This window comes from Micromonospora sp. NPDC049679 (genome assembly GCF_040659735.1).
Lineage (GTDB): Bacteria > Actinomycetota > Actinomycetes > Mycobacteriales > Micromonosporaceae > Micromonospora_I.
In genome coordinates this window covers 56,924-113,749 of the sequence record NZ_JBFANZ010000005.1, presented here as the reverse complement: position 1 = coordinate 113,749, position 56,826 = coordinate 56,924, and the positions used below count along the sequence as shown (strand labels likewise).

Here is a 56,826-nt window from a genome sequence, read left to right as displayed (position 1 = left end):
AGTGGGGTGGCTTGGGTCAGCTGCACTGGGGCGATCTGCTGCTTTTCGGCGCGGTGGTGTCCGCGGCCGTCGGTTATGCCGAAGGAGGCCTGCTCGCGCGCGAGCTGGGCGCCTGGCAGACCGTCTCCTGGGCGCTCGTCCTGTGCTCGCCGCTGATGGTGGTCCTGACGGTGGTTTCGGCGGCCCAGCAGAGCCAGCAGGGGACTTTGGTGCAGTGGGCGGCCTTTGGCTACCTCGGCGTGGTCAGCATGTTCCTCGGCTTCTTCGCCTGGTATCACGGCCTGGCCATCGGGCCGATGGCTCAGGTCAGCCAGGTGCAACTCGCCCAGCCCGTCATGAGCATCGCCTGGGCAGGTCTGCTGTTGGGCGAGCACATCACCGGGACCACGATCGCCGGAGGCCTCGTCGTCATCCTGTGCGCCGCAACCGCGGTCCGCGCGCGGCTCGGCACCACCCGGCGACAAGCAGACATGACCGGTGATGCCGGCGAGCTGCGCCGGCCCGTCCGCGACCGCCACGATCGCGCGGATCCCCGTCCCACGTGAACTCGAACCCCCATTCGGGCCCGTTCGGCAGCGACCCCAGGGTGGCCGGCATCGCCTTCGCCAGCGGCCCCTACCCCTGAGGCTCGAAGCCATCCGCCAAGACGAGACGGCCGCAGCAGACGCTCATGCAGTCGCGGCAATGGTTGCGCATCAGCGCACGATGGAACGCGCGACGCGGAATCCCAGGTCGTCGATCTGGAAGGTCGGCATGCTGCGGCGCCGCACGGAGGCCCGGCAGCTCCAGCGCTCATCAAACCACCCACCGCCGCGGAGCACCCGGTAGGTGCCGTAGACCTCGGCGTCGTAGATATCCCAGCACCACTCCCAAACATTGCCCAGCATGTCGTACAGGCCCCACGCGTTGGGCTGCTTGCCGCCCACCTCGTGAATCCGCTCGTTCGAGTTGCCGCGATGCCAGGCGATCTCGTCGAGCTGCCCGTACCGCGCGCCGGTCGTACCGGCACGACACGCGTGCTCCCACTCGGCCTCCGTCGGTAGCCGGTACCCGTCAGCGGATGCGTCCCACTGGATACGTTCGACGTCACCATGGTGGCGGTACGCCGGCGCCAACCCCTCGTGTTCCGACAGGGCGTTGCAGAACCGGACGGCGTCCAACCACGAAACGCCCTCGACGGGCAACTGGTCGCCTTGCGCGGTGCTCGGTCGCTCACCGGTGACCTGCGCGTATCGCGCCTGCGTGATCGGGAACACCGCGAGCTGGTATGCCGCGAGCTCGACCGGCCAGCTGCGCTGCGTTCGCCGGTCCGACAGCGTCACCCGCCCCGACGGGATCGCGATCATCTCGTTTCCTGCGTTCGTCTCCATCGGCCGGTCACCCTACCGACGTCTGTCCTCGATGCCGCGCCACGATTGAGGACGCTCCTCCCCTGCCTCACCCGGTCGCGCACCGGTTTGTTCGAGGGCGCTGTCGACTCCGCCGCGACCGCCGCTCGACGGGACAAGGTCACGGATCCGCCGGGCGCGGGGGTTGACCAGCCACCGTCCGCCGACCTCAACGGTGGGGACGGTCTCGTTACCGTCGGCGACAGCGCGCACGGCGGCCGCCGCGGGCGGATCACGCCAGATGTCGACCTCGGTGAAGGGCACGCCGTACCGACGCAATCCACGGCGCAGCAGGAAGCAGTACGGGCATCCCGGTCGGGTGTAGACGGTGACCTCGGGACGCGCGATGCTCGCCCCGCGACGTTCGGCGGCCATGTCCCGGTCAGCCCATGAGGCCGGCGATGGCGCGCAGCGCCGCCACATGCCGCGTGTAGGCCGCCGTCCCGTCGTCGGACAACGACAGCCACGTACGCGGTCGCCGACCGACGCGCCCCTTCTCCACCTGGACGTAGCCCGCCTTCTCCAGGAGTGCCACCTGCTTCGAGAGCATGGGATCGCTGATCTCCACACTGTCGCGCACCGCGGCGAACTCGGCGCGCTGGACGCCGGCGAGCGCGGCGACGATCGAGAACCGGACCGCATGGGTCAGCAGATCGTCCAGGTCGCGGCGCGGATGGCTGAGGCCACCGTCGTGGCCGGTGTTGCCGTCCTGTTCCTGGCTCATGCCCGCCGCTCCCGCAACGCCCCGATGAGCATGGGCAGTGCGACGACCACGCTGGCGGGGAGCCAGTACGTCAGGTCGCCGGACTTCTCGTCGGTGCCCACGGCCAGCGCGACCCCGTAGAAGGCGAAGCTTCCGATCCAGTACGGGGTGATGCGCGCGCGGGTCCCGGCGAGGTGGACGAGGCGACTCCGCTCCCACACCGTCATCCCCCCTACCAGCATCAACCATCCCGCCAGGACGGCTGCCCCGACCAGCTTCGACTCGACCAGGCCGATGGTGGCCGTGACCAGGCCGATGCCGACCCCGAACACGGCGAGCTTCGTGCTCGCCCAACGCGCCCGTGAGCGCAACCGCCGGGACGTGTTCGTGGCGGAGAGTAGGGCGGCGCGGGCCGCGTCGGGCGTCATCTCGTTGTCCATGCACACCACTCTGGCATCTACTTACCGTATTGGCAAGCAGTTGCCGTTCTGGTGGCTCCACTCGTCGGTCCGGTCCGTCGAGCACCGCCGGACTCTCCGCTCGGTGCGGTCCGTCAGATTCCGCGCCGACGGCTGCCAACTCGCCATGCCAACATGATCGCCGGTCACCCCGGCACGCCCGCCAGGTCGTCGACGTGCCGGAGGGCCGCGTGCGTGGTCTCCGGTGTTGCGGGCAGGAGCGGCAGCCGTACCGCGGGGCTCGGGATGCGGCCCTGCGCGTACAGAACCGCCTTGATCACCGACGGATTGGGTTCGGCGAACAACGCGGCCGACAGCGCCGCGAGCCCGCGACCGAGGGACCGCGCTGCGACGAGGTCGCCAGCTCGCCACAGCTCCAGGAGCCGGACGAACTCGGCGGTGGCGACGTGCGCTGAGGCCAGGATGCCGCCGTGCGCGCCGAGGGCGAGCAGCGGTGAGATGAAAAGGTCGTCGCCGCCGAGCACCGCGAAGCCCGGCGGGGCGGCGGCGAGGAAGGCGATGGTGTCCGCGTCGATCCCACCCACGGCGTACTTGATCCCGACGACGCCGGGCAGCTCGGCGAGCCGCCGCAACGCATCCGCCGACAGTTCCTGCCCGGTGCGGTAGGCGACGTGGTACGCGACCAGCGGCACCGGACTGACCTGCGCCAGGTGAGCGAAGTGGGCGAGCACGCCCGCCTCACCGGGTCGGACGAACGGCGGCACCACGCAGAGGGCCGCGGACACCTCGGGTCGATCACGCAGCGCGCGGAGCGCCTGCACCGTGTCGGCCCCGACCACGAGATGCGCCGCGCGTTCCCGACAGACCGAGGCGACAACGTCGACCACTTCACCTCGCTCCGCCTCGCTGACGGCCGCCGCCTCCCCGGTGGTGCCCAGTGCGACCACACCCGCGGCTCCGGCGTCCAGCACCTGGTGGGCGAGGGCTTCCAGCGCATGCAGCGCGACGGCTCCGGAATCATCGAACGGCGTGATCAGCGGGACGTACAGGCCGGTCAGTGTCATGGGTCCAGCCTGCGGCCAGCGAACGTAAAGAACCAGTTCGGATTCCTCAACAGAACCGTAAGCTGAGCTGATGCTTGACGTCCGCCGCCTGCGCCTGCTGCGGGACCTGGCCCGGCTGGGCACCATCGCCGCGGTAGCCGAAGCCCACGCCTACACGCCGTCCGCCGTCTCACAGCAACTCGCGGCACTGCAACGGGAAGCGGGGGTCCGGCTCCTGGAACGCGCGGGGCGCCGGGTGAACCTCACGTCGACCGGCGTGGCGCTCGTGCAGCACACCGAGGTCGTCCTCGCCGCCCTGGAAGCGGCGGACTCCACATTGGCCGCTGCGCGCACGGGCCTGGCTGGAACGGTACGGATAGCCGCGTATCCCAGTGCGGTACGTACTCTGCTCCCGGGAGCCCTGGTCAGGCTGGCACGCGACCACCCGGCACTCGACCTCATGGTCACCGAGCTGGACCCGGTCGCCATGCCCGCCGCGTTGCGCGACCGGCGGCTCGACGTCGCGCTCGTGCACGACTACGACATCGTGCCGGTCGCGCCCGATCCGGCGCTGCATTCCACACCACTGCTGCACGAGACGGTGTTTCTCGCCGTCTCCGCCGACCCCGGCGGCGATACGGAAGGCGGTACGGAAGGCGACCCGCTCCACAGCGTCCGCGATGCGCACTGGATCGTGGGCAGCCCCGGCACGCTCTGCCATTCGGTAGTCGTGCATGCCTGCCAGATGGCCGGGTTCACTCCGAGCGTGCGCCACCACGCCGATGACTTCGCCGCCGTGCTCGCGCTGGTCGCCGCCGGCCAGGGTGTCGCCCTGGTCCCCCAACTCGCCGTCACGGTGCCGCTCCCACAGGTCCGGCTCCTACCGCTGACCATCCAGCGCCGCACGCGCGTCTCGTACCGGAAGGGGGCCGCCGCCCATCCAGCCGTGGCCGCCTGCGTCGCGGCGCTCAACGCCGCCACCCACGACTTCCTCGGCGGACCACAGACCCGTCACGAGGGTCACTCCCCGCTGACGGCACCGGCATGCCTCGACTCCGCTTGAGCCCCGATATCCGCCCCGGGCCGGGCGACCGCCCGTAGCGTGGACCGGGTGAACGATGGCCACCTGACCCGCCGGCTGCTGCTCGGCGGCATCGGGTCGGCCGCGGTGGCGGCGGGTCTCTGCGGCTGCGATTCGCCCACCTCCAACCCGCCCACGCCACAGCTGGCGGGTTCGCCACCGTTCTCACCGTCCCGACCCACAGCGTCACCCTCAACGCCCGGTGAAACCTCTCTACGACGCAAGATCGCGAGCCTGCTCGTCGTCGGTTTTCGCGGCGAGAGGCTCAACGACAACGACTGGATCATGAATGCGGTCAGGGACGGCCTGGGCGGCATCATCCTGTTCGACCGCGACCTGCAGACGAACGCCCCACGCAACATCAGGTCGCCGGGCCAGGTCACCGCGCTCGTGAAGACGCTACGACAAGCCTCGCCGGGGCGGCTCATCGTGTCGATCGACCAGGAAGGCGGCCAGGTCTCACGCCTCAACCCGGGCAACGGTTTCCCCACCACCAGGTCGCAGGCCGACATCGGCGCCGCCAATTCCACACCCACGACCCGGGCATGGGCCCAGGGCATGGTCCAGAGCCTCACGTCGATCGGCGTCAACCTCAACTACGCACCGGTCGTCGACCTGAACCTGAACCCGAACAATCCCGCGATCGCCAAGCTCGGACGCAGCTTTTCCGCCGATGCCGACGTCGTGGTGAGGAACGCGACCGAGGAGATCCAGATCCACCGGACCGCCGGCGTCAAAACCGTACTCAAGCACTTCCCCGGCTCCGGCAGCGCGACCGGCAATACCGACTTCACCGTCGTCGACGTGACCAACACCTGGCACAGGAGGGAACTCGAACCGTTTCAACGGCTGATCAACAGCGGCGTCGCCGAGTCCGTCATGGCCGCCCACCTGCTCAACAAGCAGCTCGACCCGAACCGCCCGGCATCGCTGTCGCCGGCGGTCGTGACGGACCTGCTCCGTGGCCAACTCGGCTGGAAGGGCGCCGTCGTGAGCGACGACATGCAGGCGGTCGCCATCTCCAGCAAGTACGGCCGGGACGAGGCCGTCGCGATGGCGTTCGAGGCCGGCCTCGACCTGCTCGTGTTCGCGAACCAGCAGGTGTACGACACAAAGATCGTGGACGAGACGCTCGACAACGTCGTCGACCTGGTCCGCAAGGGACGTATCACGGAGGCACGGATCGACCAGTCGGTCGCGCGCGTCGACACTCTCCGCCCGAGGAGTTGATGTGCACGCCGCAGGGATCCGTCGGCAGATCATCCTCTGTGGACTGAACGCCGGGCAGTCACCGCAGCGCCGCCGATGGCCCTCGGGTGAGGTCGGGGTCCGTCGCAATCTCAGGACACGTCGATGCCGGCGCGCCGCCGAGCAACGATCTTGCTCGCCTGCTGGTGCGCCCGCACGCACGCCTGTGGCAGCTCCTCGGCCGGCACCGGCCGGCTGAGGGCGAACCCCTGCGCAACGTCGCAGCCGAGCTCGGCCAGCAGAGCGAGGGCGTCGAGCCCTTCGACCCCCTCAGCCACCACGGACAGGCCGAGGTTGTGGGCCAGATCGATGGCGCTCCGTACCAGGACGACGTCCTCGGGGTCGTTGGCCAACTCCCGCACGAACGTCCGGTCGATCTTCAGCTCGTTCGCCGGTAGCTGCTTGAGTTGCGACAGCGAGCTGAAGCCGGTGCCGAAATCGTCGATGGAGACCTGCACGCCGTGGTCCCGGACCTGCCGCAGCGTCTCCCGCGAGCGCTCCGGCTCGGTCATCACGCTGGTCTCAGTGACCTCCAGCTGCAGCAGCCCGGGCGCGAGTCCGGAAGCGGCCAACGCGGCCTTCACCCGCGGCACGAACTGCGGGTCGAGCAGGCAGCGTGGGGACACGTTGACCGAGACCACGAGCGGCGCTCCGTCATCCTGCCAGGCTGCCGCCTGAGCAACCGCGACGTCGAGGATGTGGTACGTCAACGGGATCTCCAGGGCACGGCCCTCGGCGATCGGCAGGAACGTGCCGGGCATGAGCAGCCCCCGCGTCGGGTGCCGCCAACGCGCCAGCGCCTCGACCGCGGTGACGATCGCGTCGGCGATGCGGATCTGGGGCTGGAAGAACGGGACAAGCTGTCGGCCCGGGTCGCCGGCGTCGAGGAGAGCCCGCAGCTCACCGAAGAGCACCATCTGGTCGGGGGTCTCGGCGTCGACCTGCGGGTCGTAGACGGCAACTCCGCCGCCGCCGGACTTGGCCCGGTACATCGCCGCGTCGGCGTGGCGGACCAGTTCTTCGTTCGTGCCGTGCATCGGGCCCACCGCTACGCCGATGCTGCCGCTGACCGCCGCCGCCCCGGCGTCGAGCAGGAAGTCCTCGCGCAGGGTATGGACAATCCGGTCCGCCACGCGCGTCGCGTCGGCCACACCCACAACCCGGGACAGAAGGATGGCGAACTCGTCGCCGCCGAGCCTCGCCACCAGGTCTCCCTCGCGGGCGCTGGCACTCAGCCTCCGGCCCGTCTCGGCCAGCAACTGGTCGCCCGCCTGGTGACCGAGGGTGTCGTTGACGGCCTTGAAGCCGTTGAGGTCGAGGATCATGAGTGCCATCTGGCTGTCAGGTGAGGACGTCAGCTGCTTCAGGACGCTCGTCAGACGGCGATGGAACATCGCGCGGTTGGGCAGGCCGGTGAGGGGGTCATGCATCGCGAGCCGCTCGTTGAACTCGGCGTGCTGGGCCAGCCGGCGCTGGTAGCCGAGCACCACGCGCCAGATCAGCGCGACGAGAACGAAGCCCAGTCCAAACCCGATCGACGTACCGACCAGCATGCGTACCTGGGCCCGCCGCAGTGCGGCGGCCTGCACCTGGGCGCTGGCATGGTAGGCCCGCGTCACCGAGTCGATGTCGTGCTGAAGCTGGTAGTAGGCGGGCGTGACCTCGAGCCGGTCGAAGCTCGTGCGGGCGGGATCACGATCGGCGACCATGTCCAACAGTCGATCGGTAAGCTCGCGGTACGCCGCCTGTCTGGCGAGAAGCCGGCTGGCATCCCGCGCGGCCGCCCCGGTGCCGGCCATGGTCACCCGGCCGAGCGCCTGGTTGGCGGCGTTCGCCGCCCCGACGTAGCGGAGCCGCACCGCAGCGGAGGGCTCGACCTGGTAGTGGCGGGCGTGCACTTCCTCCAGCGCGACGGCGCTGCGTGCCTCACCGAACCAGCCGTCCACGGACAGGGCCTGGCTGTGCTCGCGGGCCGCGGACGTCGTCAACGCGGTGCCGATGATCGTGTACCCGGAGAGGGCGAGGAGCACGCTCGCGAGCGCCCCCGTCGTCGCCAAACTGCGTCGGCGTCGGGACCGCGGCTCATCGCCCGTCCCGCCGCTGCCCGCTTGCGCCGTCGGGCCGGCCACGTTGCGTCTACGCCACATGGCGGCGGCTCCCCTCCTCTCGCCGCGGTGCCGGGGTCGCGTCGCCTGGACCGCGGTCCCTGGATGAGAGCATCGGCAGCCGGACAGCCCACCTGACCCTTCTGCTCAACCACGCGGCGTCCAGGTCGATGGAGCGGCGACGCTCACCGACGAGAGGGGCACGATGCGCACACCAACAAGGCTCAGCGCCGTCGTGCTCGCCGCGGTGGCGTTGGCCGCCGGCACCCTCACCGGCTGCGGCGAGAAGCCGCAACAGGACACAGCGCAGGCCGGCGTGGTCCGGCTCGGCGCGCTCGTGCCGCTGTCGGGACGCAACTCCCCCTCCGGCCGGGCAATGGTCGACGCGCAGCAACTCGCGGTGCGCGAGGCGAACGAGGCCGGCGGCGTGCTGGGCCGACGGGTCGAACTGGTGGTGGAGGACGACGCGTGCGATCCGGGGACCGCCGTGGTCGCGGCGAACAAGCTGATCGCCCGCGATATCACCGTCTCGGTGGGCGGATACTGCAGCAGCGCGACCGTCCCGACTCTGAGGATCTTCCGTGATGCCGGGATCCCGATGCTGATCCCGCTGTCCAACTCCGCCGAGCTTCTCCAGCCGAAGTACGACAGCGTCTTTCTCGTCTGCGGCACGGTTTACGCGGAGGCCGAGTTCGCCGTGAAGGCGATGGAGCGCCTCGGCGGCCGACGGCTGGCGGTCGTTCACGACGGCACGAGCTTCCCGCTGTCCCTGGCCGAGGCGACGGTCGACGCCGCGCGCGCAGCGGGCGGCGTCGACTTCGGTGGAGTGTTCGAGCTGAGTCAGGGAGCCCCGCGCTACACCCGCGTCGCCGAGCAGGTACGCGACAGCGGCGCCGACAGCATCTACTTCACCGGGTACTACGCCGAGGCCAACCGACTCATCATCGACCTGCGCGACGCGGGATTCACCGGGAAAATCATGGTCGGCGACGGCGCGGTCGACGGCCCGCTGCTGGAGAACCTGACCGCCCAGCAGAGCAGGGACGTCTTCGGCACCACATTCCTGGTGCCGGAGTTCATGCCCGCGCTCGCCGAGTGGTCAACCCGCTTCACCGCGGCGGTCGGGCACGCGCCCGGTCCTGCCACGCCCGAGGCGTACGACGCGGTCAAGCTGGCCCTCGACGCGATCCGCCGGGCCGGCAGCCTTAACCGCGATGCGGTCCGCCGGGCGATCGCCGGCACCACCCAGCTCCCGCTGCTCTCCGGCGACCCGCGCTTCAACCCCGACGGCACCCGCGCCAAGCCCACGTTCCTGCTGCTTGCCGTGCGCGACAACCGGTTCACCTACGTCTCGTCCAACGAGACGCCGTAGCGGCACCTCAGCCTCGTAGCCTGTGCAACCCCAGCGGCCGGCCGACATGGAAGTCCGCCGAGGCATCGGCGCGTGGTTCTGAGCCCCGAGGGTTCCGGCCAGCAGCCGACCTCGCAGACGCCCGGCACCCGTCGGTCGGGCTCAGCCAGCCCGCTCGGCCCGGCGCAGCAACAGGGCCGCGAGGCAACCGCCGGCCAGCACGGCGATGGCACCCACCGTCTGGCCGGTCTCCAGCGCCGAGCGGAAGGCGTCGGAGACGAGCCCGCGGTCGGTCTCGGTACGGACGCCGGCCAGCGCCGCGGGGAACGAACCGGCGCCGGCCACGGCGGCGGGCAGCAACGCGGCGAACCGGGCGTTGAGGATGGCGCCCAGGACAGCGATGCCGAGGCTGCCGCCGACCTCCGCCATGGTGCCGTCGACGCCGGCTCCGGCGCCGGCCTTCTCCACCGGGATCGCGCTCATCACGGCCTCCACGATGGCCGGGTTGGCCAGGGCGCAGCCGCCACCCATCACGAGTAGTCCGGCCAGCAGCACGGCGTAGCTGTCCGTCCCCGCGTGGGTGATGAGCGTGAGGCCGCCGGAGAGCAGCGCCATGCCGACGGCGATGGCCCACGGCACTCCGAGTCGGCGGATGATCCGCGCGGCGACCCCGCCGAGGTTGAGCAGCACGATGGAGAGCGCGAACGGCATCATCCGCAGACCCGCTTCCCAGGCCGGGTACCCCCGCACGAACTGCAGGTGCTGGGTCAGCAGGAAGAGCGCGCCGGTGGCGCCGAAGGTGATCAGGACGACTCCCGAGACCGCGCCGACGAAGCGTCGGTCCCGGAAGAAGTGCATGTCCAGCATGGGGTCGGGAACCCGCCGCTCCCAGGCCACGAAGGCGCCGAGCAGGAGCAATCCCCCGCCGGCCGCGCCGAGTACCCGGGGGGAACTCCAGCCCTGGTCCGGCCCGGAGATGATCGCGTAGACGATCGCGGTCAGCCCTGCCGTGGAGAGCAGCACCCCGGCCAGGTCGAGGCGCCCACCGACCGGGCGGCGGGACTCCGGCACCAACATCGCGGCCGCCACCAGGCAGACCAGCACGATCGGGACGTTGACCAGGAAGATCGCTTCCCACGGAAGGTAGGCGAGGATGATCCCGCCGATGGGAGGGCCGGCCGCGAACCCCAGCGCGCTCGCTGCCGCCCAGATGCCGATCACCCGAGGCCGCTCGGCGGCGTCGAAGATCTGCATCGCGACGGCGAGGGTGGTGGTGACCAGAAGCGCACCTCCCACCCCCATGCCGGCGCGGGCCGCGATCAGCTGACTGCTGGACTGGGCGAGACCGGCGACCAGCGACCCGAGTCCGAACAGGACGAGACCGGCGAGAAGCAGCCGGCGGCGGCCGTACCGGTCGGCGGCGCTGCCCGCGGTGAGCAGCAGACCTGACTGGACCAGCGCGTACGCGTTGATCATCCACTGGATGTCGGCGGTGGTGGCCGCCAGTTCGGTGGTGAGCACCGGCACCGCCACGGTCAGCACCGTGTTGTCGAGCACCACGGTGACCTGGGCGAGGCAGAGCACGCCCAGGATCAGCCACCGGGTGGGGAGCCGGCCGGCGGTGGCGGTGCCGATCGGAGCGTCGACGGTGGTCACCGGGCCGGGGCAAAGCGGGCGATGGGATTGGCCAGGGTGCCGACGAGCTGCAGCGCTCCCGCCGGGTCGGCGAGGTCGACCATCTGCTGGTTGTTCCGCAGCTGGAGCCGGTTCAGGCAGGAGAGCGCGAACTCCGGGGCGAACAGGTCGTGGCGCCGGATCCGGTCGGCCAGCTGCGGCACGCTCTCGGCGTAGTCGGCCGCGCACTCGGCGACCGTGCGCCAGAAGGTCTCCTCGTCGAGGACGCCCTCGACGACCAGGATCGCGCTGAGGTAGCGCAGGAAGCCGTCGAAGACGTCGGTGAAGATCGACAGCAGCTTCATCTCCTCCGGAACCTCGGCCCTGATCCGCTGGACCTGCGGCGGCAGGTCGGCATCCGGGTCCATCACGACGATCTCCTCGGCGATGTCCTTGAAGATCGCCCGCTCGACCGTCCCACCGTCGAGGACGAGAATGACGTTCTCACCGTGCGGCATGAAGGCCAGGTCGTAGGCGTAGAAGCTGTGCAGCAGCGGGGTGAGGTAGGCGTCGAGGTAACGGCGCAGCCAGAGCTCGGGCGACAGCTCCGACTCCGCGATCAGCGCGGCCGCGATCGAGCGGCCGTCGCGGTCGGTGTGCAGCAGGGAGGCCATGGTGGCCAGTCGCCGGCCCGGCGCCAGGCCGGGCACCGGGCTCTCCCGCCAGAGCGCGGCCAGCATCTTGCGGTACGGGGAGTACCGGTCGGTGGCCGCCTCGTACTGCCGGTGCCGGTAGCCGATCGCGGCCCGCTCGCGGAGGATCGACAGCCCGGTCCGCTTGAGTACGTCGTCGGTGTCGATCAGTTCGGCGAGCCAGTCGTTGATGGCCGGGGTCGCCTCCATGTACGCGGCGGAGAGCCCGCGCATGAAGCCCATGTTCAGCACGGAGAGCGCCGTCTTGACGTAGTGCCGGGACGGGTCGGTGACGTTGAAGAAGGTACGGATGGACTGCTGGGCGAGGTATTCGTCGGGTCCGGGGCCGAGACAGACCAGCCGACGCTGGGCGACCTCGCCGGCGAAGGTGACCGACAGCTTGTTCCACCACTGCCAGGGGTGGACGGGGATGAGCTGGTAGTCGGCCGGGTCGAGGCCGAGACCGGAGAGGGTGTCCGCGAAGGCGGCCAGCGTGTCGTCGCCGAGTTCGGCCCGGACAAAGGTGTCGTAGTCGACGTCGGCGGCGCAGGTGAATGTCGTGTGGTCGCGGTGGCCGGCCAGCCAGATCAGGCGTACCGGATTGGCGGCCTCCGGGGCGTACCGATGGTATTCGTGGATGCCGAAGCCGATGCGCCCGTTGTTCGCGACGAAGCCGGGGTGTCCCTCGGTCATCTCGGTTTCGATGGTCTGGTAGTCAGCTCGGGCGAGGTCGACGGCGTTGACCGCGGGCTTGTCGAGCTTGTAGGCGGTGCCGGCCAGGGTGGAGCTGATCTCCTCGAGATAGACCGGGAGGATCGGGTCGGTGAGACCGAGCGCGCCGCGCAGCTCGATGCAGAAGTCGAGGGCGTCGAGCGGCAGTTCGGTGTCGCCCCGGCGGCGGGTGATGCTGTCGGTGTCGATCTGCCAGTGGTTGAGGGCGAGCAGCCGCGCGGCGAACCGGTACGCGACCTCGCCGTCGTCGCTGCGAACCAGGTAGTGCCGCTCCCCCGTCGACGCGACGGCCGGGGCGGCGGCGGTCGGCTCGGGGGTGAGCAGCCGCTCGTGGGCGAACTCGGCGAGCGCCTTGCGGACCAGCAGCCGGTTGGCCCGGGCCCAGTTCTCCGGCCGCAGATGGTCCACGGATGCGAGCGGGTTCACGCTGGTACTTCCCCTCTGGTGGCGGCCCGGAACTGGTCGCGGGTGCAGACGCTGAGCAGCGCGTCCTTCTCGGGCTTGGCGATGGTGCGAACGGGTTCGAAGCCGACGGCCGCGTTGAGGGCGTGCACCGCGGTGTTGCGCACGTCGGGCTCGACCACGACGCGCCGGACGGCCGGGTCGGCGAAGAGCCAGGCCATGACCGTGGTGATGACGGCCCGGGTGAAGCCGTGGACCGGGGTGTCGGTCGGCGCGCAGAGGAAGTGCATGCCGACATCGCCGGCGCGCGCCTCGTAGAGTCCGGGGAGTTCGACGTGGGCGGGGTCGTACCGCTCGACCAGGAAGGCGGGCCGGCCGTGCCACAGGCCGAGGAAGGCGTCGTGGTGCGGGTCCGCGGCGATCCGGCGGTACTCCTGCGCGACCCGTGCCACGTCGGCGTCCTGCATCAGCCAGAACGCGGCCTTGGGGTCGGTCACCCAGTGGTGCAGCAGCGCGGCGTCGGCGTCCGGGGCGAGGGTACGGATGGCGAACTCGCCGAGCCGCTCGTCGATCCGGGTCCAGATCACCGCGGTCATGACGCGACCCCCGCCGCCGCGCCGAACTCCTGGAAGGCGATGGTCTTCTCGATCGGGTAATGCTCACGGCCGAGCAGTTCGCGGATGATCCAGGAGTTGCGGTAGGCGCCCATGCCGAGGTCGGGTGAGGTGATGCTGTGCGTGTGGGTGCCGGCGTTCTGCAGGAAGACTCTGCGGCCGGTGTGGTCGATGCTGTAGTTGCGGGCGACGTCGAAGCGGCCGTGGTCGTCCCAGCGGATCCGGTCCCGCACCGGTTCGAGGAAGTCCGGGGTCCGGTAGCTGTAGCCGGTCGCCAGGACCAGGCCCTCGGTGTCCAGCGTGAAGTCGCGTTCCTGCTCCACGTGGCGTAGGCCGAGCGTGTAGGTGCCGGTCGATTCGTCGTACGTGGCCGAGGTCAGTTCGGTGTTGGTCATCAGCCGACTGCGCACCGGCCCGTCGATGCTGCGGGCGTAGAGCAGGTCGAAGATCTCATTGATCAGATCGGCGTTGATCCCCTTGAACAGGCCCTTCTGCTCCGCCTCGAGCCGGTAGCGGGTGGGCTCGGGCAGGGCGTGGAAGTAGTCCACGTAGTCCGGGGAGGTCATCTCCAGGGTGAGCTTGGTGTATTCCAGCGGGAAGAAGCGGGGCGACCGGGTCACCCAGTTGAGCTGGTAGCCGTTCGCGTCGATGTCGGAGAGCAGGTCGTGGTAGATCTCGGCCGCACTCTGACCGCTACCGACCACGGTGATGCTCCGCTTCGCCCGCAGAGCGTCGCGGTTCTGCAGGTAACCCGAGTTGTGGATGACGTCGCCGCCGAGGCCCTGGCACGCGGCGGGGACGTTCGGCGGGGTACCGGTGCCGAGCACCAGGTGCCGGGCGCGGTACGTGACCCGCTCACCGGTGGCGGCCACGGTCGCCTGGACGGTGTAAACGTCCTCGGCCGGGTCGTACCCGACGGTCGTGACCTCCTCCCCGAAGTGCAGGCCGGAAAGCTTCGCGGCGGCCCAGCGGCAGTAGTTGTTGTACTCGCTGCGCAATGGGTAGAAGCTCTCCCGGATGTAGAACGGGTAGAGCCGCCCGGTCTCCTTCAGGTAGTTCAGGAAGGAGTACGGGGAGGTCGGGTCGGCGAGGGTGACCAGGTCGGCGATGAACGGTGTCTGCAACCTGGTCGACTCCAGCAGCATCCCCGGATGCCAGTCGAAGTCCGGTCGGGCCTCCAGGAAGACGCCGTCGAGTTCGGCGATCGATTCGGTCAGGCAGGCCAGGCCCAGGTTGTACGGGCCCAGCCCGATCGCGACGAAATCGTGAGTGGCCATGCGGTTCTCCCGGTGCGGGTCCATGTGAGACGTGGGCGGGGACGGTCAGCCGACGGGGCAGGAGAGCTCGGCGGTCCTGGTCTGCACGTACCAGCCGGCGTGTTCGGCGATAAGGTCGACGACCTGCCGGACGTCGTCGAGCGTGGTTTCCGGGTTCAGCAGGGTGAGCTTGAGATGGTGGCGACCGTCCACCCTGGTCCCTGCGACGACTGCCGCGCCGGAGGCGGCCAGCGCCTCACGGGCGAACAGGTTCGCCTCGTCGGCCAACTCCCGGGCCGGGTCGACCGGCAGGTAGCGGAAGACCACGGTGCTCAGCTGGGACCGGGTCACCACCTCGAAGCGGGGATCGTCGGCCAGGATCCGCCACGCGTCGGCCGCCCGGTCCACCACCTCGTCGAAGAGTGCGCCGATGGCGTCCGGCCCCATGATCCGCAGGGTCAGCCAGAGCTTCAGGGCGTCGAAGCGGCGGGTCGTCTGCATGCTCTTGTCGACCTGGTTGGGGATGCGTCGCTCGACCATCCTGGCCGGGTTGAGGTAGTCGGCGTGGTACGTGGCGTGCCGAAGGACCCGCCCGTCCCGCACCAGCAGCGCGCTGGAGCTCACCGGCTGGAAGAACGACTTGTGGTAGTCGACGGTCACCGAGTCGGCGCGCTCGATCCCGTCGAGCAGGTGCCGCCGGGTCGGCGACACCAGCAGGCCGCAGCCGTACGCGGCGTCGACGTGCAGCCACACGCCGGCGGACGCGCACAGCGCGGCGATGGACGACAACGGATCGATCGAACCGAAGTCGGTGGTGCCGGCCGTGGCGACGACGGCCATGACGACCTGACCGGCGTGGCGGCAGCGCTCGAGTTCCCCGGCCAACGCCTCGGGTCGCATCCGCCGGTCCGCGTCGGTCTCCACTGTGACCACCGCGTCCGCGCCGAGACCGAGGAGTTTGGCGGATTTCTGGACGCTGAAGTGGCCCGCCGCGGAGGCGAGGATGCGCAGCCGGGGCAGTAGCTCGTGCCGGTCCGACGGCATCCCGGCGCTTTCGGCCATACGGGTCAGCGCCTCCTCCCGGGCGAGCAGCATGGCCTGCAGGTTGGACTGCGTCCCGCCACTGGTGAACACACCGTCGGCGGCCGGCCCCAGGCCGATGCGCGCCGCGGTCCAGTCGATCAGGCGGCGCTCGATCAGCGTCCCTCCGGCGCTCTGGTCCCAGGTGTCCAGGGACGAGTTGACGGCGCTGAGCACCGCCTCGCCGAGCAGGGCCGGGATGACTACCGGGCAGTTGAGGTGCGCCAGATAGCGGGGGTGGTGGAACCAGACGGCGTCGCGCAGGTAGACATCCTGGAGTTCATCGAGGGCGGCACCGGAGTCGCCCAGTGGTCGGTCCAGGTCGATCCCGGAGACCTTCGGCGCCAACTCTTCCGGGGACACCCCGGTGAACGGCGCGTCCGTGCCCGCGACCCGCGTCGCGACCCGGTCGATCCCGTCGGCCAGCACCCGCCGGTAGTGCTCCACGGAGCCGTTGTTGAACAGGTGGGCGCGGGCGGCCGACCGTAGCGTCTCCATCGCCGGCACGGTGTCGGTCGGATGTCCCGAAAGGTTCATGCAGAGTCCTCGACAGTCTCTAGTGGACAGTGGTTGTGGACGGCAGGAGCCGGGCCGTGGAGCATCGGTGCGTGGTTCCGCCGTCCGGCGGGGGCGGTCAGACCGCTGCGGCGGAGAGTGCCTCTGCCTGGAGATCGTCGTTTGAGGCGCCCAGGCGCCAGTAGCCGGCGAAGGTCACCTGCCGGCGGTGGAGACCCCGCTCGGCGACGAGGTGCCGACGCAGGGTCCGCACGCTCGCCGACTCCCCCGCGATCCAGGCGTACGGCGTACCGGCGGGCATCCGGGCCCCCCGGACCGCCTCCACCAGAAGACCGCTACCCGGCGGGGTCGTACCACGGACGAGCCACCTGACCTCGGCGGTCGCCGCGCTGGGCAGATCCTGGATGTCCGCCACGTCCGGCACCTCGATCCAGACCCGGGCCCGCATGCCGGCCGGCAGCCAGGCCAGGATCGCACCGACGGCGGGCAGGGCGGTCTCGTCCGCCGCCATCAGCACGTGGTCCGTGCCGGGCGGCGGGCGGAAGCAGACACCCCGGTTGTCCTCGACCGCCGGGCCGAGCATGACCACACGGTCCCCCGGCCGAACCCGACCGGCCCACCGGGAGGCCGGGCCGGTGTCACCGTGCAGCGCGAAGTCGATGTCCACTTCCGCCTGGGCCCGGCGCTGCTCGCGAACGGTGTACGAGCGCATGACGGCGCGCTCCCCCGGGTCGATGGCCCGCCACTCGGAGAACCAGTCCTCCCCGGAGTGGATGGGCACCACCGGCGCGCTCTGCCCGGGGTGCGGCAGGAACAGGGAGAGGCTCTGGTCCCGGCCTCCGCCGGCGAACGTCGCCAACTGCTCGCCGCCGAAGGTGACCCGGACCATCGAAGGGGTGAGACGGCGACTGCGTACGACGTGTGCCTCGTAGAAACGGAACTGGACGGCAACCGGGTCGGGAGTCCTCGTCGTCATCGTGTCAGACCTTCTTCGCGCCCTGGATCGCCTTGGCCAGGTTTTCCAGCAGCGGTGCGGAGCCGGCGTACGAGAAGCGGGGTACGGCGTCCCACGGAGTGACCTGACCGGCCTTGACGGCGGGGAGCTGCTGCCAGGTGGGCTTGCCGGTGAGATCCTTCGGCTGCAGTGCCGTGCTGCGGTTGTCGAGCAGGATCAGGTCGGCGGGGAACTTGCCGGCGTTCTCCCAGCTGAGACTCTCGAAGTAGTCGCCGGATTCGAGCTTGGTCGGGACGACGATGTCGACCCCGAGCTCGGCGAAGTACATCAGGTCCGTGCTGACCTTCGGGTTCGACACGTAGAAGGTGTCCGGGCTACCGGAGGCGGCCAGCACCTTGATCCCGGGATTCGCCTTCACTGCCTGTCGCACCGCCTCGGCAGCGGCCTCGAACCGCGCCTTGGCATCGGCGACCTTCTTGGCGTTGAGATCGGCGCCGAGCGACTTGGCAAGCGCGGCGTACCGCTCGATCGGCTTGGTCATCGGCACCCGGGCGGTGGTGATGGCGACGCTGGGGGCCAACGGGAGGATCTTGTCCTTGCTCTCGTCCGGCACGTACCAGAGGGCGCCGGGGTCGTAGGTGTGGGTGACCAGGAGTTGGGGCCGCAGCCCCGCGTACTTCTCGATGCTGAACTCGCCCCAGACGTTGCCGAGGACCGACACGGCCTTGACGTCGAGGTCGCCGGCCTGCGGATCGGCCGTACCGTCGGCCCGGGTGGTCTCACCGAAGACGCCGACGATCTGCTTGTCCAGCCCGAAATCGACCAGGGCCGCCGCCGCGCCGGTGAACGCCACGATCCGGCCGGGGGTCGCGTCCGCGGTGGCCTTCTCGTTCCGGTCGTCGGTGAAGGACCAGGGGCCGGCACTGCCGCCGGCGGTCGACGGGGACGTGGAGTCGCCGTTCCCGCCGCAGGCAGCGAGCAGGGCCGCGACGGTGGCGGCCCCGCCGGCCGCGAACAGGCCGCGACGGGTCAGGCGATGAGCGGATACGGAATGCGACATGGCGACGACTTTCGATCAGAGGGCGGTCGCAATGACCGTGACAGCGCCGTTAGGTTAACCTAACCTAAGAACTTGTCAACAGACGTTCGCCGATTCTCATCACCCGGGAGTCCACACTGTCCGGTACACAGTTACTACGGGCCGGTAACCCAGCGGAGGCTCCGCCGTCGCCACGCCCGGGCCGCCGAAATGCGGCTCGGCTCGCCGGGCTGGCCGCGTCCCTGCTGCTGCTGATCGTCGTGCTGGTGTTCAGCATCGCGGTGGGTGCGAAGCAGCTTCCGTTGGCCGAGGTGTGGCACGGACTGCTGCACAGCGACTCCGCCGAATACGCCGTGGTGCACCGGATGCGGCTGCCCCGTACCCTGCTCGGCCTGCTCGTCGGCGCGGCGCTGGGCCTGGCCGGCGCCGTGATGCAGGCGCTGACCCGCAATCCACTGGCCGATCCCGGACTGCTGGGGATCAACGCCGGCGCTTCGGCGGCGGTCGCCTCGGCGGCGGCCTTTCTGGGCGTCTCCACATTCGATGGTTACGTGTGGTTCGCCCTGCTCGGGGCCGCGACCGTCACCGCGCTGGTCTACGCGGTGGGCGGCGGGCGCGGCGCGACCCCGGCCCGGCTGGCGCTGGCCGGGGCGGCGCTCAACGCCACCCTCTACTCCTACGTCAGCGCGGTGATGCTGCTGGACGCCGCCTCCCTGGACCGGCTGCGGTTCTGGACGGTCGGTTCGCTGGCCAGCGCCGAATCGACCACGGTGGTCAAGGTGCTGCCGTTCATCGTTACCGGCCTGTTGATCGCCCTGGCGGCGGCGCGTCCGCTCAACGCGCTGGCGCTCGGCGACGACGCGGCGCGGGCACTGGGCGCGCGACCCGCCCTGATCCGGGGAGCCGTGATCGTGGCGGTCACGCTGCTCTGCGGCGCGGCAACCGCGGCGTGCGGCCCGATCGTCTTCGTCGGCCTGATCGTGCCCCATCTCGTACGCGCCCTGACCGGGCCGGACCTGCGCTGGCTACTGCCCTACTGCGCGGTGCTCGCGCCCGTGCTGCTACTCGCCGCCGACGTGCTGGGGCGAGTGCTGGGCCGTCCCGGCGAGCTCCAGGTGGGGCTGATCACCGCGGTGCTGGGTGGGCCCCTCTTCCTCTACGTGGTGATCCGAGGCAGGGTGGCCCGACCGTGATCGTGCTCCGTATCCCGAACGGGTGGTCCGTCCGCTTCCACCCCCGCGCGCTCGCCGTCGGCGCCGGAGCCGCGCTGCTGGCGGTCGTACTGAGCGTGTTCGCCATCGGCAGCGGCGACTATCCGATGAGCTCCGCCGACGTGCTCCGGACCCTCGCCGGTCGGGGCTCCCCGGCGGAGGACTTCATCATCGGCGAGCTACGGCTGCCCCGACTGGTGACCGCCCTGCTGGTCGGCGCCGCGCTGGCGCTCGCCGGCACGGTCTTCCAGTCCCTGGTCCGCAACCCACTGGGCAGCCCGGACGTGCTCGGCTTCACCCAGGGCGCGGCGACCGGCGCGCTCGTCGTGGTCGTGGTCGGCGGCAGCAGCGCGGCGCTCGCCGGCGCGGCGCTCGCCGGCGGCCTCGCCACCGGCCTGCTGATCTACGCCATCGCCTGGCGGGAGGGGGTACACGGCTACCGCCTGGTTCTGGTGGGCATCGGCGTCGCGGCCATCCTCACCGGCGTCAACGGCTACCTGTTGACCCGGGCCCCGCTCATGCAGGCGGCCCGCGCCGTGCTCTGGCTCACCGGCAGCCTGGACGGGCGGGGCTGGGTGAACGCCATGCCGCTGCTCATCGCGATGGCGGTGCTGGTGCCGGTGCTCCTCGCCTGCGGACCGGCGGTGCGGATGATCGAGATGGGCGACGACACCGCCAACGCGCTGGGCGTACGCGTCGAGCGCCTGCGTCTGGTCCTGCTCGGCGCGGCGGTGCTGCTCGTCTCCTTGGCCGCGGCCGCCGCCGGGCCCGTGTCGTTCGTGGCGCTCACCGCGCCGCATGTGGCGAAGCGGCTGACCCGCACCCCCGGGCCGAACCTGCTGCCGTCGATGTGTGTGGGCGCGCTTCTGCTGGTCGCCGCCGACTTCGCGGCACAACGGGCGTTCACCGCGCACCAACTGCCGGTCGGCGTGGTCACCGGCGCGCTCGGCGGCGCCTACCTGGTGTGGCTGCTCGCCACCGAGCGGAAGGCCGGCCGCATATGACCACCACGAACCAGAACGGAGTACGGAGCATGCAGCCCGGGACCCCACGGATCAGCGGCAGCGGGATGCGGCTCGCCTACGAGCGACGCATCATCGCCGAGGAGTTGACCGTCGCCATCCCCGACCGGTCGTTCACCGTGATCATCGGACCCAACGCCTGCGGCAAGTCCACCCTGCTGCGTGCCCTGTCCCGCATGCTGAAGCCGACCGCCGGAGCGGTGCTGCTGGACGGGGAGGACATCCACACCCTGCCCGCCCGCAAGGTCGCCCGCACCCTGGGCCTGCTGCCGCAGTCCTCCATCGCACCCGACGGCATCAGCGTCGCCGAACTCGTCGCGCGCGGACGTTACCCGCACCAGGGACTGCTGCGGCAATGGTCGCGCGACGACGAACGGGTGGTGGAGGAGTCGATGGCGGCCACCGGGGTCGCCGACCTCGCCGACCGCCCCGTCGACGAGTTGTCGGGCGGTCAGCGGCAACGGGTGTGGATCGCGATGGCGCTGGCCCAGCAGACCCCGCTGCTGATGCTGGACGAGCCGACGACGTACCTCGACATCGCCCACCAGATCGAGATCCTCGACCTCTGCGCCCACCTGCACGAGGAGCAGGGCCGAACGCTGGTGGTCGTACTCCACGACCTCAACCACGCCGCCCGCTACGCCACGCACCTGATCGCGATGCGGGAGGGCCGGGTGATGGCGGCCGGAAACCCTCGGGACATCGTGACCGCAGACCTGGTGGAGCAGGTCTTCGGACTTCCCTGCCGGGTGATCGACGATCCGGAGAGCGGCACACCCATGGTCATCCCCGCCGCCCGCCGCCGCGCCGACGCGACGCCTTCCACCGCCGCAATGGAGTTGGCCTGAAACGCTTTCGGGTCGTGTAGGTCCGCTCGATCACACTGCGCCGAGTTTGGCGATCATGCGGTGCATATGAGATCGAGGCTCTCCGGATCGGCGTCGTTCACCTCCCGCGGAGTCCACCACCGAATTCCCTCTGCAAGGTCGGGGACGAAGACCTGATCGCGGCTGCCAGCTCCTGCTTTGGCCACTAACGTTGGCCGGGTCTGTCGTACCGACGTGGTGGGTTGGTCTATGCCTCGGCGTCGGGATCCGGATGATGCTCGGGTGGTGCATCGCACGGCCCGGGTGGGTGTGCGGGTGAGGGCTGTCCCGCCGCCACGCCGCACCATCGTGTCGCCCTGCGATGAAAGAATCGCGATCATAGCGTCGGTTCCCGGCGTCATCGACTGACCTCCTGGAAGCAGGCCGGTCATGAGCCGATGAATGGCGCTCATGCGCGACCTGCGTTAGCGGGGCAGCCGCTTGCCAGATTGACGGTTAATGTGAGCCCAGTGCCGGCGTGATGGCCCCTTGCTCCGACGATCGCTGTTGAGGATTTTCTGCACGTGCTCGGCCAAGTGCTTCCTCTCGCTCTCCTCGACACGGTCAGCGTGTCCACGCTCGCGATCCCGCTCTGGTTCCTCCTGGCGCCGCGAGGGCTGCGGTTCGCGAACGTCTACCTCTACCTGCTGCTCGTCGGCGCCGGATACCTGCTCCTGGGAATCGCACTTATGGGCGGCCTCTCCGTCTCCAGACAGGAGGTTCGCTCGGCGCTGGAGTCACGGGCCGGCGACATCGCCGTGGCAGCCGTCGGCATCGCCCTCATCCTGTTCGCCGCCTGGTACGGCCTCCTCAGGAAGAACAGCGGTGCCGAGGGGCGGTTGAACCGCTGGCGCGAGGCGGCCGTCGGCGAATCGGCGACGCTTCGTGGCGTCGTCATGGTGGCGGCGATCGCGGTGACCTTGGAGATCGCGACGATGTTCCCGTACCTCATGGCGATCGACACCCTGGGCCGAACCAACCATCCCTGGATCACCCGCGTTCTCATACTCGCGCTGTACTGCCTGGTCATGGTCGCCCCCGCCGGCATCGTCACGCTGGGACGGATGTTGTTGGGCGAGGCTCTGACGCCGATGTTGGACAGGGTCAACGACTGGATCCGGCGTAACGAACGCGAGGACACCGCCTGGCTTCTCGCCATCGCGGGCGTCGTGCTCCTGGTCAACACACGGTTTTTCGACCAGCTCATGGCGCTTCTCGGCAAGCGCTGAGATTTCCGTTGGCAACGTAGGTCTCGGCGGCGTCGCTCATGGCGTAGACGCCTGGCTCGCCACGCTCAACGGCGTCGTGATCGGCGACTGCGGCACCGACGTCCCATCACGGCACGCGTTGGAAAATGCCGGCTTCCACTGTGTACGGGAACCGAGGAGTTCTGCTGGTATGCGCTCGTGGTCCAGCACATGCTGCGATCAGTGGCAGGCCGCAGAGCATTTCTGCCGCCACCGCCTCGCGCGCCGCTTCGTCGGCGAGCGCTCACCCCGAGTTGCTACCGTCACGCCGTGACCGAACTCCAGCGGCTCGACGCCCATCACGCCGCCGCGCTGCTCCGCTTCGAGCGGGACAACCGGGCGTACTTCGCGCGGTCCGTGCCCGACCGGGGCGACGACTACTTCGCCGGGTTCGCCGCGCGCCATGCGGAACTGCTCGCCGAACAGGCCGCCAGTCGGCACCACTTCCACGTCCTGGTCGACGACGAGGGCACCGTGCTGGCCCGGTTCAACCTGGTCGACGTGACCGACGGTGGAGCCGAGCTGGGCTTCCGCGTGGCCGAACGGGCGTCCGGGCGGGGCGTGGCGAAGGACGGCGTCCGGCGCACCTGCGAGCTGGCGCGCGACGAGTACGGGCTGCGCCGCCTGATCGCGTCGGCCACGCTGGAAAACGCCGGCTCGCTCGCGGTGCTCCGGGGCACCGGATTCGCCCCGGTCGGCGAGGTGCTGCTCGACGGGCGTCCTGGGCTACGGCACGTCCGCGAACTGACGGACGTCGCCTAGCCTCCCGCCGCTGCTGCTGTGCGACCGCCGGTTGGTCTGAGCGAATGGGGGCTACACCCCGGCCTGGTCCCGGAACACGCTTCCCCCGCGATCGCAGGCGCCCACCGGCTAACCACCGAGCAGCCGGTTCGGGTTGCGCCGCATTCCGTACCGGCCATCACGTCACCGCCCGTCGGTGGGCTCACGCGACGGGCGGCCATGAACAGTGGCGACAACGCGATGTCACGCCGGCTGCTTCGCGCAGCGGTAGCGCGGCTCCGCGTCGTACCGCCACGTGAACTTCTCCCGTCTGATCTCCTTGCCGCCCTGCCGGAAGATGCGCCACGCGTCCTGGGTGAAGCCGTTGATGCCGTCGGTGGCGATGCACGACGGGCCGGGGTCGAGGAAGACCGTCTTCGGCGTGGTGGTGTCCCGCTTCGGGCTCCACTGGGTCGTCACGCTGTCGTACACCTTGGTGCTCCAGATCGACACCGTGATCGAACTCGCCGTGAACGACGTGTCGATGACCACCCCGTGCGGGGTGTCGTTGCGGAACTTGAAGTCCAACGTCGGATAGAAAATCGTCGACTCGATTACCGAGGGATAGCGGCTGAACCAGTACGAGTGCGGCGTGTGCTGGACGTCCTCGAGGCCGGCGTAGTACGTGGCGTTGAACAGCGTGGTGGTGAACTGCGAGATCCCGCCGCCGACGCCGGGCACGAGCTTGCCGTCGAGGATGACGGCGGCGTCCTTGTATCCCTCGGCGTACCCGCGTGGTCCCGTATAGCCGTTGAGGGAGAACACCTTGCCGGGCTTGACCAGCGCACCGTCCACCGTTTTCGCCGCCGTCACGATGTTGTGGCTGCGCGGATCGGAAAGCCCACCGGAGAAGTGGGTGGTGAAGGTGGAGACCCGCTCCTTGATGCCCAGCTTCGCGACCTCCTCCGTGGTGGTCGCGGGCTGCTTCTCCTTGAGGACGCCGGTCACCTGGCGTCCATCGCTCTTGGGCAGCACCGCCAGCAGCTCGCCGGAGACGGCCGCCAGATCCACCTGCTGACCGGCCACGCTCGGCGTGACCCGCGGCTTACCGCCCTCGATCGATACGGTCGCGTCCTTGGGCTTGACCTCGATCTTCGCCAACTCGCCGGCAATCGCAGCCCGCAGCGCCTTCTCATCGATTCGTGGATCGATCCTGCCGCTCTTGTCGGCGCCCAGCACGAGACTCTTCGCCGTCGCGGCCGGCGGAATGGTCAACTGCCCGCGATCGGTCGTGACGGTCACCGCGGCGGACACTGCAGGCTTCGCGAGCTCGGCGACGAGCCGGTCGACCTCCTCGGCAGTGGTCGTGGGATGCACATCGACCAGCGGAATGGCGATGTGCTGCCCCTTCAACCATCCGTCGCGCAGCGCTTGGGCCGAGCGCTCTGATTCCAGCCCCTTGCCCGGCCGCGGGTAGACCGGCTTCGGCGTGGTGCCCTCGAACACGACCGCCGGCATCGTCATCTGCTCGCCGACCTTGCCCGCCATCTTGCGCAGCTCGGCGTCCAGCCGCGCGGCGTCGACGGTCACGACGGGCTCCACGGTGCGGGATCCGAAGATCGCCCGCAGCGGGTTTCCGGGGCGCCGTGTCGAGGCCGCGACCGTGGCCTCGACGTCGACGCCCAGCCCGACGCTTGCCGGCGTGATCTGACCGGTCCTGTCACCGACCGTGACCGTGACCGGTCGACCGAGCGCGTCCGACCGCCGCGCGACCTCGCTGCGCAGCGCCTCGGCGGCCTCGGCCCTCGTCTTACCGCCGAGTTCGACCCCGAGCGCCGTGGTGCCGGGCGGCACGTCCCCGGCGTACGCGTAGGCCGCCACCCCACCGGCCGACGAGACGAGGGCCGCCGCGATCACGGCCGCGACGATCATGCGGCGCCGCTTCGGACCCCGGCTCGATGATGGCGGGCCGCCATCAGGGGTGGCTGCGTCGGACGCGGCAGCGTCGCCCACACCCGCGCCCGGCGACCCAACGTTGACCGGCGACTGAGGATGCTGCGGTTCCATGCCCGGTGCGGAGTCCACGGACGGGACGACGGGGAACTGGACCGTGGACGACGAGGAGTCGAACGCACGGCCAGACTCGGGCGGGGTGGGGGTGGTCATCGCTGCTCCAGTCGGACGGGATAGCCAGCGGCGGTGATCGCCGCGGCAAGGGTATCCGGGTCGCTCGCACCGGGTCGGGTCGCACATCGCGCGCGCGGCGCGCACCGAGTTTGTTGAAGGCTCAACATCAGCGTACGGTTACCGGGCCGTTGAACGCTCAACTAGTCGCAGGAGTGACATCTCATGACCAACCCCCTGTTGCGTGACCTTGCGCTGCTCATTGCCCGTCTCGGTCTGGGCATCGTGTTCGTCGCCCACGGTTGGCAGAAGTGGGCGACTTTCGGTCACGAGGGCACAGCCAGCGCGTTCGAGAACATGGGCGTCCCGATGCCCTCCGCCGCGGCCTTCTTTGCCGCCACGGTCGAGCTCATCGGTGGCGCCGCCCTGATCCTCGGTGCCGCCGTGCCGGTGGCCGGGCTGTTGCTCGCCGTAAACATGGCTGGCGCCTTCCTCTTCGTTCACGCGACGAAGGGCGTGTTCGTCACCGATGGCGGCTTCGAGCTGGTGCTCGCCCTGGGCGTCGGTGCGTTGCTGCTCGCCGCCACCGGCGCCGGCCGGTTCGGTGTGGACCACGTACTCGGCAGCCGGCTCCGCCGGTCTCGCCGGTCCGGCCGGCCCGAGGTCGGCGCGGCTGCTGCCTGACCCCCCGGATCACGGGTCGGATATCCCACGCATCGGCCTGCCGTCGCGCCCGACAGGGCGTCGATGGCAGGCCGATGCGTGGGAGCAGGCGCCGCTCGATGTACGGACAGCAGACCGACACGACCGGCCGAGCCGGCCGGTCGCGATGGTGGGCTCATGGTGGTACGGGGTGTGCGCTGCTGCGCTGACTGTGCCGCGAACTCATCACCAGCTTGTCCAACGGGCCCAGGGGCGGAGTCCCGTCGTCAGTCGTCGTCATCGTCGAATCCGTCGTCGTCCCCGCCGCCGTCGAGGATCGATCCGGTGACGGCGTCAACATCGACCTCGCGTTCGCCACCGCCGAGCAGGAACTTCACCTCCCAGATGGGCCCGCCGTCTCGTTCGTCCAACTCCGCCTCGGTCACGCGCGCGCCGGCGAACTGCCGGGTGACGATCGCGGCGGCCTTGACGGCGTTGACCGGGCGTGGACCGAAGCGGGCGTCGAGTTCAGGATCGATCTCGATCTCGAATGCGCCGGCTGCGCCCCGCGGTGCGGCCGCCTGGGTGCGGGTCCTGCGCTCCCGGTCATCGTCCGCCATTGCCAGTGCTGTTCCGGTGACCAGCGGAACAGCTACGCCGGCTACGGTGATCGCTGCCAGAAATGTCCTACGCATTGGTGCTCCCATCGTCGATGCTCGATGCCCCACCTGGCTGTACGTGGTGGTGCCTCCCTCGACCGCAACTCGCCGTGCCCGTTGCGGCTACTACGACTGGCAATACGAGTCACCGGGCCCGCGGCGCTCAACGTTCCGGGCGGGCCTGGCGGAATTCTGGTGCCCTGCTGGCGCTTTCCTGGCCTGTCGCCCCCGCCATGGGCACCACCCGCTCATGGCCGGACATCGATCCTGCGGAAAGTCTCTCAGTAGCCGCGACGGGGGCGAGGCTGACCACGGCGTCGACGCCAGCGGCCGCGGCGCGCAGCTCCACGTGGCCCCCACTGGCTTCGGTGAGTTGTTGCACCAGCGCCAGACCCAGTCCTGTGCCGCCCTTGACCGCGTCAGGTGCCCTCCAGAACCGATCGAAGGCGCGCAGCCGTTGCGCCTCGCTCATCCCGGGCCCTTGGTCGATGATGTGCAGCTCCACAACCGTGTCGTGACGGTCGCCTCGAGCCCCTGTCTCCACGCGCACCCGGTGCGTCTTGACGGTGATGGTGCTGCCTTCGGGTGCGGCGTTCATGGCGTTCGCGAGTAGGTTGTCGAGAATCTGCTCCAGCGCTCCGGGCAGGGCGTAGACCTGACCGACGGGGTCGCCGGTGACGGCCAGCTGGACGCGCCGCTGACCGGCCAGGGGTTGCCACATCCTCACCCGGTCTTCCACAGCGGCATCCAGGTCGGCCGGTACGGGCAGGTCGGACCCCTCCTCGATGCGGGCCATGGCCAGCAGCGTTTCCACCATCCGGCCCAGCCGATCGGTTTCGGTGAGCGCGGCCGCGAGGGTGCCGCGGGCGTTCGCCGGCACGTCCGCTTCCAAGATTTCCAGACGTAGCCGCAGCGCCGCGAGCGGCGTCTTGAGCTGATGGGAGGCGTGACCGGCGAACGAGTGTTGCGCCGCGATCAGGTGCTGGAGGCGGGCGGCGGTGCGGTTGAACGTGTCGGCGAGCCGGCGCAACTCCATAGGGCCAGTCGTGGTGGATGCCGGCGCGGGCAGCGTGCCGTCGGCCAGATGCCGGGTCGCCTGTTCCAACGCGTCGACGGGCCTGCTGATCCACCGGGCCAAAACGAACCCGACCCCCATGACGACCGCGAGCACGACGAGCCCCACGGCCGCCAGAGACAGCCAGAGCCGGTGGATGCGTGCCTCGACGCCGGTCGTGGCGATAGTGATCCGTACAGCGCCGCGCACCGTCGCCCCGGGCCGCGTCGGCACCCCAACCGACAGACTCTTCACCCCACCGATCACGCTCGTCCGGATGCCGATATGCGCCTGGCCCCGCAGCGCTGCCTGGATCTCCGGCAGCGCCGCCGGCTGAGCCTCCTCGGTACGCAGCGGGTGCGAGCTGCTCAGCAACGCGCCCTCACCGTCCACGATGACCACTCGCCCACCGAACTGTTCGGCGCTTTCGGCGGCGAGCAGGTCCAGCCGGTCGAGCTGTCCGTCACGGATGGCCTCATCGGCTAAGGCCCCCACTACTTCAGCCGAGTGCTCCACCTGTCCTTCGAGGCGCTCACGCTCCGCGCGGGCGTACAGATAGCCGAGTGGGATCTCCAGGCACAGCAGCACGACCACCGCGACGGTGACATAGCTCAGCACGAGTCGACGGGTCATCGGCGCGAATGGCGGATCACGCGCTCGCCGCCCATTTCACCGTGTCGCCGGATCGGCCGCAGGCGGCGACGGGTGGGGCACCACCGACGCGCAGGGCACGGTGATCCGGAAACCGACACCGCGCCGCGTCTCGATCAAGTCCGGGTGGCCCAGCTTGCGGCGCAGGCTCGCTACGTGGAAATCCAACGTCTTCCCGGCCCCGAAGAAGCGCGGACCCCACACCGCATGTAGTAGCCGCTGCCGCGTCACCACCGCGCCCGGATCCTCGGCCAGCAACGCCAGCACATCGAACTCCTTCGGCGCCAGCGCGACCGGGCGACCCCGCACCCACACCTGCCGCGTCCGTCGATCGATCACCAGCCAGCCGATGACCTGACCGGACGGCGACATCGCCCCAGGCGCGTCTGCCGTGCTGGTCACAACGGCAGGCCCCGAGCCGAGCCAGCCATCGCCACGCGGTGTCGCCTCGACCAACGGCCGCGCTCGTCGGCCTACCGCGCGCATCCGCGCGACCAGCTCACGTACGCCGAACGGCTTCGACAGGTAGTCGTCGCCACCGAGTTCCAGACCAACCACCCGATCAGCCTCGGACCCACGCGCGGTCAACATGATGATCGGTATCTGCGACACCTGCCGGAGCCGGCGGCAGACGTCCAAACCATCCATGTCCGGCAGCCCCAGGTCCAACAACACCATGTCGCTCGATTGCGCCTGCAACGCCGCAGCGCCCGTGGCCACCCGCGACACCGCGAAGCCGTACCGACACAGCCCTTCCGCCAGCGGCTCAGCGATCGTGTCGTCGTCCTCGACGAGCAGCACCCGCATCAGCACCAACCGCGCCCGCGGGCGTCAACAGGCGCGCCCAACCTTTGCGTCTCGAACATGTTCAGGGGTACGGCCCACCGGCCCCCGGGGTTCACCCGCGCAACCACGGACCGGTGCCGCTGGATGAGTTACGAGGAACGTGGGACGCTCCCGACCGGAGCGGACTCGTGGCCTTCGCTATGAGCAGTGCTGCCATCAACCCGGGCGATCCGCAGTCTGCGCTGTGCGGCCATCCGCACCGGGGCATTTGCGGCCCCGTAGCCGGCGTATCCGCCGATCCGCTGGACCACCTCGAAGAAGACCCGTGACCCCAGTATCTCGGTGTAGAAGTGGAGGAATTCACCGTGCTCGTCGCGGTCATAGAGCACCGAGTACTGACGCATCGCGGCGAGCAGTTCTGCCGGCAGGCCGAGCCGTGCGTCGAGGTCGTCGTAATAGTTGCCCGGGATCTGCAGCAGCGGCGCGCCGAGGGCACGCACAGCTCGCGCGCTGGCGATGGCGTCGTCGGTGGCGAACGCGACGTGCTGCGGATCGGGTACGCCTGGCGCCCATTCGCCCCGGCGCAGCAGAGCCACGCTCAGCGCGATCCGGACCTCGTGCGCAGGGTCGGCGACGGCGCGGCTGCGTACCAGGCCGAACGGTGCGGCGAACTCGGTGATGGTCTCGGGTTCGAGCCCAAGTACCGCGCGGTAGAACAGCGCCGCTTCGTCGAAGTGGTCGAACGGCTGGCTGAGCGCGACGTGGTCGATCTTCGTGAGGCCCGCACCCGCGCCGGGCGTCGCGTCGGTGAGGATGAAGTCCGACAACCAACTGGTGGCGTCGTTCGCGCCGGTCCGACAGAAGAACACCGAGGTTCCGTCCGGCGCGGCGACCGCGGACAGGATTGCCTCGTCCGCGCCGTGGGTGCGCGGAAGCACGGGCGCGAGCAGCAGCTCCGCACGCCGCGCGGAAGCGACGGGGTCCACGCTCTCGACGGCAAGCGCACACAGTGCGGCGCCCCCCGGACCCGCCCCGCTCGGCGCGGCGGCGTTGAGCAGCACCCGGGCGGCACCCTCCTGCCACAGCTGCACCGGCTTCGAGCGGTGCTGTCCCGTGTGCATGAAGCCCAGCGCAGCCAAGGCGCGCGCCACCTGGGGGCCGGAGACGTCGTCGACCGCCAGCTCGGTGAAGGCGTGTCCGGCGAGTTCGGGTGCCGGCGGTAGGTCGCGAACGCGCACCCGCTCGGTCAACGCCGCCGGGCCGCCGACCTGGAGTCCCTCCTGAAGGGCGAGCAGCGAGCGCATCGCGTCGACGGCGGCCCGCTCGGGATCGGCCTGGCGGAACACGTCGTTGAAGACCTCAAGGGAGAGCGGGCCGTCGTACCCGGCCGCCAGCACGTGGCCGACGAAGGCGGGCAGGTCGAAGGCGCCCTGGCCGGGGAAGAGCCGATGGTGACGGCTCCACTGCAACACATCCATCTCCAGCCTGGGCGCGTCGGCCAGTTGCAGGAAGAACAGTTTCGCGCCCGGAATGTTGCTGATACCCGACGGATCCGAGCCACGGGAGAGCACGTGGAAGCTGTCCAGGCACAGGCCCAACGCGGGATGGTCGGCACGTCGCACGATGTCCCAGGAGTGTTCGTACGTGCTGACGAAGCGCCCCCAGGCCAGCGCCTCGTAGGCGATCCGCACGCCGCGCTCGGCCGCGAGTGCGGCGAGCGTGCGCAGCTGCTCAGCGGCGAGGTCGTCGTCGTTCACCGCTGCCGGGGAGACCGACGAACAGACCAGGACAGTGTGGGCGCCGAGCTGTTCCATCACGTCGAATTTGTGCACGGCACGCCGCAGATTCGCCGCGAGCAGCTCCGGTCCGACGGCCTCGAAGTCACGGAAGGGCTGATAAAGGTCGATCGAAAGGCCCAGGTCGGCGCAGCGCCCGCGCACCTGGCTCGGAGACAACGGCGAGGCGATGAGGTCGTTTTCGAAGATCTCCACCCCGTCGAAGCCCGCGGCCGCCGCCGCGGAGAGCTTGTCCTCCAGGGTGCCGGACAGGCACACGGTCGCGATTCCCCGGCGCAGGCCGGAAGCCGGGAGGTCGCGGCGGTGGTCGACGGGCGGCGGGGATGTGCGGGTCTCAACCGAGGGCATCGGCGTTGTGCCCTTCTGTCGTCGTGGCGGCGATGAGTGACGCGAAATGCCGGACCATCCGATCAGCGTCGGGTTCGACGCCGGTGAACAGGCGGAACGCTTCCACCGCCTGGAAGACCGCCATTCCGCCGCCGTCCAGGACGCGGCAGCCCCGGGTCCGCGCGGTGGTCACCAGTTCGGTGGTCAACGGGCGGTAGACGACGTCGGCCACCCAGAGCCCGGGGCGCAGAAGCTCCGCCGGCACCGGCAGTCCGGGATGGGCGGCCATGCCGGTGGGAGTGGCATGCACCAGGCCGTCGGCCTCGCCCAGCGCGGTAGCCAGTTCGTGTCCGCCGTTGTCGAGCCGCCCGCCGGCGGCACGGTCGGCACCGAAGCGTGCGCACAGCGAGGCGGCCAATGCCGCGCTGTGGCATGCCTCGAGGTCGAAGATCCGGACCAGACCGGCGCCCAGCGTCAGCAGGGCGTGCGCGACCGCGGCACCGGCGCCGCCGGCCCCGAGCAGCACCACGCGGTCCAGGCAGGCGCCCGGTAGCCCGAGAGCGACGCTTCGGGCGAAGCCCGACCAGTCGGTGTTGTGGCCGATGGCCTTGCCTGCGGTGAAGACGACACTGTTGACCGCACCCACGGCGGCGGCATCAGGAGTCACCTCGTCGAGGTGTTCGAGCACCACGCGCTTGCAGGGATGGGTGATGTTCAAGCCGTCGTACCCCGTGAGCCGGGCCGCGGCCAGGATCGCTCCGATCGCCGTGGGCGGCAGGCGCAGATCGTCGAGGTCCAGCAGGCGATAGAGGTAGCGGATTCCGAGCTCGTCGGCGGCACGCTCGTGGAGGGCCGGAGTCAACGACGGGCCGATGCCCGTGCCGACCAGCCCGATGAGGACGCTGCGCTGGCCGTTCACGTCGGCACCACCATCGGCACGGGGAGCTCCTCCGAAACAGACCAGCAATGAACGAACTGGCTAGTTAGTTGTACTCCACGATGCGGGATGGGGAAAGGGCCGCGCGGCAGGGCCGAACAGACAGCGCGCGTCGCCGCCTACAGTTGGACATCGACATATCCGTCGCGAGAGGAGCCCCGGTGGGCGCACCGCCATCGAACGCCGCGCCGACCGATCGCACCCTCGGCAGCCCGGAGCGGCAACGTGATGCCGAGCGAACGCGTGCCGAGATCCTCGACGTCGCCACCAGCGAGTTCGCCGACAAGGGCTACAGCGGCGCGCGGGTTGACGAGATCGCCGCGAAGACCAGCACCACCAAGCGGATGATCTACTACTACTTCGGCGGAAAAGAACAGCTCTACGTCGCGACACTGGAGCGGGCCTATACGGTGATCCGCTCGATCGAGCAGGCAGTCGATGTCGAGCACCTCGACCCCGTCGACGCGATCCGGCAACTGGCCGAGCTGACCTTCGACCATCACGAGTCGCACCCGGACTTCATCCGCCTGGTCAGCATCGAAAACATCCACCGCGCGGAGCACATCGCAACGTCGTCGACCCTGTCCAGCCTCGCCAACCCGGCGCTCGACGTACTGGCCCGCATCCTCGAACGGGGACGTACCGCCGGACACTTCCGCGACGACGTCGATGCCCTCGACGTACACATGATGATCAGCGCGTTCTGCGTCTTCCGAACGGCGAACAGGCACACCTTCAAAGCCATCTTCGACCGCGACATGCTGGACCCCGCCCGCCGCGAGCACTACCGCAGGATGCTCGGCGACATGGTGCTGGAGTACCTGACAGCGCGCTGAGGTCCCCCACTCGACGGGCCGCGATGTCCGCGCACGTCGCGCACCACCTCTTGACACGTGACAGCCGTCACATCACCATCTTCTCAACTAGTACCTAACTGTTTCGTTCATTACCTCCCTGCGCGGTCGCTCGACCCGGATTACGCCACGTCGAGCAGGCCGTCCCGCTGCGCAGGTAGTGCTCAACCCCTGGCACAGACCGCTTCCGCGACCCAAAACCGATCCCGGCACATCCCCCAGCACCGATCGCCCCGCTGTTCCCCCACAGCAGTGCTAGCCGAGGAGCATCCCGTGACCCATCAACCAGCCGCCCCCATCGGCGCAACCCCCGTCCCACAGGGCAAGCCCCGCAAGGCCGCGCTCGCCGCCTGGATCGGCAGCGCCCTGGAGTACTACGACTTCTTCATCTACGGAACCGCCGCGGCACTGGTCTTCGGCCAGATCTTCTTCCCCACCTCCGCGCCCGCCACCGGAACGCTGCTGGCGCTGGCCACCTTCGGCGTCGGCTACCTGGCCCGCCCGGTCGGCGCGTTCGTGCTGGGACACGTCGGTGACAAGTTCGGCCGGAAAAGAGTCCTGGTCTTCACCCTGCTGCTGATGGGGATCTCGACCTTCCTGGTCGGCTGCCTGCCCACCTACTCCCAGATCGGCGCGGCGGCTCCGGTCATGCTGGTGACACTGAGACTGCTGCAGGGCCTCTCGGCCGCGGGCGAGCAGGCCAGCGCGAACTCCATGACGCTCGAACACTCCCCCGCCCACCGCCGCGGGTACTACACGAGCTTCACCCTCAACGGCACGCAGGCCGGCCAACTGCTCGCGACCGCGGTCTTCCTGCCGATCGCCGCCCTGCCCAAGGAGCAACTGCTCAGCTGGGGCTGGCGCGTTCCGTTCTGGCTCAGCGCCCTGGTCGCCGTCGCCGGACTCGTCATCCGGCGCAAGCTCGAGGAGACGCCCGTCTTCCAGCAGGCCGTCGCCGACAACGCGGTGGCCAAGCTGCCGCTGGCCGTGCTGCTGAGCGACCACTGGCGCGACGTGCTGCGGGTGGTGGCGGCGGCCGTCATCGCCTCGGTAAGCACGATCTTCACGGTGTACGCCCTGTCGTACGCCGTGAACACCGTCGGGTTGGACCGCTCCACCATGCTGTGGGTCGGCGTCCTCGCCAACGCGGTGGCCCTGGTGGCGATCCCGCTGTGGGCGACGCTGTCGGACCGGATCGGGCGTAAGCCGGTGTTCATGACCGGCGCGGCCGGCTGCGCAGTGCTGATCTTCGCGTATCTGTGGTCGATCTCCTCGGCCAACTACGCGCTGATCTTCATCTTCGGTGTCCTCACCCTCGGGGTGGTCTACAGTGCCGCCAACGGGATCTGGCCGTCGTTCTACGGCGAGATGTTCAGCACCCGGGTTCGTCTCTCCGGGACGGCGATCGGAACCCAGATCGGGTTCGCGATCGGCGGCTTCTCCCCCACGATCGCGACCGCGATCGCCGGCCCGAACGGAACCAACTGGCTGGGCGTCGCCATCTTTACCGCCGCCCTGTGCGTGGTGCCCCTGGTCGCCGCGGCCACCGCCCGCGAGACGCACAAGATGCCCACGGAAGACCTCGGCGCGAAGCCGGGCGAACCCTCCCCCGCGTCCGTTGCGGTGCCGGTCTGACCAGACCTGATCTCTCGTGCGGCTTGCGCCCCGCCGTTGCAGGCCGGGCGCAAGCCGGGTGCCTCACCGAGATCCGGAGAATTTCGGTCGCTCGCGGGTTTCAGGGGGTGGAACCGGCGAACTGCCAGCTTGACAGGCTGTGTGGTAATTGATCTGACCTGGTGATCACCCGCATGCTCACCGAGCCCGCCTGTTGTAGTGAAGGACCGAGATGGCACCGAACCGTAGGAAATCCGCCTCCGTGACCCTCGGCGTGACCTCGCTGCTCGCGGTCGCTCTGACGGCCGCGTGTTCCCCGCAGCGTGTTGACGGGTCGAGCGACGACGGGGCCGAGTACGGAGCGGTGTGCGGTGACCCGCAGACGCAGGAGCGGCTGGACGACGACGATTGTGACGACGACTCGGGTCACCAGTCACGCGGTGGCTGGTACTTCATCCCGGCTGGACGGCCTTACCCGGCCAAGGGCCAGAAGGTCTCCGGCGGGTCGTTCACCCGGCCGTCCGGCGGCTCCACCGTGAAGTACGGTGGCGCGTCCCCGACCGGCGGTACCTTCGCGAAATCCGGCGGCAACGCAGCGACCGGCGGTGGGGCTGAGAGCGGGTCGGTGTCGCGCGGCGGGTTCGGCGGCAAAGCCGGCGGGAGCGGCTCGTGATACGTCGCCACCAGTCCACCCCGCGGGCCGACTGGCGGAAGACGGTCGAATCCCAGGGGCTGGTCTTTCCGGTCACCGTACGGGAGGACGGCACCGAGACGCCGTACTGGCACGAATCGGCCTACTACGAGTTGACGATGCCGCAGGTCGAAGAGCTCGAAGAGGTGACCGAGGCCCTGCACCGCATGGCTATCGAGGCAGCCCGGTTCCTCGCCACCGGGGCGATGGGCAACCTGGGCCTGCCGGCCCTCGCCCTGGACCTGGCGCGCGAGTCACTGGCCAACAACCCGCCGTCCCTGTACGGCCGGTTCGACCTGCGCTACGACGGCACCGGTCCGGCGAAGATGCTGGAATACAACGCCGACACCCCGACGGGGCTGGTCGAGTCCGCCGTCGCGCAGTACTTCTGGGCCGGGGACGTCTTCCCCGAGCGCGACCAGTGGAACAGTCTGCACGACCGGCTCGTGATGGCCTGGCGTAAGCAGTCACTGATGTTCCGGTCGAACATCGTCCACTTCGCCCACAGCGTGGCTGACGAGTCCGGTGAGGAGTGGATGACCGTCGCGTACCTGCGCGACACCGCCGACCAGGCCGGGCTGCAGACCGTCGGGCTGACGATGGAGGACATCGGCTACGACAAGTCGACCGGACGCTTCGTCGACCTCGCCGGGGCTCCGATCGACACGTGCTTCAAGCTGTATCCCTGGGAGGACATGCTCAGTGAGGAGTTCGGCGTCTATGTGATGACCGACCCGGATAGCGTCGCCTGGATCGAACCGGTATGGAAGGTCCTGCTGAGCAACAAGGCGCTGCTCGCGGCCATGTGGCACCTCTATCCCGACCACCCGAACCTGCTCCCGGCGTACCTCGACAATCCTGGCCAACTCACCGAATGGGTGGCCAAGCCGTTGCACGGCCGCGAAGGCGACAACATCAGGATCCACGCCGACGGTGTCAACGTGACCCAGCCGGGCGGGTACGGCGCTGAGGGCTGGTGCTACCAGCAGTGGTGCCCGCTGCCGGATTTCGACGGCAACAAGGCTGTGCTCGGCTCGTGGGTGGTGGACGGCAAAGCGGCGGGCGTCGGCATCCGGGAATCCGACTCCTGGGTCACCGACTACTACGCCCGCTTCGTTCCGCACATCATCGACGCGCCGCGACCGGACGGGTCAACGATCCAACGGTGGCTGGACGAATGAGTAACGCACGGTTCGTTCCCTACGGCGACCTTCCGTCCCGCGACCCGGACGAGAGGAAGGCCGCTACCAGGGGCAGATTCACGGCGGACAACTGGCTGGTCGATCAGTTCGTCAGGGTTGCCAACCGTCCTCAGCTGCTCGCCATCGCCACCGTCGTCGACCTGGTCGCTTGCGGACTGGCCTACGCGGTCATTGAGGGCCATGACGTGGTCAAGGGCCTGTGGTGGGCTGCCGTCACCGGCTTCACCGTCGGGTACGGCGACACCTTCCCGGTAACCACCGCCGGTCGTGCCCTGGGCGCGTTTCTGATCATCTCGATGTTCGTGCTGGCCCTGTGCCTGGGAGCGCAGATCACGTCTCGGCTGATCGTGGATCACGACGAGTTCACGCACGCCGAGCAGGTCCGGCTGGAGAACAAGATGGAGCAGATCCTGGCGGGCCAGGCCCGCATTCTCGCCGCCCTCGGCATCGACCCGCCCGACGCCGGCCCGAACACCACCGGCGCTATGCCCCCACCGGGCAGCACCGACATCTGACCCGCTGCCCCCCACGCTTCCCGTTACGAAAGGCCCCACTGCCATGCTCGCCAGCCTCGGGTACGCACTTGCCTACACCGCCGTCGGCATCGCCCTGCTCACCGGTGGTTTCTTCGCTCTGGACCTGCTCACCCCGGGCCGGCTCGGCAAGCACATCTACGACAACCGCAGCATCAACGCCGGGATCGTGCTCGCTTCCGGGTTCCTCGGCCTCGGCGCGATCACGTTCACCGCGATCTGGACCAATGCCACCAACGGCTTCGGGAGCGCGCTTGCCTGGACGGTCGCTTTCGGCGTATTCGGCATCGTCCTGCAGGCGGTCGCGTTCGTCGTCCTCGATTTGATCACCCCCGGCAAGCTGGGCGAGATCGTCGTGCAGGTGCCGTTCCACCCGGCCAGCCTCGTCACCGCGGCATCACAGGTCGCCGTCTCCGCGATCATCGTCGCCTCGATTACCCCCTGACCGCCGCTGGCATCTCAGCCCTGTGCCGGACCTTCGCGTCCGCGCGGGTAATCCCCCCCCGACCGCACCGAACAGGGCCGTCCGCTCACGCCCGTAGTTCGGGTCGCTTTCCAGATCAACGCGCGTCTGCCACGTCTGCGCCGGGACGCGAGCCAGTCGGGCGTCGACGAACGCGCCCTGCCCTTCTTCCGCGCGCCGCCGGCACCCCACGCTGGACTGCGGCGGCGCGTGTCGTGCCGCTACTCGAACGTGAGTGGTTCGGTGCGCCGTGGCATCAGCAGCAGCGCACCCACACCGAGCATGGCGACCACGACCAACGCGAGGAAAACGTGGTGCGTCGCGTCGTACAGCGAGTTCCGGATGTACTCGGTCACCGCCGGTTCCGTGCGCGTGGTGTGCCCACCCACCAGGAGACTGCTGGTATCCGCATCGCCGGGCATCCGCCCGGCGACCTCGGCCGGCGGGCTGGCGAACCGGGCGGCGAGGGTGGCGTTGGCGATCGCACCGAAGATCGCGGCGCCGACGGCACTGCCGAGCGAACGGCTGAACATGTTGGTGCCGGTGACCACACCCCGGCGTTCCCACCCGACCACGGACTGGACGGCGACCATCGTCGGACTGGAGCACAGGCCGAGCCCGACGCCGACGACGAAGGCGGCCCCTGCGGCCGCCCACACCGACGAGTCCGCTGCCAACAACGAGATCAGCGCCGCGCCGCCGATGACGAACACAGCGCCGATGAGCGCGGTGTCGCGGAAGCCGATCCTGAGATAGAGGCGCCCGGACAGAGTGGCCGCGATCGGCCAGCCGACGGTGAGCGCGGCCAGAGCGAACCCCGCCACCAGCGCGCTGGTGCCGAGCACGCCTTCGGCGTAGGTCGGCAGGTACGAGCTCACCCCGATCGTCAGGGCCCCGATGACCAGTGAGGCGAGGTTGCCGCCGGCGAGGATCCGGCGCCTGAACACCCACAACGGCAGCACGGGTTCGGCGGCGCGACGTTCCACGAAGACGAACGCGACGAGCAGGACAGCACCGATTGTGAAGATCACCAGGCTCTGGAGGGAGGCCCACCGCCAGGCCACGCCCCCTTCGAGGAGCCCCAGGATGATCAGCGACAACCCGCCGGTGAGGACGGCGGCGCCGGCGTAGTCCACCTTGTGCGTGCTGCGGATCACCCGTTCCGAGAAGTGGCGGGCCAGCACCCACGCCGCGACCGCCCCGAGCGGCAGGTTCACGAAGAAGATCCACCGCCACGACAGGTACTCGGCGAACACCCCGCCGAGGGTGGGGCCGAGTACCGAGGCGATGCCCCAGACACTTGCCAGGTATCCCTGCACCCGGGCGCGTTCCTCGACGCTGTAGAGGTCGCCGACCATCGTCATGCTCATCGGCTGCACCGCGCCGGCGCCGATGCCCTGGATGGCCCGCGCGATGATCAGCACGGGCATGCTCCAGGCGAAGCCGCACAGGACCGACCCGAGCAGGAACAGCGCGATACCAAAGAACATCACCGGCTTACGGCCCAGTGAGTCGGCGAACTTGCCGTACAGCGGCACGGTGACCGCCTGGGTGAGCAGGTAGATCGAGAACAGCCACGGGAACTGGGAGAAACCACCCAGGTCGCGCACGATGGACGGCACCGCGGTGGCGATGATCGTGGCGTCGAGGGCGACCAGGCCGGTACTGAGCATGATCGCGGCGAGTACCGGACCGCGCTCGGATCGGAAGCCGACGCCTGCCCGGGTGCCGCCTGCCGATGAGCTCGCGTGCGTATCGGCTGCCGGTGTTGTCGCCATACGGGTCTCTCCTCGGCTGGACGGTGAACCGCAGAGATCAAACTAGTTCGCAATGCGAAGCATTCCTGCGGTAGGTCCGGAGTAGATGAGAGTCACGTCACGAGCGAGACGCCGCGCCGGCTGGCGGACCGGCGACAACGCAGCAGCCATCGGGTGACCCGACGGCTGCTGCGTCGACAGCAGGTGTGAGCCCGTCAGGCCGTCGCGATGATCACCGACTTGGTGTTCAGGTACTCGGCCAGGCCCTCGGGACCGTACTCCCGGCCGTAGCCGGACTGCTTGAGCCCGCCGAACGGCATCGCCGGGTCCAGCATCCCCCACGTGTTGACCCAGACGATGCCGGCCTGCAGGCGGGAGGCGACCCGGTGCGCACGGTTCAGGTCACGGGTGTGCAGGCCCGCGGCCAGGCCGTACTGGGTGCTGTTGGCCAGGGCAACGGCCTCGTCCTCGGTGTCGAAGGGCTGGATGGTCAGCACCGGGCCGAACACCTCCTCCTGCACCAGGCGGGAGTCGTTGGCCATCCCGACGATGACGGTCGGCGCGTAGAAGTAACCGCCGTTCAGATCGATGCGATGACCACCGGCGAGGATCTCCGCGCCCGGCTCCGAGCGCGCCAGTTCCACGTACCGCTCGACCTTCTCCAGATGCCGGGCACCGGCGATCGGGCCGATCACCGTCGCCGGGTCGAACGGGTCACCCAGCGGCACCCCGCCGGCGGCCCCGGCGACGGCCTTGCTGACCGTGTCGAACAGTGGCCGCGCGACCAACAGCCGGGTCCCGCCCATACAGAACTGGCCGGTGTTGAAGACGAACCCCTCGATCGCCTTGCCGATCGCGACGTCCAGGTCCGCGTCCTCGAAGATGATCTGCGCCGATTTGCCGCCCAGTTCCAGGGTGACGGGCTTGACGCTCTCCCCCGCCGTACTGGCGATCGCCCGGCCGACGGCGGTCGACCCGGTGAAGGCGATCTTGTCGACGCCGGGGTGGCGGACCAACGCGTCCCCGGCCTCGCCGCCGCCGGTGACGACGTTGAGCACGCCGTCGGGCAGTCCGGCCTCGGCCAGGATCTCCGCGATCACCAGTGCGGTGAGCGGGGTGTCCTCGGCCGGCTTGTGCACCATCGTGTTGCCTGCCGCGAGCGCTGCGGCGATCTTGACGGTCGACAGGATCAGCGGGAAGTTGAACGGGGTGATCGCGCCGATCACCCCGATGGGCTCGGGCACCGTGTAGGCCATCGACGGGAACGCGGTCTGCCGGGTGGCGCCGGCAAGGCTGTGCGCCAGGCCGCCGTAGTACTCGAACTGGGCGATCGTGTTGCCGACGTCGATGATGCGGGTCAGGCTCACCGGCTTGCCCGCGTCGATGCTCTCCAGCGCGACCAGTTCGTCGGTCCGCTCCCTGATCAGCTGAGCGGCCCTGGTCAGTACGCGGCCCCGCTCCCGTGCCGGGGTGTGCCGCCAGGGGCCTTCGTCGAAGGCGGCGCGCGCGGCCCGTACGGCCGCGTCGACATCCTGCGCGTCGCCTTCGGCGACGGTGGTGATCTTCTTGCCGGTGGACGGGTCGATGACGTCGCGCCGCCGCTGCGATACGGCATCGCGCCGGGCGCCGCCGATGAACAGCGAACCGTCGGTGAGGCTCGGTCGGCTGATCGGTGCTACAGCCTCATTACCCTGCTCTCGAGATGTCACTGGTGCTCCTTGTTCAGCGGGACGTTGTCCGCGCCGGATCGGGGTGTACTCGGGTCAATCGGCTGCTCAGCAACCGTGACGAGAGTCCGGTGGCGAGCAGGGTCGCGGCGGCCGAGCGCTAGCAGGTAGCAGGGCGGCCAGCCTGGGCGAACAGCGCCGCCCGCGCCGTGGCGGGGGCGTTCAACGCGACCGTCACACGTAGTGGCGCAGGAGGATGGTGGCCACGCAGCTCGGCTTGTTCTGCCCCTCGACCTCGAAGGTCAGCGTCATCGTCACCTGGACGCCGCCGGTTATCCCGGTCACCGCGTCGACGGTCGCACCGCAGCGCAGCCTGCTGCCGACCGGGACCGGCGCCGGGAAGCGCACCTTGTCACAGCCGTAGTTGACCCCCATCGAGAAGCCCTCGAACTGCACCAGCTGCGGCAGGAACGCGGGCGTGAGCGACAGCGTCAGGTAGCCGTGCGCGATGGGGCCGCCGAACGGCCCGGTCCTGGCCCGCTCCGGGTCGACGTGGATCCACTGGTGGTCGCCGGTCGCGTCGGCGAACAGGTTGACCTGCTCCTGGGTGACCTCGAGGTAGGGCGTGTAGCCGAGGTCGCGTCCCTGCAGGGACAGCGCTCCCTCGACACCGCTGACGATCGTGGGCGTGGTCATGATTCTCCTTCTGACGGTGACGACGTGACGATCCGCTGGGCCCAGCGCAGGTCCGCCTTGCCGGCCGGGCTGCGGGGCAGAGCGGTGACGACGATGACTGATCGCGGGCACTTGTAGTCGGCGAGCGAGGCGCCGACGAACTGGCGTAGCTCCGACTCGGAGGGGGGATCGGCGGCGGTGGAAGCGACGACGGCCGCGACGCGGCTACCCCACCGGTCGTCGCGGATCCCGACGACGTAGACGTCGTCGACCTTGGGGTGGCGCAACAGGACCTGCTCAACCTCCTCGGCGAAGACCTTCTCGCCGCCGGTGTTGATGACGCGGCCGTCGCGGCCCTTGAAGACCAGCGACCCGTCGGCCTCGACGGCAGCGAGGTCGCCGGGCGCGCAGTACCGCCGCCCGTCGATGTACCGGAACGTCTGCGCTGTCTTGTCCGGGTCGCCCTGGTAGGCGATCTCCTCGTCAGCCGGCGCGGCGAGCACGCCGACCTCGCCGGAGCCGGGCACCACGTCCCGGCCGTCCCCGGTGACGACCCGCGCGCCGGGAATCAGCTCGAAGCGCGAGGTGACCGCCGAATCGCCGCGGCGGGTCAGCGCGATGGCGAACGGTCCGCCCTCGGAGGCGGCCACCACGTCCCGGCAGGTGAAGTCGCCGTGCCGCAGCAGCCGCTCCTTGACGTCGGCGCTCCAGGTCACGCCGACGCTGAGGATCCACTCCAGACTCGACAGGTCGTACGGCTCACCGCAGGCAGCCGCGGCGTCGAGCGCGTCGGCGAGGGGCCGGGCGAACACGTCGCCGACGATCGCCATCACGGTGGCGCGGTGCATGCCGATCAGGCGGGCGAGTTCGTCCGGGTCGTACGAACGGGACGTGAGGTAGCCGACCGTGCCGCCGGCGAGCAACGCGGCGAGCGTGCAGTACATGCCGGTGGAGTGCATCAGCGGCGGTGCGGGCAGGGTGATCAGACGGGGTCCGTGGTCGCGCAGCCGGCGGGTCAGCTCTGCCAACTCGGCGAGGGACCGCGGCGGCGTCACCCCGATCAGCGCGTACCCGTTGGGCGCCACGGCGTCGAACAACCAGGAGTGCGTGGTCAGGACGCCCTTCGGCGCGCCCGTGGTCCCGCCGGTGTACATCAGCCAGTGGCCGTTGTCCCGGGCCGTGCGCGGTAACGGCTCGGCGGAGAGGATCGCGTCGTCGTACGGTGTCGCGCCCTCCTGCGCGCCCGATGACCCTCCTCCGTGCCCTGGCACGGCCCCGGACGCGGTCCCGGACGCGCTCCCGGCGACGCGCACGAGTGCGCGCAGCCGCGGTAGCTCCGGTACGACCGCGGCGACGCGGTCGTCGAGCGTGGCGTCGAACACCAGCGCCTCGGCGCCGGCGTCGGCGAGCAGCTGGGTCAGCTCCGCCTCGCGGTAGCGGTAGTTCACGTTCAGCGGTACGCCGCCCAGCTTGAGCACGGCGAACACGCTCTCGACGTACTCGATGCCGTTGTAGAGCGCGATCGCGACCCGGGACTCCTGGCCGACGCCGCACCCGGCCAGGTGCCCGGCGAGCCGCGAGGCCCGCCGGTCGAGCTCGGCGAAGCTCACCGACCGCGGACCGTGGATGACGGCGGTGCGGTCGCCCATCACGTCGGCCACGGTCTCCAGCAGGGTGGCGAAGTTCTCCTTCACCGCGCCGGCTCCGCGCCGCCGGACCCGAGGCCGAACAGCCGCACCGCGTTCTCCTTGAGGATGAGCGGGCGCACCTGTGGCTTGATGTGGAGCTTTTCGAAGTCGCTGAGCCAGCGCTCCGGCGTGATGACCGGGAAGTCGGAGCCGAACAGCACCTTCTCGCGCAGCAGCGAGTTGGCGTACTGGACGAGCTGCGGCGGGAAGTACTTCGGCGACCAGCCCGACAGGTCGATGTACACGCTCGGCTTGTGCGTGGCGACCGCCAGCGCCTCGTCCTGCCAGGGGAACGACGGGTGGGCCAGAATGATCTTCATCTCGGGGAAGTCGACGGCGACGTCGTCGACGTACATCGGGTTCGAGTACTTCAGCCGGATGCCACCGCCGCCGGGCGTCCCCGCCCCCACCCCGGTCTGTCCGGTGTGGAAGAGCGCGATCAGGCCGTACTCGGCGATCACCTCGTAGAGCGGGTAGGCGGCCCGGTCGTTGGGGTAGAACGCCTGCGTGTTGGGGTGGAACTTGAACCCCCGGACGCCGTAGTGCTCGACGAGTCGGCGCGCCGCGCGGACACCGGCCGCGCCGCGTGCGGGGTCGATGCTCGCGAACGGGATGACGACGTCGGCGTTCTCGGCCGCGAGTTCCGCGACCTCCTCGTTGGTCGGCTCCATCTCGTCGCCGTCGGCCGCGCTGTCGACGCCGAACACGACGCAGCCCATCCGCCGTTCGCGGTAGTACGCGGCGATCTGCGGCACGGTGTAGCCGGGGACCCCGCCCGAGCCGAAGTAGTCCGACATCGACGAGAGCATGTCGTCCAGGCCCTCGGTGCCGGCGCCGGCCCGTACCGAGCGGTGCACGTGGGTGTGCACGTCGATGGCGGTGAGCGCGTCGACATCCAGTCGCGACACCCAGCTCACCGGCCCGCCTCCGCGCTCGCGCCCTTGTCCGCAGCGGCCGGCGGCGGGCCCTGGCTGAGCTGGCGGAAGTCCTGCAGTTGGGGCTGGAACGTGCCGGGGAAGGCGTCCGCGATCGCGTCGGCGGTCCAGCCTCCCTCGCGCAGCGCCACCACGACCTCGGTCGGGTGCGACCAGAGCGAGATGCGGTCACCACCGACACCGAGGCACTGCCCGGTCACGCCGGCGGCGGCGTCGGAGGCGAGGAACACGACCACCGGGGCGACATCCTCGGAGGTGCCCAGACCGGAGCGGCGCACCGGCGCCGGCAGCGGCCGACCGGCCTCCACATCCTCGACGAGCGGGCCCATGCCGGGGATCGTGGCGGCCATCCGGGTCAGGGCCACCGGAATGACGCCGTTGACGGTGATCCCGTACCGCTCCGTTTCCAGTGCCCAGGTACGGACCAGGCCGGCGATCGCCGCCTTGGCCGCCGAGTAGTTGGTCTGGCCGAAGCTTCCGCGCTGGCCGGCGGGCGAACCGATCAGGACGAGCCGCCCGCCCCCGCCCTGCGCCCGGAACTGCGCCACCGCGGCGCGGCCGCAGGTGAACGTGCCGCGCAGGTGGGTGGCGATGACGGTGTCGAAGTCCTCGTCGGTCATCTTGGCCAGGCTGCGGTCGCGCAGCACGCCGGCGTTGGTCACCATGATGTCCAGCCGCCCGAACTCCTCGACCGCGCGGCGTACGAGAGCGTCGGCGCTCTCGGCCGAACCGACCGCGCAGACCTCGGCGACCGCGGTGCCGCCGGCCTGCCGGATCTCCGTGACGGCCGCCTCGGCGACCTCCGAGTCCACGTCGTTGACCACGACCGCGGCTCCCGCGGCAGCCAGCGCGATGGCGTACGCGCGGCCCAGGCCGCGCCCGGCCCCCGTCACGACCGCAGATTTGCCCTCTAGTTGCATGCGCGTGTCCTCTCAAGCCGGGGGTCGGCGCTGGGCGATGGACGTGTCGAACAGCCTTATCGGCCACCGCGCGCCGGTTGGCCAGACGTTAGTCACATCCGTTGCGGACGTCAACGATCTAACTCACTTGCTTTTACTGGTCGCCTGGCCCTGGCGGAGCCGCCTTACGCCGATTTACAGTGCGGAGCGGGGACACGTACGATGGGAGCGACGCCGTTCACAGGCGTCACTCAATCGGTTGTCTCCTGACGCCCGTCAGCGTGACATCGCAAAAGTGCGTGACTGACCGGTACGGGCAGGGATTGCCGCCGGCCGACGTCACGGACCGAGACCGCAAAGGACAATGCCGGTGGCGCGCGAGGAAGGGTCCGTGGCCCCGACCATGGCCGAGCTGGCCGCGGTCGGTGATGAACCGGCGACCGCGGGGAGCAACGGCCGCCGGACGGGTGTCCGCCCGCAGACCTACGTGCTGACCTTCTGCGGCATCCACCTGCTCGGCCGGCAGGAGGCTGTCTTCACCGGCAGCTTCATCGAGGTTCTCCGGCGGGTCGACGTCGCCGAGCACGCGGCCCGCTCCGCCCTGGCCCGGATGGTCAAGCGCGGGCTGCTCGAACGGCACCGCCAGGGCAAAAAGATGTACCTGGGCCTGACCGACCGCGTGGGCGCCATCCTCGAACAGGGCGGCGCGCGGGCCTGGCAGACCCCGGTGAACCGGAACTGGGACGGGCGCTGGACGCTGCTCGCCTTCTCCCTGCCCGAGACCCGCCGGGCCGACCGGCACCTGCTCCGGTCACGCCTGCTGTGGGCGCGCTTCGGGCTGCTGCAGAACGGCCTGTGGCTCGCGGCCTCCCCCGTCGACGTACCGCGGCTGCTGGAAGGCCTCGACGTCCTCGACCACGTCAGCGCCTTCCACGCCACGACGCTGCCGCCCACACAGGCCGCGCAGCTCATCCGCGAGGCGTGGAACCTCGACGCGCTGCGGCAGCGCTACACCGAGTTCCTCGACCGCTGGGACCGCCCCGACCCGATGCCCGACGCCGAAGACGATCTGGCCCGGCAACTCCGCCTGGCCAGCGACTGGCTGGTCCTGCACCGCGAAGACCCCGGGCTGCCCCTCGAGCACCTGCCCGCCGACTGGCCCGCGGTCCGCGCCGAGCATGTCGCGCTACGCCTGCGACGCGCCTACGCGGACAGCGCCCAGCGCGTGGCCGACACGGTGCTCGACCGCATCCTCGTGGATCCGGACCAGCCGCCGGTCACGCACGCCTAGCCGCCGGCCATCGCCCCGAGGATGATGAACGGTTCCTCGCCCGCGATGACCCGCTCGGGCAGTGGTGCGTCGGGCGACTCGTTGGAGAGATCCTCCTCGCACGCGTAGAAGCGGACGAACGCCCGGCGCTTGCCGTTGTGGCGATCGCGGATCGTGCCGAGCAGCATCGGATATTGCGCCTCGAGGGTGTCCAGTACCAGGCGCTGGGTGACCGGTCCGGCACCGTCGACCGGAGCGGCCACCGTGAGACGTACCTCGCCGCTGACGTGAGTCAGGTTCTTCAGGTGGGCCGGGAGGACGACCCGGATCACGGCAGCACCTGGACTTCCACGGAGAGCACGGCCGGCAGGTCCCGTACGATCGCAGCCCAGTTGTCGCCTCCGTCGGCCGAGTGGTAGACCTGACCGCCGGTGGTGCCGAAGTAGATCCCGCACGGGTCGAGCGTGTCCACCGCCATCGCGTCGCGTAACACGTTGACGTAGCAGTTGGACTGCGGCAGACCCCTGGTCAACGGCTCCCAGTCGTCGCCACCGGTGCGGCTGCGATAGACGCGCAGCTTGCCCTCCGGCGGGAAGTGCTCGGAGTCGCTCTTGATCGGCACGACGTAGATGGTCTCCGGCTCGTGCGCGTGCACCGCGATCGGGAACCCGAAGTCAGACGGCAGATTTCCACTGATCTCCCGCCAGTTCGCGCCGGCGTCGTCGGTGCGCATCACGTCCCAGTGCTTCTGCATGAACAGGGTGTCCGGCCGCGACGGGTGCTGGGTGATGCGGTGTACGCAATGGCCGACCTCGGCGTCCTGATCGGGGATCTCCCCCGAGCGCAACCCCCTGTTGATCGGCAGCCAACTGGCTCCGGCGTCGTCGCTACGGAAGGCGCCCGCGGCCGAGATGGCGACGTAGATCCGGTCCTTGTTCAGCGGGTCCAGGATGATCGTGTGCAGGCACATGCCGCCGGCGCCCGGCTGCCATGTCGGCCCGGTCGGATGCGTACGGAGGGCGGTCAGTTCCGTCCACTTCCCACCGCCATCGGTGGAGACGTAGAGCGCGGCGTCCTCCGCACCCGCGTACACGGTGTCGGGGTCGTGGCGGGACGGCTCAAGGTGCCAGATGCGCTTGAACTCCCACGGGCGCGGGGTGCCGTCGTACCACAGATGCTCGCCGACCTCGCCCTCGTAGGTGAAGTCGTTGCCGGCCGCCGTCCAGGTCTTACCGCCGTCGTCGGAGCGCTGGATCAGCTGCCCGAACCAGCCGCCCGACTGGGACGCGTACAGCCGGTCAGGGTCGACCGCCGATCCAGCGAGGTGGTAGATCTCCCACCCGCCGAAATGAGGCCCGTCGACCGTCCACTCGCCGCGTCGGCCGTCCGACGTCAACGTGAACGCGCCCTTGCGCGTGCCTACCAGCACCCGTACGCCGCTCATATCCTCGTCCCTCCACTGGTGTTCGACGATGCGCTCGGGTAGGACCGTCCGCCGCGCCGAAACTCATCGGTCCAGCCTCGTGGGCCGTTTCGTTCTCGACCCAGGTACCTCGGATCTCGAAGTAGACGGCACCCACAGTCTTACTCTCCCGGTACGACGAATTGGCGTCTTCGGATTCGATGAGGCTCTCCCGGTTTCGGCGCGACTGGCCTGACGGGCGTTAGTTGATATTGCCCGGGGACGATGGGGCCTTCGAAGGTGATCGCGTGGCCATCGCGCCGCGGGGTGCTGATGCTGATCGGCGCCGGGGGCGCGCTCCTGCTCTGACGCGGGGTTCGGGACGTTACGCGCGCGGGCCGAGCAGGGCGATCGAGGCCTGGACCGCGACCTCCGTGACGTCGCTGGTCTGTCCGCCGTCCTCGACGGTGGCCGCGATCAGTTCGCGCAACCCACCGAGCAGCATGATCGCGAGCTGCCGGGAGACCGGGCCGGCGCGGACGGAGCGCCACTCATCGGTGTCACAGAGCGTCTGGATCATGACGATGAAGGCCTCCATCACGTCGCGCTGCAACCGACGTGCCGGTGCGCCGAGCGACGGCACATCACGGATCCAGCTCAACGTGATGGCGGGCGCGGATTCCGCAGAGGCGATCCACGCCTCGATGGCCTGTCGCACCTGGGTAGCCCAGGGCGCGGCCGGGTCAACGGCGGCGGAGATCTGGCGCACCATCGCCGTGTTCGTGTCGGTGAGCAGCGCGACGAAGCATGCCTCCTTGTCGGAGAAGTGCTCGTAGAAGGTCCGCCGGGAGGTGCGCGCCCGGCGCACGATGTCGGCGACCGTGGTGTTCCGGTAGCCGACCTCCGCGATCGACACGGCGAGGCCGTCGAGCAGCCGCTCGCGGAAGGCGCCGGCGTCATCGGGCGCGCTCGCGGTCGTCTCCGCGTGGCGCTGGCGTCGTGCGGTCATCACCGTGGTCACGCTATACCTCTCACCTCCAGTGAAGCCCTTGAATGGAACGGTACACGGGCGTACCGTTCGGGTGGTACGTCCACGTACCACGCCGGGAAGGTGCTGGTTCCCATGACCACTGTGACGCTTCCGCCAGGCCCGTCGACGCCACGCTTCGTGCAGGCCGCGTACACGCTGACCGCGCCGCGGCGCGGCATGCCCGGGCGGCGCGACCGCTACGGCGACGCCTTCACCGTCAACATGCCGATCTTCGGCCGCGCCGTGGTCATCAGCGACCCCGCCGAGATCAAGCAACTGTTCCAGGCCCGTCCCGATGCCGCCGACAACCTCGAACGCAACCTCGGGCGGGTCCTCGGTCCCGGCTCGCTGTTCGCCCTCACCGGGGAGGAGCACCGCAGGCGGCGCAAGCTGCTCGTCCCGCCGTTCCACGGCCGCCGGCTCGCCGCGTACGAGGCGATCTTCGAAGCGGAGACGGTGCGCGAGTTGGCCTCGTGGCCGGAAGGCCGGGCATTCGCGACGCTGCCGTCGATGATGCGCATCACCCTCAATGTCATCCTGCGGGCGGTCTTCGGCGCCGAAGGCGCCGAGTTCGCCCAGCTCCGCGAAGTGCTGCCCGCTCTGATCACGCTCGGCTCCCGATTGGCCGTGGTACCGGTTCCGACCGTCGACTGGGGACGGTGGAGTCCGTGGGGCCGGTTCTGGGCGATGCGCCGCGACTACGACGCCGTCGTCGAACGGCTGATCAACAAGGCGGAGCAGGACCCGAAGCTCGACGAACGCGACGACATCCTGGCGATGATGTTGCAGAGCCGCTACGACGACGGTTCGCCGATGAGCCACAGCGAGATCGCCGACGAACTGCTCACCCTGCTCGCCGCCGGGCACGAGACAACGGCCACGACGCTCGCCTGGGCGATCGAGCGGCTTCGCCGCCACCCCACGGTCCTGCGCGACCTGGTAGCGGAGGTGGACGCGGGCGGTAAGGCGTTGCGCGAGGCGGCGATCGTCGAGGTGCAGCGCACCCGACCGGTCATCGACATGGTGGGGCGCCAGGTGACGGGCGAGAGCCTGCGACTCGGCCGGTGGACCATACCCAAGGGGTACGCGGTGCTGGTCAGCATCGCCCTGATCCACGAGGACGAGTCGCTCTTCCCGAACGCGCGGGCCTTCGATCCGTCCCGCTTCCTCGGCGCGAAGCCGGACCTGTACCAGTGGATCCCGTTCGGCGGCGGCACCCGGCGCTGCGTCGGCGCGGCATTCGCGAACATGGAGTTGGACGTCGTCCTGCGCACGCTGCTGCGCGACGTCGAGCTGATACCGACGGACGAACGCGACGAGCGATGGCACTCCCGCGGTGTCGCCAACGCCCCGGCAAAGGGCGGCCAGGCGATCGTGCGTCGCCGGAGCAGCCCGTCGGCATCCCCCGTAGCAGCCATGAACGCCGAGCGCAGCGAGGTGGCGCCGTGACCGAGCAGCTGACGACCGTCGGGCGTGGCATCTCCCTGACCTACGAGCAGTTCGGCGACGCCGGCGGCGACCCGATCGTCCTGGTGGCCGGGCTGGGCCAGCAGTTGCACAGTTGGCCGACCGCGTTCTGCGAACAGCTCGCGGCCCGGGGCTACCGCGTCATCCGCTTCGACAACCGCGACGCCGGCAGGTCGACGCAGATGCCGTTCCGGCCCGCCAGCCTGGCCTCGATCATGAGACGACGCTGGCCCGCGGAGCAGTACGACCTGTCCGACCTCGCCACCGACACCGTGGGTCTACTCGACTCGCTCGGATATGACCAGGCGCATCTCGTGGGCGTATCCATGGGCGGCATGATCGCGCAGACCGTCGCGGCACTGCACCCGCACCGGGTGCGCACCCTCACCTCGATCATGTCGACGACCGGGGCGCGGCGCACCGGGCGGCCCGCGCTCTCCACCTGGCGGTTGATGGCCGCCCGGCCGCCGAAGACGCGACAGGAAGCGGTCGACCGGACCGTACGGATGTTCCGGCACATCGGCTCGCACGGCTTCGCATTCGACGAGGCGTGGGTACGCGAGCAGGCCGGCCTGGCGTGGGACCGCGAGCCGTCGCCGGCGGGGACGGCACGCCAACTCGCCGCGATCTTCCGCTCCGGCGACCGGACAGCACAGCTACGGACGATCACCGCCCCGACGCTGGTGATCCACGGCGATCGCGACCGCATGGTCCATCCCACCGGCGGAGCGGCCACGGCACGCGCGATCACGGATGCCCGGCTGGAGAGCATCGCCGGCATGGGCCACGATCTGCCGAAGGACGCCTGGCCGACCCTGCTCGACCTCATCGACAACCACGCCCGTCCTGCCGGGCGGCCCCCAGCCACGAGGAGCACCGATGCCGCGACCAGCTCCTAGGATCACCGGCCGTCCGGTGGTCATCACCGGTGCCGCATCGGGCATCGGCCGCAGCCTCGCCCGGCGACTGTCGGGACTGGGCTCGCCCGTGGCCATCGCCGACGTCGACGAGGCCGGGCTGAAGCAGACCGCGGCGTCGCTGCGCGGTCCGGTGCTCAGCCGGGTCCTCGACGTCCGCGAAGCGGCGGATCAGCTCCGGTTCGCCGATGAGGTGCGTGAGTGGCTCCCGGCCCCCCTGGCGGCGGTGTTCAACAACGCCGGTGTCGCGGTGACCTCGACCGTGTTGGAGGCGGTGCCGGAAGACGACGACTGGTTGCACGACATCAACTTCCACGGGGTGGTCAACGGAACCCGATCCTTCCTGCCGATCCTCGTCGAACAGGACGCCGGCGTAATCGTGAACACCTCCAGCGTGTTCGGGCTGCTGGGCATGCCCTACCAGAGCGCCTACTGCGCCGCGAAATTCGCGGTACGGGGCTTCACCGAGGCGCTGCGCCAGGAGCTACGCGGGACCGGAGTGCGTGCCGTCACCGTGCACCCGGGCGGCATCACCACGAACATCGCCCGCAACGCGCGGATGCGCAAGGATCCCGAAGGGCTGGGACGGACGAAGGAACAGATGGCGGCGCAGTTCGAGGCGGTCACGATGACCTCGCCGGAGAAGGCGGCGACGATCATCCACCGTGGCGTGGAACGCGGTAAGGCACGCATCCTCGTCGGCCCGGACGCGTACCTGTTCGACGCACTCGCCCGGATCGCACCCACCCACTACTACGCCGTGATCTCGCGGCTCGAGTCCGGGTTGCGCGGTCGGCGCAGGGAGTCGGTGCGATGACCGACCACGTCGACGTGCTGATCGTCGGCGCCGGGCTGTCCGGCATCGGCGCCGCGCACCACATCCAGGCGGCCTTACCCGAGCGGACCTACGCGATTCTGGAAGCGCGGGACGCCATCGGCGGAACGTGGGATCTGTTCCGGTACCCGGGCGTGCGGTCGGACTCCGACATGCACACGCTCGGCTACCGGTTCCGTCCGTGGACACAGGCCAAGGCCATCGCGGACGGGCCCTCGATCCTCCGCTACATCCGGGATACCGCCACCGAAGCCGGCATCGACCGACACATCCGTTTCGGGCACCGGGTGGTGCGCGCGGAGTGGTCCAGCGAAAACGCGCGCTGGACAGTGGAGGCGGTACACGACGGCAAACCGGTCCACCTGGCCGCGAGCTTCCTGTACGTCTGCAGCGGCTACTACCGCTACGACGCCGGCCACACACCGCACTTCCCCGGCATCGAGCGGTTCGGCGGAACACTCGTCCACCCGCAGCACTGGCCGGCCGACCTCGACTACACCGGCAAGCAGGTCGTCGTGATCGGCAGTGGCGCGACGGCGGTGACGATCGTGCCGGCCATGGCCGACCGGGCAGCGCACGTGACGATGCTCCAGCGCTCCCCCACCTACATCGCGTCCCTGCCCGCCGAGGACCCGATCGCCAACCGGCTGCGGCGTCTGGTCGGCGTACGGCGCGCATACCCGATCACGAGGTGGAAGAACGTCGCGCTGAGCACGCTGATCTACCAGCTCAGTCGACGCCGACCCCAGGTGATGAAGTCGATGATCCGCAAAGGGGCTGTCCAGCAGCTACCGCCCGGCTACGACATCGACACCCACTTCACGCCGCGCTACCAGCCGTGGGACCAGCGGCTGTGCGTCGCTCCCGACGGTGACCTGTTCACCGCGATCCGGAACGGCCGAGCATCGGTGGTCACCGACCACATCACGGAGTTCAGCGAGACGGGACTGCGCCTGGAATCCGGCGCCGAACTCGAGGCGGACATCGTCATCACCGCCACCGGGCTGCGGTTGCTGGCCTTCGGCGGCATCCAACTCACCGTCGACGGCCGCGACATCACGCCACCGGAAACCATGGCCTACAAGGGCATGATGCTCAGCGGCGTGCCGAACTTCGCGTTCACCATCGGCTACACGAACGCGTCCTGGACGCTCAAGGCCGACCTGGTCAGCGAATACGTCGTCCGGCTGCTGCGACACCTGGACACCCACGGCTACGACCAGTGCGTCCCGACCAACGCCGACCCGGGCCTGACCGAGCAGCCACTGCTGGACTTCCAGGCCGGTTACGTGCTGCGCTCTATCGACGAGTTCCCGAAAGCCGGCTCACGGGCTCCGTGGCGCCTGGGCATGAGCTACGCGCACGATGTGCTGAAGCTGCGGTACGGCCGGGTCGACGACGGCGTGCTGCGATGCCAACGCCGGCCCACGCGCGACGCCGCGATTCCCGCGGAATCCTGACCGCCTCCGGGATCTGGACGTCCTGAAAGTCGCTCAGTCGCTGGTCGTGCCGGCAGGCACGCGACCTGCCGGCGTCCCCGTCGGCCCCCAACCGATTCCCGTCGGTCCTCCGTAGGCGTCGCGACCGCCGCGATCCGCCTGCCCTCGCTACGGCGTCTGACGCCACAGCGGGCCGACAGGTGATGTATCGAGTACCTTGGATTTACCGGAAATTTTCCGTAACCTGAACTGGAACCTGGTCCCGCCGGCCGCACCGGTCGGAGGTCCGGTTGGTTGTGCGGCTTGAGCACAACGGGCCTGGCGGAGTGGCACCCCGGCCAATGTCACCGTCCCCGGGCGAGCGCGGACCGTCACGGTTCGCTCGACACCTCCGCGGATGGTCCCCCACCGTCGCGTGGCCCCGGCTACCGCGGCATCCCCACTCCACGTGTTCTTGAGAGGCAGCAATGACAAACGAATCCGGACGCCCGGTCCGGCGCCCGACGGCGAGGACCGTCCGGCGCATGTCGGTCGTACTGTCCGCTGTGGGCTTCGCGGCCTGCATGTCGATGATCATGGCGACCTCCGCCACCGCCGCGACCACGCTCGGCGCTTCGGCTGCCGAAAAGGGCCGGTACTTCGGCGCAGCGGTCGCGGCCAACAAGCTCAGCGACAGCGTGTACACGACGATCCTGAACCGCGAGTTCAACTCGGTCACGCCGGAAAACGAGATGAAGATCGACGCGACCGAGCCGCAGCAGAACCAGTTCACCTACACCAACGCCGACCGGATTGTCAGCCACGCCCGCTCCCGCGGCATGCAGGTGCGCGGCCACACCCTGGCCTGGCACTCACAGCAACCCGGCTGGATGCAGAACATGTCCGGCACGGCCCTGCGCAACGCGATGCTCAACCACGTCACCCAGGTCGCCACCCACTTCCGCGGCCAGGTCGTGGCCTGGGACGTGGTCAACGAGGCGTTCGCCGACGGCAGCAGCGGCGCCCGGCGCGACTCCAACCTGCAACGCACCGGCAACGACTGGATCGAAGCCGCGTTCCGCGCCGCGCGCGCGGCCGACTCCGGCGCCAAGCTCTGCTACAACGACTACAACACCGACGACTGGACCCACGCCAAGACCCAGGCGGTCTACCGGATGGTCCAGGACTTCAAGCAGCGCGGCGTGCCGATCGACTGCGTCGGCCTGCAATCCCACTTCAACAGCGGTTCGCCGTACCCGGGCAACTACCGCACCACACTCTCCAGCTTCGCGGCGTTGGGCGTGGACGTGCAGATCACCGAGCTGGACATCGAGGGCGCCTCGGCCACGACGTACCGCAACGTGGTGAACGACTGCCTCGCCGTGTCGCGCTGCAACGGCATCACCGTGTGGGGCATCCGGGACAGCGACTCCTGGCGCGCCTCCCAGACTCCCCTGCTGTTCGACAACAGCGGAAACAAGAAGCCCGCCTACGACGCGGCGCTGTCCGCGCTGAACAGCGGGAACCCGCCCACCAACCCGCCCACCACGCCGCCGACCAACCCGCCCACCAACCCGCCGACGACGCCGCCACCGGGCGGGCCCGGCAGCTGCAGCGCGACCGTGTCGCTGAACTCCTGGACCGGCGGGTTCGTCGCCACCGTCCGGGTCACGGCCGGATCGTCCGGCACCAACTCGTGGACGGTGACCCTCACCCTGCCCTCCGGCGCCACCGTCTCGAACGCGTGGAACGCCCAACGCAGCGGCAACAGCGGCACCGTCCAATGGACCAACGTCAGCTACAACGGCCACATCGCCGCCGGACAATCAACCGAGTTCGGCTTCCAGGGCACCGGCAGTGCCGCCGGCATGACCCCCACCTGTACCGCCACCTGACCTGACGGCCGTCCCGGTGCGGAGTGCCCCTCCGCACCGGGACCGTCGATCAGCCCCCGTCACCGTCGTAGTTGTCGTAGGCGGTACGGCCCCGGCCCGTCGCGACGTCGCCGACCGGGGCTGGGCGATACTGCACCCGTCGATCTTCCGGTGACGTCGCCGGCCGAACCCGAAACCCGGGATGCCGCGACGTCTGCCGCATCCCGACCAGACTGTGCAGGAGGCTCACATGAAGGCGGCCGGTAAGGTCCTGGTGGTCACCGGGGCGGGAAGCGGCATTGGCCGGGCGGTCGCGCTCGAGGCGCTACGGCGCGGCGCGAAGGTCGCCGCCGTCGACCTCAACGCGACGACGCTCGAGGAGACCGCGAAGCTGGCCCCGGCTGACGGCAGCGTCTCGACGCACATGCTGAACATCACCGACCGGGCGGCCGTGGAAGCACTACCCGCGCAGGTGACGGCACGGCACGGCGCGGTCGACGGACTCGTGCACTGCGCCGGGATCATCCAGCCCTTCGTCAAGCTGCAGGACCTCGACTACGAGGCGATCGAACGAGTCTTCGCCGTCAACTGGACCGGGACGCTCCACCTGGCCAAGACGTTCCTGCCACTGCTGCTCGCGCGCCCGGAGGGGCACATCGTCAACGTGGCGAGCATGGGCGGCTTCGTGCCCGTCCCGGGCCAGACGATCTACGGCGCGTCGAAGGCGGCGGTCAAGCTGCTCACCGAGGGCCTGCACTCCGAGTGCGCCGGCACCAACGTCCAGGTCACCGCCGTCTTCCCCGGCGGTGTCGCCACGAACATCACCACGAACTCGGGCGTGGCGATCCCGATGAACAACACCGAGGCCGCGGCCCAGACGCGCAAGATCACGACGCCGGCGCGGGCGGCCCGCGAGATCCTCGACGGCATGGAACACAACGCCTACCGGGTGTTGATCGGCCGGGACGCGAAGCTGATGGACCGTCTGTACCGCCTCAGTTCACGGCGCGCCGCCAGCCTCATCGCCAGCAAGATGCAGGACCTGCTGCGCGGATGACGCGCTTTCGCGCGCCCACGCCCAGCATCAACCACCGGTACGAGCCACCGCCGATCATGTGCGGCGTGGCCGGGGGCTGGACTTGCAGCTTCCCGGCCACGCCATGCACCGGCGCTGTCCTGGTCCGCGCCGTGTGGCCTTCCGTTCGTCAGCAGGTCTTCGAATCCATAATCTTGAGCTCCTCCATGGCACCATCCTGGTAGACCGGCATGAAGAACTCCGGCGTCGTCTGGCCGCCCTTCACGCAGTAGGTGATCCCACTCTGCATGCGCAGCAGCGCCCCGTCATCGTTGCGCGA

At 69.8% G+C, this 56,826-nt stretch carries 52 protein-coding genes (2 of these 52 only partly in view); 23 read left to right on the top strand and 29 right to left on the bottom strand.

Annotated elements, in window-relative coordinates:
• Window positions 1-545 carry the 3' portion of a DMT family transporter gene (locus tag AB0J06_RS05555; RefSeq protein WP_357424948.1) on the top strand. It extends 466 nt beyond the left edge of the window, so the window shows 545 of its 1,011 coding nt (coding positions 467-1,011); its start codon lies beyond the left edge, outside the window; it ends in the stop codon at window positions 543-545.
• A 150-nt stretch (window positions 546-695) separates the two neighbouring features.
• Here the strand turns inward: AB0J06_RS05555 and AB0J06_RS05550 are convergent, their stop codons facing one another.
• The 5 genes from AB0J06_RS05550 to AB0J06_RS05530 form a co-directional block, all read right to left on the bottom strand.
• A complete protein-coding gene (locus AB0J06_RS05550) occupies window positions 696-1,370 on the bottom strand; it encodes a formylglycine-generating enzyme family protein (RefSeq protein WP_357424946.1) in 675 nt (224 codons plus the stop codon).
• A 12-nt stretch (window positions 1,371-1,382) separates the two neighbouring features.
• Window positions 1,383-1,763, bottom strand: coding sequence for a glutaredoxin domain-containing protein (locus AB0J06_RS05545; protein ID WP_357424944.1), 381 nt, complete (start codon window positions 1,761-1,763; stop codon window positions 1,383-1,385).
• A gap of 7 nt (window positions 1,764-1,770) precedes the next feature.
• Window positions 1,771-2,112: a transcriptional regulator gene (locus AB0J06_RS05540; protein WP_357424942.1), complete on the bottom strand. Its 342-nt coding sequence runs from the start codon at window positions 2,110-2,112 to the stop codon at window positions 1,771-1,773.
• A complete protein-coding gene (locus tag AB0J06_RS05535; protein ID WP_357424940.1) occupies window positions 2,109-2,531 on the bottom strand; it encodes a hypothetical protein in 423 nt (140 codons plus the stop codon). The genes AB0J06_RS05540 and AB0J06_RS05535 overlap by 4 nt, the downstream gene beginning before the upstream one ends.
• Before the next feature lie 164 nt (window positions 2,532-2,695).
• Window positions 2,696-3,574: a dihydrodipicolinate synthase family protein gene (locus tag AB0J06_RS05530; RefSeq protein WP_357424938.1), complete on the bottom strand. Its 879-nt coding sequence runs from the start codon at window positions 3,572-3,574 to the stop codon at window positions 2,696-2,698.
• 70 nt (window positions 3,575-3,644) lie between these two features.
• Here AB0J06_RS05530 and AB0J06_RS05525 point away from each other — a divergent pair, with 70 nt between their 5' ends.
• Window positions 3,645-4,616: a LysR substrate-binding domain-containing protein gene (locus AB0J06_RS05525; protein ID WP_357424936.1), complete on the top strand. Its 972-nt coding sequence runs from the start codon at window positions 3,645-3,647 to the stop codon at window positions 4,614-4,616.
• 48 nt (window positions 4,617-4,664) lie between these two features.
• A complete protein-coding gene (locus AB0J06_RS05520; protein WP_357424934.1) occupies window positions 4,665-5,864 on the top strand; it encodes a glycoside hydrolase family 3 N-terminal domain-containing protein in 1,200 nt (399 codons plus the stop codon).
• Between the two features lie 110 nt (window positions 5,865-5,974).
• On the opposite strand, the gene AB0J06_RS05515 is transcribed toward AB0J06_RS05520, so the two are convergent.
• Window positions 5,975-8,029, bottom strand: a complete 2,055-nt coding sequence (locus tag AB0J06_RS05515) for an EAL domain-containing protein (protein WP_357424932.1) — start codon at window positions 8,027-8,029, stop codon at window positions 5,975-5,977.
• A 163-nt stretch (window positions 8,030-8,192) separates the two neighbouring features.
• On the opposite strand from AB0J06_RS05515, the gene AB0J06_RS05510 reads away from it, so the two are divergent.
• Window positions 8,193-9,359, top strand: coding sequence for a branched-chain amino acid ABC transporter substrate-binding protein (locus AB0J06_RS05510; protein ID WP_357424930.1), 1,167 nt, complete (start codon window positions 8,193-8,195; stop codon window positions 9,357-9,359).
• Window positions 9,360-9,500: 141 nt separating this feature from the next.
• Here the strand turns inward: AB0J06_RS05510 and AB0J06_RS05505 are convergent, their stop codons facing one another.
• The 7 genes from AB0J06_RS05505 to AB0J06_RS05475 all read right to left on the bottom strand — a co-directional run bounded on the left by AB0J06_RS05505 (window position 9,501) and on the right by AB0J06_RS05475 (window position 18,259).
• Window positions 9,501-10,994 (bottom strand): MFS transporter, encoded by a 1,494-nt coding sequence (locus AB0J06_RS05505; protein ID WP_357424928.1) that lies wholly within the window; start codon window positions 10,992-10,994, stop codon window positions 9,501-9,503.
• Window positions 10,991-12,802 carry an IucA/IucC family siderophore biosynthesis protein gene (locus tag AB0J06_RS05500; protein ID WP_357424926.1) on the bottom strand — a complete coding sequence of 604 codons (1,812 nt, stop codon included), beginning with the start codon at window positions 12,800-12,802 and terminating at the stop codon, window positions 10,991-10,993. Before AB0J06_RS05500 ends, AB0J06_RS05505 begins: the two co-directional genes overlap by 4 nt.
• Window positions 12,799-13,374: a GNAT family N-acetyltransferase gene (locus AB0J06_RS05495; RefSeq protein ID WP_357424924.1), complete on the bottom strand. Its 576-nt coding sequence runs from the start codon at window positions 13,372-13,374 to the stop codon at window positions 12,799-12,801. Before AB0J06_RS05495 ends, AB0J06_RS05500 begins: the two co-directional genes overlap by 4 nt.
• Window positions 13,371-14,669, bottom strand: coding sequence for a lysine N(6)-hydroxylase/L-ornithine N(5)-oxygenase family protein (locus tag AB0J06_RS05490; protein WP_357424922.1), 1,299 nt, complete (start codon window positions 14,667-14,669; stop codon window positions 13,371-13,373). The genes AB0J06_RS05495 and AB0J06_RS05490 overlap by 4 nt, the downstream gene beginning before the upstream one ends.
• 45 nt (window positions 14,670-14,714) lie before the next feature.
• Window positions 14,715-16,265, bottom strand: coding sequence for an aspartate aminotransferase family protein (locus tag AB0J06_RS05485; RefSeq protein WP_357424920.1), 1,551 nt, complete (start codon window positions 16,263-16,265; stop codon window positions 14,715-14,717).
• A gap of 97 nt (window positions 16,266-16,362) precedes the next feature.
• On the bottom strand, window positions 16,363-17,220 hold the full coding sequence (locus AB0J06_RS05480; RefSeq protein ID WP_357424918.1) for a siderophore-interacting protein: 858 nt from the start codon (window positions 17,218-17,220) through the stop codon (window positions 16,363-16,365).
• Window positions 17,221-17,224: 4 nt separating this feature from the next.
• On the bottom strand, window positions 17,225-18,259 hold the full coding sequence (locus tag AB0J06_RS05475) for an ABC transporter substrate-binding protein (RefSeq protein WP_357424915.1): 1,035 nt from the start codon (window positions 18,257-18,259) through the stop codon (window positions 17,225-17,227).
• Between the two features lie 221 nt (window positions 18,260-18,480).
• On the opposite strand from AB0J06_RS05475, the gene AB0J06_RS05470 reads away from it, so the two are divergent.
• The 5 genes from AB0J06_RS05470 (at window position 18,481) to AB0J06_RS05450 (ending at window position 23,346) form a co-directional block, all read left to right on the top strand.
• Window positions 18,481-19,431 (top strand): iron chelate uptake ABC transporter family permease subunit, encoded by a 951-nt coding sequence (locus tag AB0J06_RS05470; RefSeq protein WP_357425071.1) that lies wholly within the window; start codon window positions 18,481-18,483, stop codon window positions 19,429-19,431.
• Window positions 19,428-20,453 carry an iron chelate uptake ABC transporter family permease subunit gene (locus AB0J06_RS05465; protein ID WP_357424913.1) on the top strand — a complete coding sequence of 342 codons (1,026 nt, stop codon included), beginning with the start codon at window positions 19,428-19,430 and terminating at the stop codon, window positions 20,451-20,453. The genes AB0J06_RS05470 and AB0J06_RS05465 overlap by 4 nt, the downstream gene beginning before the upstream one ends.
• Window positions 20,454-20,518: 65 nt before the next feature.
• Entirely contained in the window at window positions 20,519-21,319 is an 801-nt protein-coding gene (locus tag AB0J06_RS05460) for an ABC transporter ATP-binding protein (RefSeq protein ID WP_357425069.1), read from the top strand.
• 542 nt (window positions 21,320-21,861) lie between these two features.
• Entirely contained in the window at window positions 21,862-22,566 is a 705-nt protein-coding gene (locus AB0J06_RS05455; RefSeq protein WP_357424911.1) for a GAP family protein, read from the top strand.
• Between the two features lie 288 nt (window positions 22,567-22,854).
• A complete protein-coding gene (locus tag AB0J06_RS05450; protein ID WP_357424909.1) occupies window positions 22,855-23,346 on the top strand; it encodes a GNAT family N-acetyltransferase in 492 nt (163 codons plus the stop codon).
• Between the two features lie 222 nt (window positions 23,347-23,568).
• On the opposite strand, the gene AB0J06_RS05445 is transcribed toward AB0J06_RS05450, so the two are convergent.
• On the bottom strand, window positions 23,569-25,236 hold the full coding sequence (locus tag AB0J06_RS05445; RefSeq protein ID WP_357424907.1) for a VanW family protein: 1,668 nt from the start codon (window positions 25,234-25,236) through the stop codon (window positions 23,569-23,571).
• 417 nt (window positions 25,237-25,653) lie between these two features.
• Between AB0J06_RS05445 and AB0J06_RS05440 the strand changes: the two genes are divergently transcribed.
• Window positions 25,654-26,112: a DoxX family protein gene (locus AB0J06_RS05440; protein WP_357424905.1), complete on the top strand. Its 459-nt coding sequence runs from the start codon at window positions 25,654-25,656 to the stop codon at window positions 26,110-26,112.
• A 245-nt stretch (window positions 26,113-26,357) separates the two neighbouring features.
• On the opposite strand, the gene AB0J06_RS05435 is transcribed toward AB0J06_RS05440, so the two are convergent.
• From AB0J06_RS05435 to AB0J06_RS05415, 5 genes are all read right to left on the bottom strand, one after another.
• Window positions 26,358-26,765 carry a PepSY domain-containing protein gene (locus AB0J06_RS05435; RefSeq protein ID WP_357424903.1) on the bottom strand — a complete coding sequence of 136 codons (408 nt, stop codon included), beginning with the start codon at window positions 26,763-26,765 and terminating at the stop codon, window positions 26,358-26,360.
• 127 nt (window positions 26,766-26,892) lie between these two features.
• A complete protein-coding gene (locus AB0J06_RS05430; RefSeq protein ID WP_357424901.1) occupies window positions 26,893-28,416 on the bottom strand; it encodes a HAMP domain-containing sensor histidine kinase in 1,524 nt (507 codons plus the stop codon).
• Between the two features lie 36 nt (window positions 28,417-28,452).
• Window positions 28,453-29,241, bottom strand: coding sequence for a response regulator transcription factor (locus AB0J06_RS05425; RefSeq protein WP_357424899.1), 789 nt, complete (start codon window positions 29,239-29,241; stop codon window positions 28,453-28,455).
• A 128-nt stretch (window positions 29,242-29,369) separates the two neighbouring features.
• The gene (locus AB0J06_RS05420; protein WP_357424897.1) at window positions 29,370-31,364 is read right to left on the bottom strand and encodes a TIM barrel protein; all 1,995 of its coding nucleotides are present in this window, start codon (window positions 31,362-31,364) and stop codon (window positions 29,370-29,372) included.
• Window positions 31,351-32,262, bottom strand: a complete 912-nt coding sequence (locus tag AB0J06_RS05415; RefSeq protein ID WP_357424895.1) for a shikimate dehydrogenase — start codon at window positions 32,260-32,262, stop codon at window positions 31,351-31,353. Before AB0J06_RS05415 ends, AB0J06_RS05420 begins: the two co-directional genes overlap by 14 nt.
• 179 nt (window positions 32,263-32,441) lie before the next feature.
• On the opposite strand from AB0J06_RS05415, the gene AB0J06_RS05410 reads away from it, so the two are divergent.
• The 6 genes from AB0J06_RS05410 to AB0J06_RS05385 all read left to right on the top strand — a co-directional run bounded on the left by AB0J06_RS05410 (window position 32,442) and on the right by AB0J06_RS05385 (window position 37,619).
• Window positions 32,442-33,116: a TetR/AcrR family transcriptional regulator gene (locus AB0J06_RS05410; protein ID WP_357424893.1), complete on the top strand. Its 675-nt coding sequence runs from the start codon at window positions 32,442-32,444 to the stop codon at window positions 33,114-33,116.
• Between the two features lie 291 nt (window positions 33,117-33,407).
• On the top strand, window positions 33,408-34,769 hold the full coding sequence (locus tag AB0J06_RS05405) for an MFS transporter (protein WP_357424891.1): 1,362 nt from the start codon (window positions 33,408-33,410) through the stop codon (window positions 34,767-34,769).
• Between the two features lie 211 nt (window positions 34,770-34,980).
• Window positions 34,981-35,421 carry a hypothetical protein gene (locus tag AB0J06_RS05400; protein ID WP_357424889.1) on the top strand — a complete coding sequence of 147 codons (441 nt, stop codon included), beginning with the start codon at window positions 34,981-34,983 and terminating at the stop codon, window positions 35,419-35,421.
• Complete coding sequence (locus AB0J06_RS05395) at window positions 35,418-36,620, top strand: glutathionylspermidine synthase family protein (RefSeq protein WP_357424887.1); 1,203 nt, start codon at window positions 35,418-35,420, stop codon at window positions 36,618-36,620. The genes AB0J06_RS05400 and AB0J06_RS05395 overlap by 4 nt, the downstream gene beginning before the upstream one ends.
• Window positions 36,617-37,156, top strand: a complete 540-nt coding sequence (locus AB0J06_RS05390) for a potassium channel family protein (protein ID WP_357424885.1) — start codon at window positions 36,617-36,619, stop codon at window positions 37,154-37,156. The genes AB0J06_RS05395 and AB0J06_RS05390 overlap by 4 nt, the downstream gene beginning before the upstream one ends.
• Window positions 37,157-37,199: 43 nt before the next feature.
• Complete coding sequence (locus tag AB0J06_RS05385) at window positions 37,200-37,619, top strand: DUF350 domain-containing protein (RefSeq protein WP_357424883.1); 420 nt, start codon at window positions 37,200-37,202, stop codon at window positions 37,617-37,619.
• Between the two features lie 239 nt (window positions 37,620-37,858).
• On the opposite strand, the gene AB0J06_RS05380 is transcribed toward AB0J06_RS05385, so the two are convergent.
• From AB0J06_RS05380 to AB0J06_RS05355, 6 genes are all read right to left on the bottom strand, one after another.
• Window positions 37,859-39,310, bottom strand: a complete 1,452-nt coding sequence (locus AB0J06_RS05380) for an MDR family MFS transporter (protein ID WP_357424881.1) — start codon at window positions 39,308-39,310, stop codon at window positions 37,859-37,861.
• Window positions 39,311-39,609: 299 nt separating this feature from the next.
• Window positions 39,610-41,103, bottom strand: coding sequence for an aldehyde dehydrogenase family protein (locus AB0J06_RS05375; RefSeq protein ID WP_357424879.1), 1,494 nt, complete (start codon window positions 41,101-41,103; stop codon window positions 39,610-39,612).
• A gap of 192 nt (window positions 41,104-41,295) precedes the next feature.
• Window positions 41,296-41,757, bottom strand: coding sequence for a MaoC family dehydratase (locus AB0J06_RS05370; RefSeq protein WP_357424877.1), 462 nt, complete (start codon window positions 41,755-41,757; stop codon window positions 41,296-41,298).
• Window positions 41,754-43,430: an AMP-binding protein gene (locus AB0J06_RS05365; protein WP_357424875.1), complete on the bottom strand. Its 1,677-nt coding sequence runs from the start codon at window positions 43,428-43,430 to the stop codon at window positions 41,754-41,756. Before AB0J06_RS05365 ends, AB0J06_RS05370 begins: the two co-directional genes overlap by 4 nt.
• On the bottom strand, window positions 43,427-44,332 hold the full coding sequence (locus AB0J06_RS05360) for an amidohydrolase family protein (RefSeq protein WP_357424873.1): 906 nt from the start codon (window positions 44,330-44,332) through the stop codon (window positions 43,427-43,429). Before AB0J06_RS05360 ends, AB0J06_RS05365 begins: the two co-directional genes overlap by 4 nt.
• A 5-nt stretch (window positions 44,333-44,337) precedes the next feature.
• Window positions 44,338-45,279: an SDR family oxidoreductase gene (locus AB0J06_RS05355; RefSeq protein WP_357424871.1), complete on the bottom strand. Its 942-nt coding sequence runs from the start codon at window positions 45,277-45,279 to the stop codon at window positions 44,338-44,340.
• A 370-nt stretch (window positions 45,280-45,649) separates the two neighbouring features.
• Between AB0J06_RS05355 and AB0J06_RS05350 the strand changes: the two genes are divergently transcribed.
• Window positions 45,650-46,549, top strand: coding sequence for a PaaX family transcriptional regulator C-terminal domain-containing protein (locus AB0J06_RS05350; RefSeq protein ID WP_357424869.1), 900 nt, complete (start codon window positions 45,650-45,652; stop codon window positions 46,547-46,549).
• Here AB0J06_RS05350 and AB0J06_RS05345 read toward each other — a convergent pair.
• The 3 genes from AB0J06_RS05345 to AB0J06_RS05335 all read right to left on the bottom strand — a co-directional run bounded on the left by AB0J06_RS05345 (window position 46,546) and on the right by AB0J06_RS05335 (window position 48,939).
• Window positions 46,546-46,860: a MoaD/ThiS family protein gene (locus AB0J06_RS05345; protein ID WP_357424867.1), complete on the bottom strand. Its 315-nt coding sequence runs from the start codon at window positions 46,858-46,860 to the stop codon at window positions 46,546-46,548. The two genes, AB0J06_RS05350 and AB0J06_RS05345, sit on opposite strands and share 4 nt — an antisense overlap.
• Window positions 46,857-47,972 carry a sialidase family protein gene (locus AB0J06_RS05340; protein ID WP_357424865.1) on the bottom strand — a complete coding sequence of 372 codons (1,116 nt, stop codon included), beginning with the start codon at window positions 47,970-47,972 and terminating at the stop codon, window positions 46,857-46,859. The genes AB0J06_RS05345 and AB0J06_RS05340 overlap by 4 nt, the downstream gene beginning before the upstream one ends.
• A 343-nt stretch (window positions 47,973-48,315) precedes the next feature.
• Window positions 48,316-48,939 carry a helix-turn-helix domain-containing protein gene (locus AB0J06_RS05335; RefSeq protein ID WP_357424863.1) on the bottom strand — a complete coding sequence of 208 codons (624 nt, stop codon included), beginning with the start codon at window positions 48,937-48,939 and terminating at the stop codon, window positions 48,316-48,318.
• Window positions 48,940-49,053: 114 nt separating this feature from the next.
• On the opposite strand from AB0J06_RS05335, the gene AB0J06_RS05330 reads away from it, so the two are divergent.
• The 6 genes from AB0J06_RS05330 (at window position 49,054) to AB0J06_RS05305 (ending at window position 56,528) form a co-directional block, all read left to right on the top strand.
• Complete coding sequence (locus AB0J06_RS05330; RefSeq protein WP_357424861.1) at window positions 49,054-50,409, top strand: cytochrome P450; 1,356 nt, start codon at window positions 49,054-49,056, stop codon at window positions 50,407-50,409.
• Window positions 50,406-51,326: an alpha/beta hydrolase gene (locus tag AB0J06_RS05325; protein WP_357424859.1), complete on the top strand. Its 921-nt coding sequence runs from the start codon at window positions 50,406-50,408 to the stop codon at window positions 51,324-51,326. Before AB0J06_RS05330 ends, AB0J06_RS05325 begins: the two co-directional genes overlap by 4 nt.
• Window positions 51,307-52,161, top strand: coding sequence for an SDR family NAD(P)-dependent oxidoreductase (locus AB0J06_RS05320; protein WP_357424857.1), 855 nt, complete (start codon window positions 51,307-51,309; stop codon window positions 52,159-52,161). The genes AB0J06_RS05325 and AB0J06_RS05320 overlap by 20 nt, the downstream gene beginning before the upstream one ends.
• On the top strand, window positions 52,158-53,639 hold the full coding sequence (locus tag AB0J06_RS05315) for an NAD(P)/FAD-dependent oxidoreductase (protein ID WP_357424855.1): 1,482 nt from the start codon (window positions 52,158-52,160) through the stop codon (window positions 53,637-53,639). The genes AB0J06_RS05320 and AB0J06_RS05315 overlap by 4 nt, the downstream gene beginning before the upstream one ends.
• A 503-nt stretch (window positions 53,640-54,142) precedes the next feature.
• The gene (locus tag AB0J06_RS05310; RefSeq protein ID WP_357424853.1) at window positions 54,143-55,492 is read left to right on the top strand and encodes an endo-1,4-beta-xylanase; all 1,350 of its coding nucleotides are present in this window, start codon (window positions 54,143-54,145) and stop codon (window positions 55,490-55,492) included.
• Window positions 55,493-55,721: 229 nt separating this feature from the next.
• Entirely contained in the window at window positions 55,722-56,528 is an 807-nt protein-coding gene (locus tag AB0J06_RS05305; protein ID WP_357424851.1) for an SDR family oxidoreductase, read from the top strand.
• A gap of 148 nt (window positions 56,529-56,676) precedes the next feature.
• On the opposite strand, the gene AB0J06_RS05300 is transcribed toward AB0J06_RS05305, so the two are convergent.
• Window positions 56,677-56,826, bottom strand: the 3' end of a protein-coding gene (locus AB0J06_RS05300; RefSeq protein WP_357424849.1) for a hypothetical protein. 249 nt of this gene lie beyond the right edge of the window; the window shows 150 of its 399 coding nt (coding positions 250-399); the start codon falls outside the window, past its right edge — the gene reads right to left on this strand; the stop codon is at window positions 56,677-56,679.

Excerpts from the sequence above, each read along its gene's own strand:
- AB0J06_RS05550 (WP_357424946.1), bottom strand. The coding sequence starts at position 1,370 with ATGGAGACGAACGCAGGAAACGAGATGATCGCGATCCCGTCGGGGCGG.
- AB0J06_RS05545 (WP_357424944.1), bottom strand. The coding sequence starts at position 1,763 with ATGGCCGCCGAACGTCGCGGGGCGAGCATCGCGCGTCCCGAGGTCACC.
- AB0J06_RS05540 (WP_357424942.1), bottom strand. The coding sequence starts at position 2,112 with ATGAGCCAGGAACAGGACGGCAACACCGGCCACGACGGTGGCCTCAGC.
- AB0J06_RS05535 (WP_357424940.1), bottom strand. The coding sequence starts at position 2,531 with ATGGACAACGAGATGACGCCCGACGCGGCCCGCGCCGCCCTACTCTCC.
- AB0J06_RS05530 (WP_357424938.1), bottom strand. The coding sequence starts at position 3,574 with ATGACACTGACCGGCCTGTACGTCCCGCTGATCACGCCGTTCGATGAT.
- AB0J06_RS05525 (WP_357424936.1), top strand. The coding sequence starts at position 3,645 with ATGCTTGACGTCCGCCGCCTGCGCCTGCTGCGGGACCTGGCCCGGCTG.
- AB0J06_RS05515 (WP_357424932.1), bottom strand. The coding sequence starts at position 8,029 with ATGTGGCGTAGACGCAACGTGGCCGGCCCGACGGCGCAAGCGGGCAGC.
- AB0J06_RS05510 (WP_357424930.1), top strand. The coding sequence starts at position 8,193 with ATGCGCACACCAACAAGGCTCAGCGCCGTCGTGCTCGCCGCGGTGGCG.
- AB0J06_RS05495 (WP_357424924.1), bottom strand. The coding sequence starts at position 13,374 with ATGACCGCGGTGATCTGGACCCGGATCGACGAGCGGCTCGGCGAGTTC.
- AB0J06_RS05490 (WP_357424922.1), bottom strand. The coding sequence starts at position 14,669 with ATGGCCACTCACGATTTCGTCGCGATCGGGCTGGGCCCGTACAACCTG.
- AB0J06_RS05485 (WP_357424920.1), bottom strand. The coding sequence starts at position 16,265 with ATGAACCTTTCGGGACATCCGACCGACACCGTGCCGGCGATGGAGACG.
- AB0J06_RS05480 (WP_357424918.1), bottom strand. The coding sequence starts at position 17,220 with ATGACGACGAGGACTCCCGACCCGGTTGCCGTCCAGTTCCGTTTCTAC.
- AB0J06_RS05475 (WP_357424915.1), bottom strand. The coding sequence starts at position 18,259 with ATGTCGCATTCCGTATCCGCTCATCGCCTGACCCGTCGCGGCCTGTTC.
- AB0J06_RS05460 (WP_357425069.1), top strand. The coding sequence starts at position 20,519 with ATGCGGCTCGCCTACGAGCGACGCATCATCGCCGAGGAGTTGACCGTC.
- AB0J06_RS05445 (WP_357424907.1), bottom strand. The coding sequence starts at position 25,236 with ATGATCGTCGCGGCCGTGATCGCGGCGGCCCTCGTCTCGTCGGCCGGT.
- AB0J06_RS05440 (WP_357424905.1), top strand. The coding sequence starts at position 25,654 with ATGACCAACCCCCTGTTGCGTGACCTTGCGCTGCTCATTGCCCGTCTC.
- AB0J06_RS05435 (WP_357424903.1), bottom strand. The coding sequence starts at position 26,765 with ATGCGTAGGACATTTCTGGCAGCGATCACCGTAGCCGGCGTAGCTGTT.
- AB0J06_RS05430 (WP_357424901.1), bottom strand. The coding sequence starts at position 28,416 with ATGACCCGTCGACTCGTGCTGAGCTATGTCACCGTCGCGGTGGTCGTG.
- AB0J06_RS05425 (WP_357424899.1), bottom strand. The coding sequence starts at position 29,241 with ATGCGGGTGCTGCTCGTCGAGGACGACGACACGATCGCTGAGCCGCTG.
- AB0J06_RS05420 (WP_357424897.1), bottom strand. The coding sequence starts at position 31,364 with ATGCCCTCGGTTGAGACCCGCACATCCCCGCCGCCCGTCGACCACCGC.
- AB0J06_RS05400 (WP_357424889.1), top strand. The coding sequence starts at position 34,981 with ATGGCACCGAACCGTAGGAAATCCGCCTCCGTGACCCTCGGCGTGACC.
- AB0J06_RS05390 (WP_357424885.1), top strand. The coding sequence starts at position 36,617 with ATGAGTAACGCACGGTTCGTTCCCTACGGCGACCTTCCGTCCCGCGAC.
- AB0J06_RS05385 (WP_357424883.1), top strand. The coding sequence starts at position 37,200 with ATGCTCGCCAGCCTCGGGTACGCACTTGCCTACACCGCCGTCGGCATC.
- AB0J06_RS05380 (WP_357424881.1), bottom strand. The coding sequence starts at position 39,310 with ATGCTCAGTACCGGCCTGGTCGCCCTCGACGCCACGATCATCGCCACC.
- AB0J06_RS05370 (WP_357424877.1), bottom strand. The coding sequence starts at position 41,757 with ATGACCACGCCCACGATCGTCAGCGGTGTCGAGGGAGCGCTGTCCCTG.
- AB0J06_RS05355 (WP_357424871.1), bottom strand. The coding sequence starts at position 45,279 with ATGCAACTAGAGGGCAAATCTGCGGTCGTGACGGGGGCCGGGCGCGGC.
- AB0J06_RS05340 (WP_357424865.1), bottom strand. The coding sequence starts at position 47,972 with ATGAGCGGCGTACGGGTGCTGGTAGGCACGCGCAAGGGCGCGTTCACG.
- AB0J06_RS05335 (WP_357424863.1), bottom strand. The coding sequence starts at position 48,939 with ATGACCGCACGACGCCAGCGCCACGCGGAGACGACCGCGAGCGCGCCC.
- AB0J06_RS05330 (WP_357424861.1), top strand. The coding sequence starts at position 49,054 with ATGACCACTGTGACGCTTCCGCCAGGCCCGTCGACGCCACGCTTCGTG.
- AB0J06_RS05320 (WP_357424857.1), top strand. The coding sequence starts at position 51,307 with ATGCCGCGACCAGCTCCTAGGATCACCGGCCGTCCGGTGGTCATCACC.
- AB0J06_RS05315 (WP_357424855.1), top strand. The coding sequence starts at position 52,158 with ATGACCGACCACGTCGACGTGCTGATCGTCGGCGCCGGGCTGTCCGGC.
- AB0J06_RS05310 (WP_357424853.1), top strand. The coding sequence starts at position 54,143 with ATGTCGGTCGTACTGTCCGCTGTGGGCTTCGCGGCCTGCATGTCGATG.
- AB0J06_RS05305 (WP_357424851.1), top strand. The coding sequence starts at position 55,722 with ATGAAGGCGGCCGGTAAGGTCCTGGTGGTCACCGGGGCGGGAAGCGGC.